This is a genomic window from Methanobacterium lacus (genome assembly GCF_000191585.1).
GTDB classification, from domain to species: domain Archaea; phylum Methanobacteriota; class Methanobacteria; order Methanobacteriales; family Methanobacteriaceae; genus Methanobacterium_B; species Methanobacterium_B lacus.
In genome coordinates this window covers 958,874-1,016,544 of sequence record NC_015216.1, presented here as the reverse complement: position 1 = coordinate 1,016,544, position 57,671 = coordinate 958,874, and the positions used below count along the sequence as shown (strand labels likewise).

Below are 57,671 nucleotides of genomic sequence, written 5' to 3'. Positions count from 1 at the left end.
CCAGCAATCAAACATGAAATAGGTGCTGACGCCCTTGCAATGCTTTATAAATCAGACATTTTGGATAAACAAGGCATTTATCTTGTCATAGATTTTGGTACCAATGCTGAAATGGCCCTGGTAATTGACGACGATATATACACATGTTCAGCGGCGGCTGGTCCTGCAATAGAGGGGCAGATGATTGAAAATGGAAAGTTAGCCTCTCCCGGAACAATATGTGATTTTAAGGAAATGGGCGAGGGATGGAAAGGTTATGTTCTTGATAATGAGCTTATTGTTAATGAAGGTGACGTGGTAGATCCCCGAACTGGAAAAACGGTTCAAAGAGGAGAAATGGATGGTAAATCCAATGGAATAACAGGAACCGGAGTAATAGCAGCATTTAGTTTAGGTATTGATTCTGGTTTAATCACACTCCCCAATATAAAAAGTCCAAATAATATGATAAATCTTCAAGATGGAATCCATTTATCAACTAGAGATATAACAATGATTGGAAAAGCATTAGGTGCATTTAGAGCAGCATATTTAACTCTTGCAGAAGAGGCAGATGTTCTCCTTTCCGATGTGGATGCAGTTTATATGGCCGGAGCCTCAGGATTTTACGTTGATCCACTTAAGTCCATGAATATTGGACAAATACCCCAATCATCAAGGGTAATTTATCAGTTGGGAAATACTTCACTTGAAATGGCACGAGATATTGCCATTGAACCGGATCTTCTTAATGATCTTCAGAAAATTGCCAAGAATATGAGGGGAAATCATATAATGTTAGCCACATCAGAAACCTTTGAAAAGATGTATTCACTTGAATTATCCATCTATGAACAGGGAATGCCAATTTGGATGTATAATGATTGGCTTGATAAATATGGATTTCAAAAGATTCCACCAAAGTTTTCAAACCCAGAAATGCATAAAATATTCAAACGGGACATAGCAGAACTTGGAGAAGAGGGTTTGAAAATTGTGAAAATAAATTCCACATTAAATGCGGATTTTGAGGGATGTACCAATTGTTTGACATGTATGAAAAGTTGTCCAGAAAATGCTTTGAAAATAGAAAATGGAACAGCAACAGTCAAAACAGACCTATGCAATGGTATGGCATGTTTAAAATGTGAATTATCCTGCCCTGAAAAAGTTTTTAAATTCAGAGAATTTTTGGGTGATGAAAAGTAATAATTAACCTCCTAAAACGTCTGAAACTTTCCTATAATACAAATTTTTGGATATTATTACTCTTATGTTTTAAATGATACACAAAGTCTACACACAAATATAAAATAATATTTTAATCTATACAAAAAAATTTTTGATTCATGAAAAAGTTATTAGGTAAAGATAGAACTTATTTTATAGTATAAACTAGATATTATGTATAGAACGATGATATCATGACTGGCACTAAAAAATCTTCTAATAACAAAAATTCACAATCTTACAAAATATTCTCATCCAAGAAACATGTAGATGTTGTGAAGGGACAGGTTAAAGTTAAAATATTAGATGCTCTTTGCAAAAAAAATATGAGTTTTAACGAAATTGTTGAGTTAACTGGCAAAGCAAAACCCACAGTTTCTCAACATCTAAGTGAACTTGTAACCAATGGGCTTATAGTTTCTATTAAAGATCCTAACGATAAAAGAAGGAAGATTTTTTCGATTAATGCTGAATTTTTAGGTGAGTTATCGAGTGATAATGAAGCCAAATTTGATATTGAAGAATATTTTTCGAATATTTCAAATTCCAGTGATCCATTTGATTTTTATAGGCTAATACTCAGGGCAGTTAGAACAGAATTTTGGAACGATGGAATCAACATCGACCCCATACTTCACAAAGCAGGCATAAGAGTTGGAAAAGTATTTTACAACGAACTTCAAGGTGAAGATTTAGAATCCTTCCTTGGAAACATTGAAAAATTTTGGGAAGAAAAACATTTGGGTAGGGTAGAAGTTAAAACATTAGATCCCATTGTAATTTGTGTTTATGATTGTTTTGAATGTAAAGATTTACCTGAAATAGGAGAACCTGCTTGTTCATTTGATTCTGGGCTGTTAGATGCAATTTTTTCTAAATATTTAGATAAGGATGTTACAACCATTGAAACCACATGTTTTGCAATGGGCGATGAATGTTGCACATTTGTGATTAATTAACCATCTAAAATTCTTATAGTGATTTCTCTTATGCTGATGGAACAAAAGAATTTGTTCAGATCATTGGCTTTAGAACCCATAATATTTCTAAATAAAGAAAGAGGTGAAAGCTATGAAGGATCCAAATATAATCACATCCAAAAACAGTTATAACCATTTGAAAGGAGAAAAAAGCCCATATTTAATTCAACACTCCAAAAATCCAGTTGATTGGTATCCATGGGGTGATGAAGCTTTTGAAAAAGCAAAAAAACTGGACAAACCTATTTTTTTATCTATTGGATATTCCACCTGTCACTGGTGCCATGTGATGGCACATGAATCTTTTGAAGACCTTGAAGTTGCTGAACTTTTAAACAACAATTTCGTGGCAGTGAAGGTAGATCGGGAAGAAAGACCTGATGTTGACAGTGTGTACATGGCTGCATGTCAGATTATGACAGGTACCGGTGGTTGGCCATTGACAATTATCATGACCCATGACAAAAAACCATTCTTTGCTGGAACCTACTTCCCAAAGGAAAGCAGCTTCGGAAATATTGGCCTCAAGGATCTTCTTTTGAATGTGATGGACATATGGAGGGACGAAAGAAAAAATGCCCTTGATTCAGGGGATCAAATATTTAGAGCCCTCAAAGAAATGTCAGTCAATACCAAGGGTAAACAATTGGACAGTACCATACTAGAAAAAACTTATGATCAACTCTCCAAGGTTTTTGATGTTGAAAACGGTGGTTTTGGTGATTTTCAAAAATTTCCAACACCCCACAGTTTGATGTTTCTACTGAGGTACTGGAAGAGAACAGGAAACAAACATTCCCTGAACATGGTTTTAAAAACATTAGATGAAATGGCCATGGGCGGAATCTATGACCATGTAGGTTTCGGCTTCCACAGATATTCAGTTGACAAAAACTGGCTTGTACCCCACTTTGAGAAGATGCTGTATGATCAGGCACTGATAGCCATGCTGTACACCGAAGTATATTCAGCCACAGGCAAGTTTGAATACAAAAAAACCGCACAACAAATCTATGAATATGTTCTTAGAGACATGACAGATGTTGAAGGTGGATTTTACTCGGCCGAAGATGCAGACAGCGAAGGTGTCGAGGGAAAATTTTATTACTGGACCTATGAGGAACTATACAGCATCCTTGATAAAGATTCTGCAGATCTGATAACAGAAGTTTTCAACGTGAAAAAAGATGGAAATTTCAACGATGGATATTCAAATGAGTCCATCAATAATATCCTCCACAAAAAGAGGGATTACAAAAAAATAGCAGAAAATAAAGGATTGAATATTTCAGACCTTGAAGAGCTGGTGGACGACATATTATCAGAACTTTTCCTAGTGCGTGAAAAAAGAGTTCATCCACATAAGGATGATAAAATTCTTACAGATTGGAATGGATTAATGATAGCATCCCTTTCCAGAGCATTTCAAGTGTTTGAAGAGGAAAAATATGTTAAGGCCGCTGAAAATTGCGTAAATTTTATTATGAATAAAAGTTACCAACAGAATCGTTTGATGCACATGTTTAGAGATGGTGAATCTGCTGTGTACGGAAATCTCGACGATTACACCTTTATGATTTGGGGTTTGTTGGAAATATACATGGCAACCTTCAATGTGGATTACCTTGAAAAAGCCATGGATTTAAACCAGACAGTCGTTGAACATTTCTGGGATGAAGAAAATGGAGGTTTTTACTTCACTGCAGACGATGAAGAAAAGGTTCTGATTCGAGAGAAAAAAACCTTTGACAGTGCAATACCCTCAGGAAACTCAGTTGAATTTCTAAACCTCTTGAGACTTGGAAGTTTTACCAATGACCACAATCAAATGGATACTGCCAGAAAATTGGAAACTGTATTCTCTGAGACTGTGAAAAGATCACCTACAGGGCACACACAATTTATTTCAGGGGTTGATTTTGCGTTGGGACCCTCCTACAGTGTGGTAATCGTTGGTGATGGAGATTCAGAAGATACCATTGAAATGCTCAGATTAAGACAACTCTACATTCCCAACACAACAATTATATTAAAGGATTCTAAATGGTCAGATAAAACCAATTCCATTTCAGAAGATATTGATAAAAAAAGCATGATAAATGGGAAGGCAACTGCACATGTTTGCAGCACAGGAAGCTGTAAACTCCCAACAAATAAAAAAAGTGAAATGCTAAAATTGTTGAATGAAACTCAAAATTGAATAGAATGGGGTTTTATACCCTATTTTTTTAGTGTTTCAACACCTTTCTCAGTCCCAACTAAAACCTCATCCACAATATCTGTAAAGATACCGTTTTCAACGACACCGGGCAGTGCATTAAGTTCTACTTCGAGTAATTTAGGGTTATCCACAGAGAACTTAACATCGTATATGAAATTTCCATTATCTGTAACCACGGGACCATCCTTTCTCTCTGCCATTCTCATGGTTGGTGATCCTCCCATCTTAATCAGCTGATCTCTTACTGTTCTCGATGCCTGTGGAATCACTTCAACTGGTACTGGAAAATTACCTAGTTTATCAACCATTTTAGATCCATCCACAATAACCACAAATTTGGATGCTGAACTGTCTACAATTTTTTCAAGGGTATGTGCTGCTCCCCCTCCTTTTATAAGATTAAATTTCGGGTCAACTTCATCTGCACCATCAACAGCTATATCTACATCATGTTCTTCAAGGGTTGTTATTTGAATTCTTGCATCCTTTGCAAGGAAAAAAGATTGGTAAGAAGTTGGTATTCCCAAGAGTTTCAGTTCTTCATCCACTATTCTTTTTCCAAGTTTTTCAATGAAGAAATGGGTTGTTGATCCTGTTCCAAGACCCACCACATCCCCGTCTTTAATTTGTTCTGCCGCTAAGTATCCTACTTTTCGTTTAATTTCTGTAATCATCCTAAAATCCTCTTTAGCTAAAATTTAAGGTTTGAGTAAAACATTGTTAAGTTCACGTCCCTGTGGACATTCATGTTTCGGTTTTCCAAGATTCTTTATGATTTTACATTTGTCCTGATTCATCAGTCCCTCTGGGAAACATTTGGACCTCATATTACAGTCTTGATCATCACAAGATGGTGTTTCAAATACTAACTTAGATCCTTCAAATGATTTTTTAGAATCAACAAGACATTTTATGTATGCTTTTTCTACTTCAACAACCCGCACCTTTCCACCTTCATGTATTTGGCAGGGTTGCTCCCCATTTTTAACCTGTTTAATTATGTACATCCTACCGCTTTCTAGGGTGTCAATACATGTGTTTTTGAATCTGCAGGACTCACATTCTGATGAAGCCCCGTAAAACATGAATTTAAGACCTCTGTTTGCGAGGTTTTTACCAATTAAAGTTATCATATTGTTACCACCATGATTTTGAATTTTTTTTTTATTTGTAAGTAATTTGATGTTAAATGTAAATGTGAAGTTTCTGGATATTCCAGTGAATGTAAAATTCAATAAAACAATATATTTTTTTGAGCATATAAATTGATATAGAATGTTATTAACCATCAATAAAAAAAAAATGAACAATAGAATTCAACAGATTTGCAATTTAAGTAGAATTAATCATGAGGTTGTAATAATTGTCATTGGTGTTGAGCCTACTCTGCTCTAGATATTTCGGAGGTAAGTACTCCACAGATCGTGTATAATGAGTATTATAAAGATCAATTATTTAAAAAAAAAATCGATTTAAATTGGTTAAAATGAACACAAATTAAATTAGAAAAAAAAGAATTTGAGAGGTTTTTATTCCTTCAAAGCATAGTAACATCTTTTTGGGGAATAAATTGTTTCATCCTTCTTGAGTTCCTTCATTATTTTGTCAACCTCTTTTTTCTCAACACCAGATAATTGGCTGACTTTTGTTGCATTCAAAGGTTCTTCAGATTCTTTAAAAGTTTTAATTACCTTTTCTTTATTATCCATGATATCACTACTTATTAATTTAGAGTTCGAATAGTATATTTTTTACTGTGATAAAGGGTTTAGGAAAACCCCACTGTAAACCAAGTTTAAATGACTCCTGTTTTCTCTGCCAGAACCCTTGCTGATTCATGGGTGAGTCCTCTGTCTCCTAAAATAGTATATCTTTCGCTTCGGATGGTATGTGCCATTTGAAGGGCTTCAATAATATATTCTGGTTCAATTCCCATTTCATATGCAGTAGTTGGTGCTTTAATCACCTTTAAAGTATCCCTAATAAATTTCCAATCCCCGCCATGTAGGTACATCATCATTATGGTTCCAACACCACACTGTTCCCCATGAAGTGCGGGTTTAGGAGCAACAATATCCAGAGCATGACTGAATTTGTGTTCTGATCCACTGGCTGGTCTGCTTGTCCCTGCTATGCTTATTGCAATTCCACTACTTATGAGTGCCTTGACAACCAGTCCAGCACTCTCTGTTAAACCTTCTTTAATTGCATCAGCAGAATTTATGGTCATTTTAGCTGTCATTTCAGAAAGTGCTGCTGCCGAATCACTGTAATCTATATCCAAAAGTCTGTGAGCTAACTTCCAATCAAGTATAGCTGTGTAATTAGAGACTATATCTCCACAGCCTGCTGCAAGCAATCTGAAGGGTGCTTTGCTTATGATTTCAGTATCAGCAATGACGCCTATTGGTGGTTCTGCTTTGAGTGAAACATTTCCACCTTCATCTTTTATTGATGCACGGGGTGATGCTATTCCATCATGAGAAGCTGCTGTTGGTACGCTTATGAAGTTAACAGCAGCTCTGGTTGAGGCTAGTTTAGCAACATCAATTACTTTGCCCCCGCCAACACCTAATACAAGTGAACATTGTTTAATTTCATCTTGAACAGCTTCAACAGATGATTTAGAAGGATTGTCAATAGTTATGTCGTTTACATTGTAATCTTCTTCAAGTAAACTTTCTATAACAGCGTCACCACCAATTTTACGTGTGTTAGGTCCTGTAACAACCATCACATCACCATCTAATCTTAAATTTCTACATATTTTTCCAGTTTCCTTTATCATACCTGCTCCAGTATGAATCTCCCGAGGTAGCTGAATCTTTCTGGCATCCATGTTATCGTTTACTCCATTCAATTTACTATTTATGTTTAGGTGAATAATATAATTGTGATATAACTTCTTAGTTATCCCTTCTAGGATAAATTTTTTACAAACTGATAATATTAAGATGATTTAAAATTATAAGTATCCATTGTAAATATTAAATTTATCAACATTAAAGTTCTTTGAAAAAAAATAGTCTACAACATAAAAGATATTTACATGAGAACTAAAAAATCTTATTAAAAACAAAATTCATAATTTCAGGAGTTATTCAACTCCATAATATTATAACTACTTATAAATTGGTGAATAAATGTCAGAATTCAGCGAATGGTTTCATAATATTCTCGAAGAAGCAGAGATAATTGATACACGGTACCCTGTGAAAGGAATGCATGTTTGGCTTCCACAGGGATTTAAGATCAGAAAACACACCCTCGAAATTCTTAAAACGATCCTAGACAAGGATCATGAAGAGGTCATGTTCCCATTACTCATACCCGAGGATGAACTTGCAAAGGAAGCAATACATGTCAAGGGTTTTGAAGAAGAAGTTTACTGGGTAACACATGGAGGACTCACTGAACTTAACAAAAAACTTGCTTTAAGACCAACCAGTGAAACAGCAATGTATCCCATGTTTTCACTCTGGGTAAGGAACCACAGCGATCTTCCAATGAGATATTATCAAGTTGTAAACACCTTCAGATATGAAACTAAACACACCAGACCACTCATAAGGGTAAGAGAAATAACAACATTTAAAGAAGCTCATACAGTTCATTCATCAGCAGAAGAAACAGAAGAACAGGTCAAAGAAGCTTTAAGAATATACAGACAGTTCTTTGACAGTCTTGGTATACCTTACACAGTTTCCAAACGTCCGGAATGGGATAAGTTCCCTGGTGCACTTTACACCATGGCATTCGACACCCTCTTACCAGATGGTAAAACACTTCAGATAGGAACTGTGCACAACCTTGGTCAAACCTTTGCAAAAACCTTTGATATAACCTACGAAACTGCGGAAGGAAATCATGAATATGTTTATCAGACCTGTTATGGACTTTCGGATAGGGTTATAGCATCTTTAATAGGCATACATGGCGATGATTCAGGTCTTTGCCTGCCACCAGATGTTGCACCTTATCATGTGGTAATTGTTCCAATTATATTTAAGAAAGGGGGAGAAGTTGTCATTGATTTCTGTAAAAAATTACAGGAAAAACTCGAATCTGAATTAAATTTAAGGGTTTACTTCGATGACAGAGATATAAGGGCTGGTAAAAAATATTATGAATGGGAAATGAGGGGAATTCCATTGAGGTTAGAAGTAGGACCGAGGGATATTGAAAATCATAAAATAGTCACCTTCAGAAGAGAGTCTAAGGAAAAGGAAATCATAGATTACGATGATACAACCATATCCAAAACTGTAAATAATTTACTGGATAACATCAGCACTAAAATGCGAGAAAAGGCTTGGAAATCCCTTGAAGACCATGTTCATCATGTTGAAACCCTTGAAGAGGCTTCTACTACAATCTCAGAAGATGGAGGAATAGTAACCTTTGACTGGTGTGGAGATCAGGAATGTGGAAAAGAAATTGAAGAAAAGGTTAATGTGGACATACTTGGTGTTCAGGCAGATGATGAAAATGGAATCTGTATTAACTGTGGAAAAAAATCTAAACACATAACATTGATTGCTAAAACATATTAAAAAAAACAGGGTGGTATAATTTTGAACTTCAGACTGGTACTCCTAATATTTTTAGTGGTTTTATTTGCTGCTGGAACAGGTTATTTAAGTTATTCCCAGTCAACTGGCTTACCATTAAAGGAAGCATATGACAATGGTAACGTTGTCATAACCCAGAATACCAGTGCAGGAACAGTTCCACATCAAGTTGTGGTTGTGAACAATGGAAGAGACCCTGTTAAGGTACAGGTAGGTGATGTTTTAACTGCTAATTCATCACAAGATCTTGTTGTTGCTGAAAACAAAACTGTTTCAACCAATTCATCTGAAACGATTTATGCATACTGCCTTGACCCATCCACTCAAGCCGTCGTAGGTTCAAAATTAAAAGCCAATGGAACAGCCTCAAATGCAATAAAACAGGTTATTGATGGTTCTAACATCCACGATCTAAATAATGCAACCAATGCTCAGCTGGAGCTATGGATACTAACAGCAGGTGTTAACTTCAATATTTACAGTGGCGAACCTGTGGCACTGGTAAATACCCAGAAAATTACTTACACCACACTCAAACAGATGGTAACTAACTCTAAATCAAATTTAGCATCCCAATTCAATGTGAAAGTTGACAATATAAAAAATATTAATCAAAACAGCACACAAAGCTCAGATGGAACGTTAAAAGGAGTTTATCACTGGTTTAAATCCATGATTGGAATGGGTTAAATCTCCATTCAATTTTTTTTGTAACAGGTCTTTTCCAATAATTTAATTAAAGAGGTTTTGTTCTATGAAGAAAACATTTGCCATCATCCCAGTTTCGAGATTCACACATGCTAAAACACGTTTATCACCAACATTAACTCCATTACAACGCGAAAATCTTTTAAAATCAATGTTAAAGGATGTTACAAATGCGTTGAGAAATCTTGTAGAGAATATTGTTGTTATAAGTTCGGATGAAGACGTTTTAAACTATGTGAAAAACCTTGAAGTCATTCCAATCAAGGAAGAAGGTTCAACTGATTTAAACGGGGCATTGAAACAGGCCATTAAATGGTGCTCATCCCAAGCAGATCAAGTTTTGATAATTCCTTCAGATGTTCCATTAATCAGACCAGAATATGTAGCTGAAATGTTAAAGTTGGGCGAAAAAAATGACATGGTTATTGCACCTGCTAAGGGAGGTGGAACAAATGCCATGTTATGTCCGGTTAATGGGATGGAAATGCTCTTTGGTGATTGTAGCTTCTTTGAACATATTAAAATAGCAGAATCGAAAAACTTGATGGTGAAGGTTTATGATTCATTTTACATGGCTTTAGACGTTAATACTGCAGAAGACCTGGGGGAGATAATGCTACATGGATCAGGAACCGAAGCCCAGAAATTTTTAAGCAAGGAAGGTCTAGTGGTAGTTCCAATACATGGGAAGGAACGTTTACAAATTGAAAGGAGAGAAATAAATCCATGATTGCCCTCTCGATTGCAGGTTATGATCCTTCAGGGGGAGCAGGAATTCTGAACGATGTTAAAACATTTCAGGCCATGGGAATTTATGGAACTGGAGTTGTAACAGTTTTAACTGCTCAAAATCCTGAAAGAGTAGAGGCCATAGAACCAGTTTCAACAGAATTCATAGAAAAACAGTTAGAAACTCTTCTTAATGTTTATCCCATAAAATACTGTAAAACTGGCATGCTTTACAACAAAGAAAATCTAAAACTTGTTGGGGCCAAAACAAAAGAACACAACCTCAAAGTGGTTGTAGATCCTGTCATTGTTGCAGGATGTGGTGCTGAACTTTCTGTTGATGGATATACAAAGGAACTTAAGAAGTATCTCCTTCCAAATGCAACCCTCACAACACCAAATATATATGAAGCAGAACTTTTATCGGGCCAGAAAATCGAATCCATTGATGACGCAGTTGAAGCTGCTGTTAAAATTGGAAAAATATGTGACGTGGTTATAACCGGCGGTAATCTAAATGGTTCTAACGTAGTTTTTGATGGAACATTGAAGGTGATTGAAAACGAATTGATTGGAGATGTTGAAGTTCATGGAACAGGCTGTTCATTCTCTGCCGCAGTGACAGTGGGACTATTAAAAAATAATAGTTTGAAGAGATCTGTGGAGGATGCTGTTGAATTTGTTAAACATGGTGTGGAACATGGCAAGTGGGGAACACTAGACCAGTTTCATGGCAAGAGATCTTGTTAATCTTTAATAATATTTAATGATGGCATTATAATTTTAATAGATGGGGGTTTTATCATTGGTTTCTAACGAGGAAATTAAAAGAAGACTTGAGAGAAAACGTAAAGGGTTAAGTGAAATACAACAGGATGAAAAAACTGGGAAGTACAAAACATGCCCACACTGCAAATTTAAGAATCCTGAAAAATCAATATTCTGTGTAAAGTGCGGAAAAAAACTTGAAACGAACGTCAGTATCACATGCAGTACATGTGGAACAATAAACCCAAAAACAGCCAAGTTCTGCATCAAATGTGGGAACAATTTAACAACCCAAGAATCAACAAAAACTAAAGAAGAAGAAAAACCCCAAAATTTAGTTGAAGATGAAAAGACCGAAGATGAAAACTGTATCGATAACGAACCATCTGTTGAATCTGAGTTAGAAGTTGAAAACATTCAGAGTGATATACAAAACCAGGAAACTGTACCTGATGCGGATACCAAGTCCAGTGAAGTTGATGAAAAAGAAAAATCTGAAATAAATCACATTAAAACTCAGGGTTTGCCATCATCAATTCCAGATCAAAGTTTAATCAATCAAAGGGATAGCAAGAAAACTTGTAAGTCCTGCGGAGCTAAAAATCTTAAAACTGCTAAGTTCTGTGTTGTCTGTGGTGAGAAATTTGATATTCCTCCAGTTGAAAAATCTGTTGAGTATCCCAAGGCACATGAGAACAATAAAGAAGATTTAAAATCTGCTGAAATTGATGATCCAATGGATAAAATTAAAAAAGCAAAAGAATTATTGGATATTGGAGCGATAACTCCTGAAGAATTTGAATCAATCAAATCCAAATATCTTGACATGGTATGAGTGTAAAATTGAATTGGAGAATCTAAGGTGAAATCCAACTATTAATTCCTTAAAATCCCCTCATCCCACAATTAATTTTTTTTTAGATGCTTTTAATCTCTTCTTCTGAAAGTATTGTTATACCTCCATTTTTAAGAGCATTTACCCCCGCATCGATATCCTCTGTTCGAATAACTACGACAGCCTTTTCTCCATTTTTCTCAACAAATGCATATATGTACTCCACATTTACATCCATCTCGTTAAAAATTTCAAGAACACCCTCAAGTCCTCCAGGATTATCAGAAACACCAACTGCAATGACCTCATTTACCTTTACTACGAAATTAGATTCTTCTAGGATCTGTTTTGCAAGTTCGGTATCAGAAACAATCATCCTCAAAATTCCAAATTCAGATGTGTCTGCAATTGAAAGAGCTCTGATATTTATTTTTGCATTGGAAAGAATGTTTAATGCCTTCCATAATCTGCCCTTACGATTTTCAAGAAATACTGATATCTGTTTCAACTTCATAGAAAATACCTCCTTTTTGAAATCCTAACATGGTTTGCAAGGATCCAACTTAATTGTATCCATACAAATCACGTATAAATTTAGATATTTCTTTTATCAACTACCCTAACAGCCTTTCCTTCACTTCTAGGGAGACTTTGCGGTTCCACTAGTGAAATATTGACTCTTAAACCAATTTCACTGTGAATTCTGTTTTCTATATCCTTCTTAACTTCTTCTATGTGCTTTACTTCATCTGAAAAGAGTGCAGGTGATGTTTCAACTTGTACTTCAAGTTCATCCAGATGCTTTGGTCTGGTAACTATGATTTGGTACTGTGGTTCTAATCCCTCGATCTTCAGAAGTGCTTTTTCTATCTGGGATGGGAAAACAATTACTCCTCTAACTTTAAGCATATCATCACTTCTACCAGTGATCCTATCCATTTTAACTTGTGTTCGACCACATTCACAAACACCCCTTCGAAGAGCAGTTATATCTTTAGTTCTAAACCTTATAACAGGCATGCCTTCCCTTGTTAGAGTGGTTAATACTAGTTCTCCTGTTTCTCCTTCAGGTAACTGGTTAAGTGTTTTTGGATTGATTATTTCTGGGTAAAAATGATCCTCAAATATGTGCAGACCATTCTTTTCAGGACACTCCATTGCAACTCCGGGTCCGATTACTTCTGTTAACCCATAGATATTTTGGGCAGAAATATTCAATCTCTCTTCCAATTTATTCCTCATCTCTTCAGTCCACATTTCTGCTCCAAAACAACCTGCTTTAAGCTTGAGCTTACTTGGATCTATTCCTTCTTTTTCAGCCACCTCAGCAAGGTACAGCCCGTAGGATGGAGTACATGTTAAAACTGTTGTTCCAAAGTCTTGCATTATTTCAAGCTGCCGGGTGGTGTTTCCAGCAGAGATTGGTATGACTGTTGCACCTATCTTTTGACCACCGTAGTGAACTCCCATACCTCCTGTGAAAAGCCCATAACCATAACTGTTTTGAACCTTATCATTCTTCTTCACACCAGTCATTGTAAGGGCTCTGGCCATCACTTCACCCCATAAATCTAGATCTGCTTCTGTGTATCCCGATACAGTGGGTTTGCCTGTTGTACCGGATGTTGTGTGTACTTCGACTATGTCCTCTGTATCAACTGCAAACATTCCAAATGGATAAGCATCCCGAAGGTCTGTTTTACTTGTAAAAGGAAGCTTTTCAATATCTTCTAAAGTTTCAATATCTTCAGGTTCAATTTTTAAGTCGGTAAAACGTTTATTGTAGTAGGGTACCTTTTCATAGGCCATCTTAACTACTGCTTGTAATCTCTGAAGTTGCAGTTCCTTTAAATCATCTTCAGACATACATTCAGCCTTTTCATTCCAGATCATTCAGTTCCTCCCCTCAAAATTATAAATAAACAAGAAAATTAAATTCATAATTGAATTTATTCAAATCTACCTTTAAATATTACTAATATATGCTTTAATTTTAATGATATAAAAATCTCAAAAAAAACCATGGGTCTCTTCAGGTTTTATTATTAAGGTAATTTCAATAATATTATGATATGTGGTGGTTTAATTAAAAATAATTAAATTGTAAGCAACAGATAAGTTCAAAATTTGTGAAGTTTTTTATTGCACTCCATTCAACATCCTCGACTATTCCTACTTGATCATCGAATTCATCAACTACTTCTTTCCATAACAGCTCTCGTCTTCAATTTCATTTTAACCTGACTCCATGAGAACATAATACATTTAAATCCACCTACTCAAAAGAGATCCTAGTGCTCCACCAATGGCCCCCATCACTATGGACAGTAAAACAGATCCAACTGTAGCAACACCCACGTACAATGCAATTATTGTTGAAACATGACCAAATAATATGGCTAAAAGTGCCAATATTAATGCACCCACAATACCTATGAGTGTTCCATGCATCGTTCCATTAAGAATATCTCCGTTTACCATAAAACCAACAATTGCTCCGGCTATTAAGACACCAAACCCTGAACCAAACAATCCGAACATACCACCAATTATGCTTAACACTATTGCAATTATGAAACCAATTATTACTGCAGGACAATTTATCACTCAATTACCTCCTTTCAAAAAAAAAGAAATTAAGATTTGAAAATTCCCATATTTCTCTTTTTTCGATTAGTTCGTCTTTAATCGCCTTTTCATTTTCAAAACTTAAACTATGAACAAAATTGTTTTGATATACAATAGAATATTTGAAAATGGCATATTCTCATCTATCGCCTTTATTTACTTACAAATTCAGCGAAAGTGTAATGATATTATGTTTTAGTTTAATTGCATCCCGTTCGCATACTTACTATATGTACTCCCTTATTAATAAATATTTTTATTATTGTAATAATATTATTCTAGTTAAAAATCCTTATATACTGTTAAAAATTTATTAAGAGTATAAAGTTTACTTGAAATTTTAATTGAAAGTTTATAGCATAACTATTAATATTAAAAATGATTAGAAACCAATAATTTTAAAGTTAAATACATATTAGCCCCAGTATCTTCGTCAGTGACTAGGATGAAAACTATTTTTTATCTTGATCGATTCTGAAATAAATGAAAAAGAAGTAATGGATTTAGTAAAACAAGCCAAATTTAAAACTAATTAAATTTTAGTTTTAAGAAATTATGTGTTATGGTTTAATGTTCTACAGGTTCACCTAAAACCCATTTCAAAATGTCAATTTGTATTTTAACCTTGTTTTTATCATCTTCAGAGGGAATTTTAGTTTTTTCTAAGATTTCAATCATTCTTCTAATCTCTTTTTCTGTTTTCATAATTTAACTCCATTCTTTGCTCTTATTTAAAGTAAGACTAATATCCTTTGATAAATTTTTTATTATCTAAAATACATATTAATACATAAGATTTGATTCTTTGATCCAGTTAGTGACTAAGTAACTTTGTTTATGGAGGTTTTTATTCATGGAAAGATATAGATGTGGAATATGTGGTTATGTATACGATCCAGAAAAGGGAGAATCAAGAAACAACACCGCGCCTGGAACTGATTTTGAGGATCTTCCTGATATGTGGTTCTGCCCATCGTGTGGTGCAGCTAAAAGAAGGTTCAAAATTACAAAAAGACCTTAATTCATTATTTTTAAAGAATATCTTATTTTTTTTTGTCTTCTACCATCTTATAAAAAAAATAAAGCTGTGGAATGTTAGTTTAGAGTGGTGAACTCAACCAAACATCCATTTTTCTGTTTACTTCTTCCCAATTTACAAGATTCCAAAAAGCTTCCACGTAGTCAGGTCTTCTGTTTTGGTAGTCCAAGTAGTAGGCATGCTCCCACACATCTAAAGCAAGCATTATCCTAAATCCCGGAATAATATTTACATTATGTTTTTCTACTTGCATTATGAATATTCTATTGGTCATTCTGCATAGGGTTAACACTGCCCATCCTGAACCTTCAACACCTGTAGCTGCCTGAGAAAACTCTTTTTTAAATCTTTCAAAGGTTCCAAAATCTTTTTTTATGTATTCTGCTATTGTGCCTGTTGGTTCCCCTCCGCACTTATCTGCAGGTCCCATGTTTTCCCAGAAGAACTTGTGCAAAACGTATCCTCCAACATGGAAGGTAAGTTCTTTTGAAACAGCCTTAACATCAAACTCTTCAGAACCACGGTTGTCAAATTTTTTCAGTATGGCATTTGCTCCATCCACATAGGCCTTATGGTGTTTAGTATGGTGAATTTTGAGCTGTTCTTCAGATATGTAGGGTTCAAGATCCTTGTAACCGTAAGGTAGTTCTGGTAATTGATAGTTTTTTTGTACCATTTTTTTAAAACCTCCATTTATATTACCATTTGTAGTAATTTCTATAACATAACCACCAATCATAACATTTATACTTGTCTGCAAGTTTTTTTCCGCTTTTAATGTCAGGTACCGGCGGAATAATAAGTCCTTTACCTATTAATTCATTTTTTGGCCAATTTGCAGGTATGGCTACTTTCTTTTCTTCGATCTGGTTGAAACCTTCAATCATTCGAAGAATTTCGTCAATGTTTCGTCCCAGTTCTTGAGGGTAGTAGAGTATTGCCCGTATTATTCCCTTGGGATCAATTATAAAAACAGCTCTAACAGTGTTGGTTGCTTTGGCTGGATGTATCAATCCCAATTTGTTTGCTACACATCCAGTATCAGCAATAACAGGGAATTCTATCTCAACATCCAAATTATCCTTTATCCATTCTATCCATTTGAGGTGTGCAAATATCTGGTCGATACTAAGGCCAATAAGTTCACAGTTTAACTCTTTAAATTGTTCATACCTCTTTTGAAAGGCAAAAAATTCTGTTGTACAAACCGGCGTAAAGTCTGCAGGATGGCTAAATAGAACAAACCATTTTCCTTTAAAAGCTTTTGGAAGTTTCACTGTTCCTTTAGTAGTTTGAACTTCCATTTTTGGGAATTTATCACCAATTAATGGCATTCCCTTTTCTTTATGCTTGATTTTTTTTGTCACGTAAATTTTTTCACCCATAAAACACCCTCACGTTTTCATACATAAACAACATTAATTATGTTGTTATTTTTATTTAATTCTTTTGAAAAGGAATATTTAGAGTTTAATTAAGTTTTAATAAATCTATAATCGGTTAATTAAGTAAAATAATCCGGATCATACTTATATGTGTTAACATCAGTTGATTTGGAAGGTTTGCAACTAACTTTTTACTGATCATGCATCAACCAAGGGAGGTCTTCAGTTTTTAACTAAGCTGCATAACACGTGACCGTTTTAATAATTTTAATTCAGTTAGGATAATGAAAGCTTCAACTATAGCTTAAGAAAATAATTAAAAATTAGAATTATTGAATTATTATCAGTTTAAGGTATGTTCCAGTTCACATGAACTTTGATCCGTCTGTTCAGGATTGCTTTTAGAAATCTCAGATTTGAATGCGTGGTAAACATTTTCAGCCCCTACTATTCCATCGGGGATGTTCCATTTACTTGGATGTAAAATGAATGGATACGATTGCTCCCCACCCACACCTCCATGACTCCCAACAAGTTCTTCAAATGCTGCAACTTCATTTTTCTCCTTATCGTACATGCTGATAACAAGTATATCTGGGGTGTGTTCAAATCCATGGGTTCTTCTGAGATGTTTAGCTATGTTTTCACCAAAATCTGCTAATGGATTCTCTCCTTTAACCTCATCTGTTTCAAGATAATAAGTCCCCTTGCTTCCTATTGCGAGTGCGCCATTAACTTCAGAATTAACCATTATAAATGATATACCTTCGTGGTTTGCAAGTCCTGGAATTAAATCTGTGTAGATCTGATTTATTTCTTCATAACTGAGTCTCTCAACATAGTCTGTTAAATATATCATACCCAAATTACCAGAGGCTAGTACAAGAACATTTGCGTCTGTTTCGCTTACTAGATCCGGTTTTTTTAGTGGATTGTACCTCTGGATGTAACTATTCACATCATGGGTTTTATCATTGAAGTATTCCTTAACCTTATCTCCAGGCAATGTGAAGGCAGAAACAAAGTGATCACCGGTGGATGGTGACATATCAGCAAATATTTGTGTTTCTAAAGGTAAGAGTTCCTTTACCAAACCTTCCAGTGATAATCCGTATCTCTGTTTAAATGTTGCTCCGTTGGTTTGACCATGATCAGAATGGACAACAAGTTGGTAAGGTCTGTGGCACAGTTTAGATGCCATTTCTACCCTGTGAAATTGTTTGTCCAAATCCTTGAGTGCGATGAATGCATCAAAGTCCCTTACTCCGGAGTGATGTGCAATTTCATCGTATCCCAAATATGTAACGTATGCCACATCAATTTCGCCTTTTAATACGTCCCCCATCAATGCCAAAGTAGTGATTTCACGCAAAAATACGTTGGCTCCTGCCCGGATAAATGGAAATGCAAATCCCCTATAAATTCTGGGTTTAATGTCCTTGAATCTATGTATCAGCTGTGATATATAATCTAATAATGCGTCGTAAAGAAATAAACACACTATTCTACTGAAATTAGATGGATTTGAAAAAACATATTTCCATGCCTTGTTGTAAAATTTTCCAAGGTTTTTCATCTGGCTAAATGTGAAGATAACATCATTTGCATCTCCTGAAAATAGGTTTGATCTGCTTGCCCCATGTTGGGCAAGAAGTCCATTACCATCAGATATTCGTTTTTCAAGAATGGGAGCGTCATTTAAACCAACTGAAACCATGATTTTGTTGTTGTTATCTTTTTCAACCCATCTAAATGCAACCATGTCTTCATTGTTCCCATGTAATATTCCTGCTTGACTGGCACCAGTTTGGCTTGATAGGTCAGTTTCCCAACCCTTTAATTCGTGTGATCCTTCTTCAATCCACCTTTTAAGTGTGGGCATATCTCCTAATTCAATTGCTTCCAAGAGGATGTTCTTTGCAAGTCCATCTATCTCCATGAAGATCACTCCAGGAGTTTTGGTAACTGAATCTTTGTCAATTTTTTTAACTTTGTCCCTTATACCCCGGTACCATGTGGCATCGTCATCTATTGTCAATACTCCATTTAGTAATGTTGAAATTGCAGCCATTGCAATGGGAGTAATTATTAATGCAGGTCCTTCAATGGTTACTCCTGTAGTAAAATTAGTAGCAAGCCATATGAGAAGTCCATTGAGTAGTAATGCACCAATTCCCACTGTGAAAACCATAAAAGGAAGTAGAATTCTGGATAGAAGCGGCCATAATATAGCATTTAATATACCTACAATTCCAGCAACAACAAACGCTGTTTCCCAAGAATCAACGCTGAGTCCCACTGATAAATAAGCAACAAGCATGAATCCTAACGATGAACCTATCCATAGGATAATTGTTCTCCATAGCCAGTAGAATCTAGATTTATAATATTTTTGATCGTAATCTTCCATACTACACCCAGAGTTCATTTTTTTTTAATTAAAAATAAATTTAATATTCATATACATGAACTTATCCATTATAATTTCACTGTAGATGAAGTTGAGATGTTTGGAAGAAAAGAACTTATTATTGTTGGTTTTTTTGACATGAAGTAGGGAATGGCAAAATAAAAATAAGATGTCTGAATACTTAAAAGAAAAAGAAGATGAAATTGTTATTTTGTTGTTGCAGGGGGTGTGAAAATTCTTTGTGATAGTTCGTTGTCGAGCATTAACATTCCACTTAAGGAATCGTTGGCCATTTTAACCTTTTTTAGAACTCCACTTGAGGATTCCTCTTCTTCCACTTGTTCCGCAACGAACCATTGAAGGAAGTTGTTGGTTGCATGGTCTCCCAAAGAAAGTGCCAAGTTAACAAGCTGGTTAATTAAACCTGTAACCTTCTGTTCATGTTTATAAACATGCTCAAATGCATTTACAGGAGACTCCCACTCTGTTGGAGGAGCTTCGATCTTGGTTAAGGTGACCCGGTCTCCTCTTTGAATTATAAAGTCATGTATCTTCATGGCATGTGTCATTTCTTCTTGAGCCTGCACCCTCATCCAATTTGCAAACCCACCTAAATCTAAATCTTCAAAGTAAGCTCCCATAGACAGGTAAAGATATGCAGAGTACATTTCAGCATTTAATTGGCTGTTTAGAGATTCAACCATTTTTTCATCCATTAGTTTCCCTCCTAATATGATTTGAAAAAATTTAATGATTTAAAAAATAAAATGTTCGAGAAAAAAAATATTTTTTTTAGTCTGTTTCTTCAAAGAGTTCCTTTCCAACTCCACAAAGTGGGCAAACCCAGTCATCTGGTAAATCTTCAAATGCTGTTCCAGGATCTATTCCATTATCCGGGTCTCCTTCTTCTGGGTCGTATACATAGCCACAAGCTGTACATAGATATTTTTTCATGTTACATCTCCTAATAATTTTATCTTATAATTTAGATTCTAAATTTGATTATGTGGTTACAGGAATAATAATTTTTTGATGGGTTAAAACATTTTTTTAAACAGCCACAAATCTGTTGGTACCAGCACCACAGGATGGACAGTGCCAATTGCTTTTAAGATCTTCGAAGGCGGTTCCAGGTTCTACTTTACCCTTCTTATCACCTACCTCTGGATCGTAAATATATCCGCAAACCTTGCATTTGTATCTCTTCATATACATAACACCTCTTTTAGCTAATGCAAAACCTTTCACATTATTATTATGTGTTTAATTGAATAAAAATTTTTTTGTTTGGTCTGTTTAGATCTAACTTTATTTTTGTATCTCCCAGGTTTCAATATCACCATCAACCTTTCTGAAAAATGGATTCGGGTCTGGAACGATTATATCATTTAATTCTAAATATTTGTCATGATCCCGGGTTTCTAATTTAATTCTCAAATGATCCAGTTCGTATACCAGTTGGGTTTCAGTTACTTCCACGAGTTCTTCTGTGAACTTGTTTCCGATCTTGGACCTGTTAAAATTGTAGTTACGAAGCTTAGATTCCAAATATACATTGAATAAATAGGTATCAATGGCTTTTAATGGATATTTATGGTTTTTAAATCTTATGAGTTGAGGATGATTTTTATAACCCTTTGTTTCACCTAGCAAAACCTTTCTTGCCAATAATCCTTCTCTCCACAGAGCAACTAATCCCTTAGAATCCATGTATTTAGGATGTAAACTCCAAAGTCTCATTTTCAACCCCTAATAATATGAAAAATTTAATTTAAAAAAAAAAGAATGCTTAGGTAATATTCATACCTTTGAATCCAAAGTTTGTCACTTTATTCTTCGTACTGGGGGAAGTTGTTCCTAACTTCGTATATTTCGACGGTTGGGTCTGTGTCGAATTTTTCAAACAGTTTAATATCAGCAGATGCTGATCCCTCTCCCATGATCTTCTTTAGGGTTTCTGGGTTAGCCCATACAGTTTCTACTTTGTAAATATTTGGATCGATCATGTCCTTTAGAAGGTAAGATGCAACTAATCCTTCAGGAGCTGGTTCTTCTTTAATTGAATCGTATGCCTCTTCAAAAGCATTAATATCTTCATCTGCTATTTTTCCCTTTACCATGGTTATTATTTCCAATTTAACGTCCCCTTCTTTTTTTTACTTGTTTATGGGCAAACCCATATTCAAAAAGAAAATTTGGGTATTGCACAAAATAATTCCTATTAAGTTTTTTTAACGAGTAAAACAGGTACTTTAACTGTTTTTAAAGCACTTTCAGCCACACTTCCGAGTATGAGTTTTTCAAGCCCGGTTTTACCATGGGTTGCAATCACAACTAGATCTGCTTCTGTTTTTTTTACAATTTTTTCCATGTCGTGGGTTGGACTTCCAACAATTAACACTTCTTCAACTTTAACATCTTCATTTTGTCCCCTTTCACTCACATGGCTAAGTATGGATTTACCTTCATCTTCAAGGACTTCGAATGGATATATTAATTTATCATCGATAATGTTCACTGCCACCACAGTTGAACCGAATTTTTTAGCCATTTCCATTACAATATCCTCTGACCTGGCTGCATACTCTGAACCATCCGTTGGAAACATGATTCTTTCAAACAACTACAATCCCTCCTAACAGTATCATCATGAAATTTTTATTACTAATGAACTGATTTATACTTTGTTTTTTCTCTGATTTTAATCTAATTAGACATCTCTTAGATGAACTCCAACTACTAAATTTACGCCACCCAAGTGAAGTACGGGTTTAATATTTTCAATCACCAGCAAGTTGCTTTTTAAGATCTTCAAAACCAACTAAATAATCTGCTTTACATCTTTTAACAAATTCACCTGCAAGTTTGTGAGGATCGCCGTCCATTATAAGTTCACCATTGTCCATCAAAATTGCCCGGGTTGATACTTCTTCTATGAAGTCAACATGATGGCTAACCATGAGTATAGTTGTATTAAATTCTTTGTTAATTCGTTTTAAAGAGTTTGATACAATTCTAAGTGTTATTGGATCTAAGTCTCCGAATGGTTCGTCTAGAATGAGAACATCTGGTTGTGATGTAAGAATTAGTGCAAGTGTTGCTCTGACTTTCTGACCGCCAGATAGTTCATATGATTTTCTTTCAAGTATTTCAAGGGGTAGATCAAGTGCTTTGAAAACAGGCTCTGCATATTTTTTAACTTCAGTATCAGGGAAGCTTGGAAAGAGCAGATCTAAAATATCTGAGTTTAGTCCAATTTTGTCCAGTTTTGCCTTAGCTTCTGTTTCTGGAATGTCGGTTAGCTGGTAAAGAAGGTCTAATACTTTATCACTTATTTCTAACTCTTTTGCTACATTTTTGGCATGCATTATAACATTTTCGCCCTTAACTCCCAGTCTTGCTGCAATCTGATCCTTGATTGTTGCGTGGTGTGTGAGTGCGAATTCCTGATGCATGAACCCTAATTTACGTCTGACTTTCATCCTGTCAAATCCAGGATCATTCATGTTAACCCAGTTGTCCTCGAGTTTGAAATATACAGTCCCAGAATCTGGAATTTCCATTCCTCCCATCATTCGAAGGAGAACTGTTTTGCCTGCTCCACTTTCTCCAATGAGTGAGATTATTTCCCCTGCTTTCACATCAAAATTAATATCCTCTATTTCAAGAACATTTCCACCTTTAAGAAGAACAAACCTTTTATCAATATTTTCAACTTTTATTACCTCTTCACCTAGGTCTTCAGGCTTTCTTGGAGGTTCTGGTTCGGCCATTTCGGATATGAATTCTGGAATGATTTCTTCGGGAGTTCCTTCTTTTATTAATTTACCATTCTCTAACATTACCAACCTGTCAGACAGGTAAAGATGAACTTCAGGAAGGTGGGATACTATGACAACTGTTACTCCAAGTTTCTTGTTAATATTTTTTATAGCATTTAAAACATCCTGTTTAGTTTTAGGACATGACATTGTGGCAGGTTCATCTAAAAGAAGTACTTTAGGTTTTTTTGCAAGTTGTCTCGCCATGATCAGTCTTTGTTTTTCTCCACCACTCAGAACTGGTGCGAAGTGATCGGCTTTGTGTTCCAATCCCACAACTTTAAGAATTTCTTTGGCCTCATCTCCAAATTCATCGTAAGCATAGTTAAAATCTGTTAATCCTTCATCTCCGTATTTAGCACCGTTGAGTTTTCTTACCACATTTTGAAGTGCTGTTTCTGCCCATAGGCCGAAGGACCTTTGAAGGTGTATGGCTGTTTCCTGTTTAAGTTTGGTGAAGTAGTATGGATTGGAGTCAAACTTTACATGCACATCATCTATATCTATTTCTCCAGCATCGAATTTTTCAACACCCCTTAATATTCTAAGAAGTGTACTTTTTCCTGATCCACTGACACCGATTATGCCCAGTATTTCCCCATCATTTACATCAATACTGATATCATCTAAAGCCTTGATCTCTGCACCATCATCCATTTTAAACGTCTTGGAAACATTTTTAATATTAATCATTGATTATCACCGTTGTATTAATCAATTAAACTTGATATTATCATTATAAATTTTTCTTTTAAGTATATAGATTTCCAGTTTGTATTAGCATCAATAATAAGTTATCTATAATTGAATTCAAAATATCTAGATATTAAAAATGAAAAAATTCCCTATAAAACTAGTGTGCACACTACTTTTAGAAAAGTAGTGATTAAACAGATTTAAAATTAGATAAATTGTATTTTAAATTTTCAGATTAAAAAAAAAGTAATTAAATAGGTTAAAAAAATTTGTACTTTAACCTAACATCTTTTTTATGTCTTCTTTTGGGTCTCCAATAGGTGTTAAACCGTAGTTGTCCACTAGTACTTTTAAGATTTCGTCGTTAACCCATCCTGGTACTATTGGTCCGAGATACATATTTTGGATGTCCAATGCAAGAAGACTCCATAGGATTGCTGCTGCTTTTTGTTCCATCCAGCTCAGTACGAATGTGAGTGGAAGATCGTTTATCTCCATTTCAAAGAGATCTGAAAGTGCTACAACAACGTCTATACCTACTATTGCATCGTTACACTGACCTAGATCAATTAACCTTGGAACTCCTTCTATGTTTCCTAGATCCATATCATTGAATCTGTACTTTCCACATGCAAGTGTCAGTACTATGACATCTTCAGGCAGGTTTTTGACAAATTCTGTGTAGTACTTGGCCTGAGGTTTAGGTGAGTCACATCCACCAACTACGAAGAAATGTTTAATTTTACCTGCTAATACAAGTTCTTTGATCTTTCCTGCCAGTGCAAGTATGGTTGAGGCGCCAAATCCTGTTGTAAGTACTGTGTCCCTAGGTTCATCTTCCAGATCAGGGAGGGATTTTGCCATTTCTATGGCTGGTGTAAAGTCGTAATCTTCGATATGGGTAACTCCAGGTAGCTGTGCTACTCCAACTGTGAACATTCTCTCCTTGTAGTCATCTTTTGGGATAAGAACACAGTTTGATGTTCCAACTATTGCTGCAGGGTAGTTTGAAAAGGTCTTCTTCTGGTCAAACCATGGCCCACCTATTTGTCCCTTGAGGTGTTTGTACTTTCTTAGCTCAGGATATCCATGCGCAGGTAGCAGTTCTGAGTGAGTGTATACGTTAATACCTGTTCCTTCGGTCTGTTTTAGTAATTCTTCCAGTGCTTTTAAACTGTGGCCAGTGGCTATTATTCCCTTACCTTTAACTGATCCAACTTTAACTTCGGTTGGTGTTGGTTCTCCATAGGTTTCTATATGAGCTTTTTTAAGCAGCTGCATGGCCTTAATATTCATCATGCCGGATTCTTTGGCTAGTTCAACAAATTCTGCTGGATCGAAGTTTACATTTGTGAGCGTTGAGTAGAACCCCTTTTCAAGGAATTGATCCACTTCAGGATCTGTGTATCCCAATTCTCTTGAATGGTAAAGGTAAGCTGATATTCCCTTCATTGAAAATAAAAGGTTGTCCTGTAATCTGGCTACAGTTGCTTCCTTTCCACAAACACCCTTCACTGTACATCCAGTTTCAAATGCTGTTTGACTGCATTGATAACAAAACATATCCAATTTTTCTGGCATAACTTTCTCCTCCCATAACTAATTTATAGTTTTTATTATGTCTTCCAAAACATTTATCATGCTCGATTGCAAACAAAAATATGTTCGTTTACAGACGAATGTTCTAATATAAACGAACAAGATATTTATAAGTTACGGTTTCCATACTATCGTTAACGAATAAAACCACAGACATTAAAAGAAGTGATCCAATGGTTCAAAAGGAACCCTTAAAAGACATGCAGATAGAATTGTTTTCCACATCTGAAGGAATATATGCAATCAACAGTCCAGTCAGGGTAAAAATATTATCTGTATTACGAAAAGGTGAATTAAGTTTTGATCAGCTTGTAGAGCTCTCAGGGAAAGCTAAATCAACAGTATCTGTACATCTTAGAAGAATGGTAGATGAAGGAATAATAGGATCCAAGGTAGATGAAAACGACGCCCGAAAAAAGATATTCTTCATTAAATCAGAATATCTGGGTCATCTTTCAGGAAAAAAAGTTATTTCGGAAAATTTTGATGAATATGTTAACAAATACATCGAAAGCGAAGGAGATCCCTTCGAATTTTTCAGACTCATCTTCCATACCCTCAGAGTTTCTCTCATAAGACAAGGCATAGATATAGACCCTATTCTCTACGAAGCAGGAGTTCAAGTGGGTCAAACCCTATATCAAAAGGTTAAAGATCCTGATATTCAAGTTCTCGCCCAAAATATTGCTAAATTCTGGCAAGGTCACAGCCTGGGAACTGTTGAAGTTATTAAACTTGAACCTTTAACCATAAACGTTTATGACTGTTTTGAGTGCCAAAATCTTCCACCCCTTGGAAAAGCTGCTTGCGCCTTTGACTCCGGAATATTGAAGGCACTGTTCACAGCACACTTCCAAGAAGAACAAATAGTAAACGAAACCCGGTGCTATGCATTAGGTGATGATCACTGTTCATTTACAATAAAAAGTCGAGAATGGTAATATACAATAGATTTTTACTTCTTTTTCATTATTATATCCTTAAAAATATATCCCACTATCAATTTAAAAGCTTGAATTGAACAGTGTCCTCGAACTTCCAGTTTAAGTTAAGCAAATCATTAAGAAATATGTCAATTAATTTAAAATACAAATAGATATTTAATTAGTTGTTCAGATATAATAATGTTAATTAATTACGGCCAGTGTTTTGTTTTGGCCTCATTTTCAAATATAATGATAAAATGATTCCCATGGTGAAGAAAATGCGAGGTTTACTTGTTGGAAGGATGCAACCTGTTCACGAAGGCCATCTTGAAGTTATTAAAAGAATTCTTGACGAAGTTGACGAGTTGATAATTGGGATAGGAAGTGCCCAGTTAAGCCACACAGTTAAAGACCCTTTTACAGCAGGAGAACGTGTAATGATGCTAACAAAAGCACTTACAGAAAATGATATTCCTGCATCCAAGTACTACATCATTCCTATTCAAGATGTTGCATGTAACTCAATATGGGTTGCCCATGTTAAAATGCTCACACCTCCATTCCAACATGTCTACTCTGGAAATTTCCTTGTTCAACAGTTGTTTAGAGAGGGCGGATTCGAAGTGACTGTTCCACCGCTATACAATCGAAAAACATATTCAGGAACAGAAGTTAGAAAAAGAATGCTAAATGATGAAGATTGGGAATCTTTAATTCCAAGTTCTGTGAAAGATGTAATTTACGAAATTGACGGAATAAACAGATTAAAACAACTTTCAAGAAGAGAATTGAACGAAATTTAATTAATAGATTAATTAAAAAAACAAGCTAATAGTAGTATCAACTAAACAAACAGTGGTGTTAAAAAAATGACTGTTAGAATCATTGAGAAAGGTGTTGAAGAAATCTCCATCTGCAGTTTATTAGAAGAACTCAAAAAAAACCCTGAAATAAATAAATGCGGTGCTATTTTTTCATTTGAGGGAATTGTACGGGGAGAGGAAACTGGAAAAAAAACCGTACAAATGGACCTAACAACTCCAAACCAGTTAGAAACAGAACAAGAGTTAAAGGAAATAGTTTATGATGTCAAGCAGAAATATGGAGTACTGGAAATAGCAGTAGTTCACTACATTGGCAATTTCAAGCCAGGAGACCCTTTATTTCTAACTGCGGTATCTGGATCACACCGTGATGAAACCAGAAAAGCATTGCATGAAATTATTGAAAGGGTAAAGTACGAACTGGACTTTAAAAAGGAAGAACATACAGAGGATGGTACTAACATAATAATGTCAGGTGGTTAAGTGAAATTTATAAGGGACAGCCTGCACGGAAACCTTCAGATAAATGAATTTGAGGTAAAGTTAATAGACACTCCCCAGATTCAAAGGTTGAGACGTATTAAACAGTTGGGCTTCACATATCTGGTTTATCCTGGTGCTAACCATACCAGATTTGAACACTCAATTGGAACCATGTACTTGGCTTCAAGACTGTCCTATGGATTGAAACTCCCTGATGAACAACGCCAAATTCTTCGTGTTTGTGCCCTTCTTCATGATGCAGGACATGGACCATTTTCCCACGTATCTGAAGCTGTTTTAAAACAATCCCACGAAGAATTAACTTCAAAATTAATTAGAGAATCTGAAATATCTACGATCCTGTCAGAAAAATATGATCCAGAAGAGATCATAAGCCTGATAAGGGGAGAAGGTTCCCTGGGACAGATCATATCAGGAGACCTGGATGTGGACAGGATGGATTATCTCCTTAGGGATTCCTACTACACAGGGGTTGCCTATGGAGTGATAGATGTGGAAAGATTGATTCACAACATGAAACTCGAAGACAACCTTATTTTAAAGTCTAAAGGAGTTCAAGCTGCAGAAAGTATGCTACTTGCCAGGTACTTCATGTATCCAAGTGTTTATCAACATCATACCACCAGAATAATCAATTCAATGTTTAGAAGATGTCTGAAGCAGCTCTTCAAAGAAGGACACATAGACCCTGAAAATATTTACAAGTACGACGATGCAGATATAATTAGTATAGCAAGATACCAAGAAGGATTAATTGGAGATATTATCCATAGACTAGACAATAGAAAACTTTTTAAAACAGTTTATTCACTTAAGCTGGATGAACTAACAAATCCCGGTGCTATTTTCAAAATAGAACCCAAACAAATTCAGCAATATGAAATACAGATTGCAGAGGAACTTGGAGTGCCTGAAGATTACGTTATTGTGGACGTTCCAGACTACCCTTCCTTCGATGAGATGAAAACATTGGTATCATCCAATGGAGACCTAGTCAACCTTTCAAAGATTTCAACCATAGTGAGTACACTTAGAGATGCTAGATTTAATCATGCTGATCTCTGCGTTTATTTACCTGAAGAGTACTCAAATCTTGCTAAGGATGTTTCATTTAACCAACTCATTGACAATCCTGAGTAAGTTTTCAATTCCAACTAAATTTATAATTAAAATATCATAAGAGCTGAAAAAAATGATAGTAGTAGCAATTACAGGAGCGAGTGGAGTTATATACGGAAAAAGACTTCTAGAAGTTCTTAAAGAGAAAAATATTGAAACAGCAGTTGTTTTAACAGATCCTGCCAAGATCATACTTGAATACGAACTAAATTCTACAGAAGAAGAAATAATTGATCTGGCAACTGAATTCTACCCTTCAAAGGATCTAACAACTGCAATTAACAGCGGATCATTCAAATTTGAATCCATGGTGATAGTTCCATGTACCATGAAAACCCTCTCTGCAATTGCCAATGGATATGCGAATAATGCAGTTACAAGAGCTGCTGATGTGGCACTTAAAGAACGTAGAAAGCTTGTTGTAGTTCCAAGAGAAACCCCGCTTAGGACTGTGCATCTGGAGAACATGGTACAAATAAGCAGGGAAGGAGGTATTATCTTACCAGCAATGCCAGGATTTTATCATTTACCAGAAAAAACTGAAGATCTAACAGATTTTGTGGTTGGTAAAATTTTAGATGTGCTCGGCATAGAAAACCATCTATTCCAAAGATGGACCGGTGAAATGCAATGATCAAAGACTCTGATTTCATAAAAAATCCAAAGGTTCCAGGACCAACCAAGGAAGAGATCAGGTGCATTTTACTATGCAAATCTGAAGTTTCAGAGGAAGATGTTGTGGTGGATATTGGATGTGGAACAGGTGGTCTCACAGTAGAATTTGCAAAAAAAGCAAAAAAAGTTTACTCCATAGATCTAAATCCTCTAGCCACACAAACAACCCAAGAAAATGTTAATAAACACCAAGTTAAGAACAAGGTTGAAGTTATCCAAGCAGATGGATTAGAAGCACTTGAGGATCTTGAAGAATTTGATGTTCTCATGATTGGAGGTAGCAGTGGAAAACTACCACAACTGATAAAGAAGGGTTACAAAAAACTTAATAAAAACGGAAGAATTTTAGTAACATCCATTCTACTTGAAACAGCAACAGAAGCAATTTCCACCTTCAAAGAACTTTCCCTTAAATCCGAAGTTGTTAATATTATGATATCCAAGGGAACCCCCGGTCAAAGGGGAACAATGATGTACTCAAACAATCCAATAACAGTTGTGATTACTGAAAAATTATGAAATCGTTCTAGAGAGATAAATGATGGTACCATGAAAATTCTCGAGAGGTTCAGTTGGAACATCAAAATAGCAGGCATACTCATTTTTTCATCATTGGTCCTTTACATTGTCCAGACAATGATATTTAGGGAACCTAAAACCGAACTTTTTTATATTGGTATTAATATGGTTTTCCTTCCAATTGAAGCACTTATTGTAGTTATAATTATACAAACAGGCATAAATGAACGAGAAAAAAAATTAATGCTTGAAAAGCTCAACATGGTTATTGGAGCTTTTTTTAGTGAAGTTGGAACTGAACTTCTGACTGAAATATCCAAGTTTGATTCCAAGTCAACCAAAACCAGTAAAATTTTGATTATCAATTCACGTTGGGAAGATGAAGATTTTGAGCACGCCAAAAAGAACATCAATTCACTCGCACACAGCCTCATGATCATCCCCTCCAATAAAGAAGTTGCAGATTTTTTATACCAATCCAAACTTTTTCTTCAAGATAAAAGAATGTTTCTACTTGCACTTCTTGAAAATCCCAATCTGTTAGAACATGAAACCTTCACAGATCTGTTGAGAGCTGTTTTTCATTTGACTGAAGAACTTGATAAACGTGAAAACACCTATGATTTACCTGCATCGGACTGTGAACATTTAAAAGAAGATGTTCAAAGGGTTTATGACCTTCTAATATTTGAATGGTTGAACTACATGGAACATTTAAAAAATAATTATCGTTACCTATTCTCACTTGCAATGCGTACCAATCCATTTGATCCAAATAAGACCGTTGTGATCAAAACTGTTGAAAGCAGTTCCAACTTAGACTAGTAACTAGTGTACTGAATCCTCCACTTTAAACAAGATTCAATCTGAAAAATAATGCTAAATGTGAATTTTAATTCGCAAAATATTTAAGTGGTAATAATCAAAGCTACCTACAATAAATAATTCACTTAAAAAACTAGATGTGGTTGATCTAATGGAGAGGTTAACTCTCAAACAGTACCGACAAATGGTTGAAGAAGTAATTGAGTTCAAAGAATTGAACGGAGAAATGCCGGCATTTACCATCATTGAGGGATGCAAAATCAGTAAAAGCGTCTACGTTAACATGATAGAAACTGCCAACAAATTTATTCTGGAAATGGGTCGTAACCCTGAAATTGTAGAGATTAGTGATTCATCGGAAATTAACTTCAAGTGTTAAAACGATGGAGTAACTGTAATACTACCCAATAGTTCCGGATAATTCTCCAAACAAATTTTAATTGTATTAAACATTTTGCTCAAAAATTTTTGTTTATATCTTTTTTTTCTGAGCTTAAACATTCCCTAAATTTTATAGTTGCGAATCAATTCATCAAATATTTATTTAAATCTTTTAATTTAGATATAATAGAATAAATTCTGTTTGTTACCCAAAAAAGCACAATATTAACTTTTGATATTTAAAACATCTTTGTAGTTTCTTTTGTAGACATGTGCACTCACTGAATGGATTGTTATGGGTCCCATCTTAACTTTAAGATGGTTTGAAAGATATTTTAATAGACCCCGAAGTGCAAAGAAATTTTGAATCCATGAACCATAATAATCAACACTTCTGCATACAGCAGTTAGGTAAATTCTATTTTTACGGATTATGATGTCTATCATCACCAAACTTGGAACATTATCTTTGTAGTGATCAATTGAGGGATCAAAAATAGTTATAACAGCTCTTCTTGTGGTACTGTTACGTTTAAGACGAACCAAGACTGATTCTATTTGATCTGTTCGGATGCTGTATACATCACGCCCTATTTTAAATCCAAAGTGACTTCTTATTCTGTTACCATAGTCAGTCCCATTCAATCTGCTCTCAGGATCTAAAAAGTGGTTTTCACATCTTTTAAATTTTTTTATGGTGAAATAACCCTCTGGAGGTTGGGAATTAATGGGATCATTTACTTTCACTACTACGTTTAGTAACTCCTTGGTGAATTCTTCATTTTCATCCTCCAGTTCATCTCCAAATTCCATGATCTGTTTTAAAACAGTTTTCCATGCGTCTGTAGCCAGTTGAGATTCTGTTGTAAACAAATTTTAAACCCCCATATAGAAAATTGAAGAAATAGTTAGTTTCCCATTGTTTTGGTTTCAATTATTATCAAGAAGATTATCCCATGTGAGTGAGAGAATCCATGAGTTTAGTATCTAAATCTAGTTTTTATTGTTTTGATTTAAAAATGTATTTCAAAGTTTCTACTTCCAACTCTGTCCAACATAAAAATTTTTTTAGTTAATATTTACATTACTCTACCTTTGAAATATCTTGGGGACTGTTTAGATTGAGAAAACTTTTCTTTGGAAGATCAAATTCATCAATTTTTATGTACTTAACATTTAACCTTTTTATTAGCGCTTTAACATTCTTCTGATCCTTTAATAGAAGATCTTCTATTATTTCCTTGGATCTAACTGGATAAATGGAGTGAAGTGGTTCCATATTTCCATCTGACCATATTGGTACGAATGATTCAAAATCAGGGTAGTTTTTAGAGATTTCAAAGAGTTGTGTTACCAGTTCTTTGGAGATGAATGGAGAATCACATGGGGCAATCAGGGCCTTATCAGAATTAATTGCACTGATCCCTGTATAAATTCCTCCAAGAGGTCCTTTATCTTTTATAGTATCCTTCAATATTTTGAAGTTTGAAGATTCTAAAAAAGCATTTTTGGATAGTAAATTTTTGTATTTGTTGTACTGAACTTCATTTCTCAGAACCAATACTACTTCATCTGCAACCTGATTTAAAGATTCAAGCACGTGGACGATCATAGGTTTACCGTGGTAATTCATGGATCCCTTGTCCTGACCCATCCGAGTACTCAGCCCTCCACATAACACAATTACAGATTTCATATGGTTCTTACCAACGTCTAATTGTCAAAAAATATTCTATATTTTAGTATAATCCTCGATAATAAAACATATATGTTTGGGATCGTGAGAAATTGGATGAACTTTACTAATTTTTAAAGAAAATAAAAAAAAAAGTTATTTGATGTGGGTTTTACAACAATCTTGTTGTTGGATAGTTTGGGCTTTCGTTGGTTATTGTAAGGTCGTGTGGATGGCTTTCTGTCATTCCACTTGGAGAAATTCTTACAAATTTAGCCTTTTTCTGCATGTCTTTTATGTTGTTTGCTCCACAGTAACCAAATGATGCTTTTATTCCACCAATTAGTTGGAATAGAATTTCATTTGCAGGTCCTTTGTAGGGTACTACTCCTTCAACTCCTTCAGGAACGAGTTTTGCATGTTTCATCGGTCCCTTAACTTCCTGGAAGTAACGGTCTGTTCCTGCTCCAACTCCACCGGTCATAGCTCCTAATGAACCCATTCCCCTGTATTGTTTGAACTTCCTTCCGTTCATTATAACAACATCTCCAGGTGCTTCGCGAGTACCTGCTAAAAGACTTCCAAGCATGACTGCATCTGCTCCAGCCCCTATGGCCTTCGCAATATCTCCAGAGTATCTTAAACCACCGTCTCCTATAACTGGAACTCCGTAGTCTTTGGCAACATCTGCCACCGATGATATAGCTGTTAACTGAGGTACTCCAACTCCAGATATGATCCTGGTTGTACATATGGAACCTGGACCTATACCCACTTTGAATCCATCAACTTCTGCTGCCATGAGATCTTCTGCAGCTTCTCCTGTGGCTATGTTACCTACTAAAAGATCTGCATCAATATTTTCGTTCATGGTTTTAACAGAATCCACAATACTTGGTTTGTGTGCGTGTGCACAGTCCACCGCAATTATATCTGCACCTGCTTCATCAAGTGCCATTGCCCTGTCAAGATCAAATGGTCCTGTTGCTGCGGCAACTAGGAATCTACCCTTTTTATCACGGGATGCATTTGGGAAATTCTTTCTTTCAAGTATATCCCTCATTGTGAGTATGCCCACAATGATACCGTCCTTAACAACAGGCAGCCTCTCAACTTTGTTTTCATAGGCTATATCAAGGGCCTCTGCAGGTGTGGTGGATTCAGATACTGTGACAACTTCCTCTGTCATGATATCCTGAACCATTCTCTTTGGATCAGAATTTATAATAGGTTTTACATCTCTCCGACTTATTATACCTACGACTGTTCCATCCCTAACAACAGGAAGTCCGCTTATCTCTTCTTCATCCATAATTTCCTGTGCTTCTACAATGGAGGCTTCAGGACTTATGGTGATAACATCCCGTATTGTAAGATCACCGGACCGTTTAACCTTTTTGATCTCATTAATCTGCTCATTAATGGTCATATTTCGGTGAATAACACCTAATCCACCTTCTTGAGCTAAAGCTATTGCCATTTCTCCTTCTGTTACTGTGTCCATGGCGGAACTAACTATTGGGATGTTAATTCTGTAATTTCTTGAAATTTGGGTCGTAGTTTCAACGTCCTTGGGTTCAACCGAAGATACTGATGGTAACATCAAAAAATCGTCAAAAGTGAACCCTTCTGGTGCATTAATCAATTTTTCCGAGAACATATAAATACCTCCAACCCTCAAAAGGTTGTTCAAATAGTTTCTTGGGTTTAAATCTCATTAAACCCTTACCTTCAGTTTCCTTGGATAAAATAAAATTCCACAAAAAACTGTATTAAATTTCTTTTATATTAGATTTCAAAACTTTAAAAGTTTTCTATCATGTCCTTCAATTCCTTCACAGCAGTTCTGTGTATACTTCCATTGTTTCTGTCTCCACCTGTGCATGCAGCTCCCCTTATCCCTACAACATCACATCCTATATCGTAGAGTAATTTAAGCTGATCCTTTTTAACAGAACCTGCCAAAGCAGATTTCAGACCGTAATCATGTATGCTGTCGTTGAATTTTTGAAGTTTTTCAACATCCATAAAATCAAATAAAGTTTTTCCATCCTTAACTGCTGTGTCGACCATTGCAAGATCTGCTCCTGCATCGGCAGCTACACGTGGAATTTCCATGGGATCAACTGCACCTACCCTGTGGGCATCAGCGTATCCAGATGCGACTACCAATGCATCTTCATCAAATTCTCTAACAGATTTAACCACATTTTCCATGACTTCTAAAGCTTCATCATAGTTTTTTGTTCCGTAAAGACCTACTTTGATATAATCAGCACCTGAAACAACTGCTCCAGCAGCTGCAAGTGAAACTGTGCCTGGTTTGTATGGAACATCACCCAGAGTTGCACTTACATGCATGCCTTCAGGAGTTATCTCCCTTATATTTTTGATAACCCAAGGAAAATTAGCTCCAAGGGATCCTTCCTTCGGATTTTTAACGTCTACTATATCGGCACCACCTTCAATAGATTCTAGTGCCTCCTCTGCATTTATTGGACTTATTAAGAGAAGCAAATTTTTAACCTCCTACATTTCATCAAAAAAAACCCATTAGTTAACTTAAATCTTATGAGTCCATTGAAATATTATGATTATTAAAGTTGGCAAAACGAACATATAAATATGTTCCCTTAAACTATGATTTGAACTATTTATCCAACATCAAGAAACTTAAAAACACATACACTATGAAGGGTTGGTGATTTTTCAGTAGTTTTTAAATAAAAATTCGACTGAAGGTACATTTATGTTAATTATCACTTTTCTAAAATTACATAATCCATTAAATCCATAGAAATAATTGTCAATTAAAGTTATAGCTGGTGAAAATGACAAGGACCTATAAATTTGCCATAGATACTGCCGTTGCTCAGGCGCATATGAAAGAGGTACTTGAATTCATTTATAAATATTATTTATTGTCTAAACCTAAAAATTTTAGTTCTGTCAACAAAATCAACGGATCAAACAATTCTAAACTCAGTTTTTATGCTATAAATCCAGAATATGGATGGAAAATTTTAGTGGAGATAGTTGCAGGATCACCGTTGGATGTTACGATAACTTCTTACAACGGCACCCCAGAAAAATTCGTTACCAATGTTAAAGAGGAACTTATCCTTGCGGTACAGTTCTTCCATGAATCAATAAGACAGTCCACACTCTACTTCGCATGGGTTGAAGGAGAAGATATTATACCTGAAGAGCCTCCAAGCTCTGGGAAGAAACTTGCTGACAGGTTATTTGGAAGTAACCTTTTGTTTTTATACGTAATCTTTTTCGGAATTAACATCCTATTCTTCATATTTCTCGGACTTGTTTTTGCAGTGATTGCCATACTTGGACTTCAATTGATTATTGTGCTGCTTTCTGACAGGATCTACCTGGCCCGAAACAATTGGAGGATCACACCGTCAAATCCATATGTGCATATAATTGAGTATCAGCTTCCAGTGGAAGAATTTAGGTTGTTTAAAGAAAAATTTGGAAACGACGTAGTAGTTCAGATGAAAAATGACATCTATAAAAGATCTTTGGCAATTGGAAAGGAACCTAGCTGTGAAATTGGAGAGGAAATTTTCGAGGACTATGGATTTAAATGCAGTCCAGACAGTAGTCTGGTGAAGATCGTAGATGTTTACAGCATAGTGAAAACTGCTGCATCTAAATTCAACATACCAATACCTAAAATCGTTATTTCTAACACTATGGTGCCAAATGCAGCTGCAACAGGACCAATTCCAAGTCGCGGTTTGGTGTTAATAACCACAGGTTTGTTGGTTGAACTTGAAGAAGATGAAATATTAAGTGTGCTCGGTCATGAAATGGGTCATTTAAAGGGTCATGACCCTGTTGTGTTGTTTTCCATCATTTCAATTGAATTTATTTTGAGGTTCACCCTTTTCTTCCCACTGGTAATTTTGAATCCAATTATTTACATCATTGTGGTTATGGCGGCCATATTCTTCGTTGCTAAGTTCTTTGAAACACGTGCAGATCTTGTATCTGCCATGAATATAGGCCAACCAGAAGTACTTGCTGAATCTCTTCGAAAAATAGGATTTAACAGGTTACAAATGGAAAGATCATCATCAAATATCCTTAGATGGTTAGCATGGGATCCACACCCACCACTCTACTTCAGAATAGAAAGGTTGGATAAAATGAAAACACCAATCAAAGTGAAACATCCCCTAATACAATCTGCAAAGGATGTAATTAACGGATTTAAACGCTCATTTAAAGGATAAATTTTTAATATTAATCTGCTATGTAGTTTAAATCTAATTTGTGATCATGATGCTTTCCTTATATTATAAATAACTTGAAGTTAGTTAAAGTTCAAAATATAAGTTAAACTATATATATTATTAGATTTATGGTATAGAAAACTATATGATTGGAGTTGAAAAGATGAATGAGATAGTAAAATTTATTAAGGACGCTGGAGTATTTTACATTGCAACTATTGATGGAGATAAACCCCGAGTACGTCCATTCGGATTTACTATGGAGTACCAAAAGCGAATCTATTTTTGCACATCTAATAAAAAGAACGTATACAATCAGTTAAAGTCTAATCCTTATTTTGAAGCTTGTACCTTGTCAAAAGATATGCGATGGATAAGATTGCAAGGCAAAGCAGTTTTTGATTCTAGTACTGATGCAAAAGCTAAAGCATTTGAAGTTATGCCCGGTCTTGCTAAAATATATACAACCGAGGACTTTGAGGTTTTTTATGTTGAAGATGCTGAAGCAACAATGTATAGTATGAAGGATGAACCTAGAACAATAAATCTATGAATTTTGATGAGTATTCATCATAATTCTCCTAACTTTTTTATAATTCGAATATTCATTGATTCTCCTGAATCCTTTCAATATGCAAAGGGTTCCACGTTTCGTGACGCCTAAACCGGTTATAACATCTTCGAATTCATATTTATCTATAAATTAACCTTTCTAAAGTTGATTTAAGTTAACATATTCATTGATCTAATTTCCTTAAGATCTTTCTTTTATAATATTTATTATAGGTTAAATTCTGGTTTTTCTTCTAATTCATTAATATTAAATCTTTCTACTAATTTAAACCCCATTAAAAGCAATCTTTTAATGATTATATAAAGATTATCATAATAATAGACCAAATAAGATAATTTATCATGTAAATATAAGATCAAACAAGTGAGCAACGATGCACTCGATTGATACTATTTATATTAATTATTTTGATTTCAAAATGAAAAATTAGGATATGAGTAAATAATTCACATATTTAGACTATGAAATAAACTATCAATACCACTAAGATGATTATAATGACTATTGCAGGCATAAATACTTTATTTTTGGAAGTTTCCCTTTTCTTGCGGGCGTAATGCTGAATTGTTTCATCCACATCTTCGTCAAGATCTTCATCAATCAATGAGATCATCCCCATATTAACAGAACTCAGTTTATGTTATGTTCTTGGAAGCTAATAGTTTTTGTGATATTTGGCACGAAAATTACTTTGAAAATGTATTTATAACCCTGAATTTCAATTTAAAAAAAGATAAGAAAGAATTGGTTAACCTTGAATTTTGTTTTTTTACAACGTGGGTGGTACCATTGTGTCGAATATTATAAATTTGCATTACGACTTAAAATGGCGACCCCTTTTTTTTAATGTTCTCCCTAATAATTCTGTGCTCATCACATGCAAGACCCATAATTACGGCATCGTTCCTTAATTTTTTAATGAGTTCACTGGTTTTCACCCCTACAGGACATTCATATGTACATTGACCACACATTGTACAGAGATAAAGCCCTGAATCTTTGCATGTTTTTTCATCATCTATGAAGCTGCTTAATACAACACCCCTACCACCAAGATGTCTTCTGTAACCAAAATCATTCCCAACTACGTTGTATATTGGACACGTTACAATACAACTTCCACATCCAATGCATAACAAACATTCCCCACCCTCTTCAACAGCTTTTCTCCGGCCATTGTCCAAAAGAACCACAACAACTCTTCGGGATCCATACATATTCTTTAGTAGGATCTGTTCTATATCTGCTGTTTTTGACGGGGACGAAATGATGTTCATGTACGCCGGCACAGTTTTACCAGAGGCATAGATTGTTTCAAGTTTTACAACGGACACTGCATCTTCAATTGTTTCGACAAATTTGTCAATACCAACTAGGATGATATGAGTATCAAGCATGGAAACCAGACTGATATTTCCCTCGTTGTGAACAGTTACTATGGAACCATCATCTGCAGCAACAGAATTGGCCCCTGTAATTCCTACACTACATTTAGAAATATTCTTAACAACATCATCCTTGACTGTGTTGAGTATTGTTCTGGGTTCGGGTTCAACATCCACCCCATAATGATTGGATAAAATAACCGCTATATCATCCATTCTAAGGTGTGATGCTGGCCCTATTGGATGTGATGGTCTGCTATTTGGATCTAACTGCACAATTCTGTCCCCTAGATCCGTTTCAATAACACTGACTCCCTTGAATTCTAAAAATTCAGTTAGCCCAATTTCCCCCGCTGTGTTAGATTTTGACTTGGCAACGATACTTTGATCATGAACTATTGAGTAAATGGCTTCAAGGGCATCTTCTGGTTTATCAGCAGTCACAACTTCCACACCATTTTCTTCAAGTTTTTCAATTCCCCTTGAAACCAGTTCTTCCATATTATCAATGGAAAATTTCCTTATCTGATTTACACGTTCTTTAAGTTCCTCTGTGCGTTTGCTGTGGAGTATATTGGACTTTCTCCCGTCAAGTATTCCAAAGGACCTGTTCATTGCCTTGATCTCAGACTGTTTCATTTTTCCATCCCCATGAGTATCAGTTCTGTAAGATCCATTACACGCTCCACAGATCCATTTTCGCCTTGGTTTTTAGTTTTTTCAAGTGCATTTTCAAGGTTCAATATACAAAATGAACAGGTTGTAACTAAAATGTCAGCACCAACTTCTTCTGCATCCTGAATTCTTCTACAACCAACTTCCAATGCAAGTTCTGGAAATGCAGATTTAACCCCTGATCCCGCACCACAGCATCTTGACCTTTCCCTATTTCGTTTCATCTCCACAAGATCAGCACTTGCTTTAATGGCATCCCTTGGTTCTTCATATATTCCAGAATGTCTGCCAAGGTGGCATGGATCATGGTAGGTCACAGTTTTTTCTGTTGAATTTACGTGAATCTTGTTTTTAACCAAGAGTTCTTTTACAAGCTCGGATGTGTGAATCACATCTAATTCAACATCAAATAAAGCTTTGTAATCATTTTTTAAAGTGTTGTAACAGCCTGAACAAGATACAAGTATTGTTTTTTCATTAGCTGCCAGAATATCTTGCAGGTTGTTTTTCATTACTTCTTCTGCCTCATCTTTAAACCCTGTTCTCATTAGAAATGATCCGCAACAAGATTCATTGCCAAGCAAAGTGTAATCAACACCTGCCTTTTTTAAAATCTTTTCTGTGGCCTGGGCAACACCTGGAAGTTTCTCCCTTACAACACAACCCTTGAAGTACAACATTTTTTTCAATCATCCACCAACTTTTTTGTTAATAACAAAGTTATTCAACATTATTGGTATGTTTATCGCTAAAAAAAATAATGTACCATGATAAAAATAATGGAAAAAAATTATATGTTTATAGGCAGAATCAGTGCCTAATTAAGTTGGAGTAAACTCCAAGACCATAAGCCACATGTTCTACAGGCAGAAGTATAAAAACTAAAACTGAATATAAGGATTTAGTTCTCATGAACACTTCAAAAAATACTAGGATCGCAAATAAGATGTACAACCCCATTGGAATCAAGGTTATGAACCCTAAAAAATAGTACAACGGAATCAGAAGAATGATGTAGGCTATGAAAAGGGTTGTTAATGGTACGTTAATGGTTATCATGGACCGGTGTTTTTTTACAGTGTTTGAGATGTTTACACCGTATTTGAACATGTTTGATGCAAATTCTTTAATAGATCCTGTTTCGTGATGCCAGATTTTAGCTTCAGGCACATTTAGAAACAAATACCCCGCTTTTCTTAATCTGAAGTTGAGTTCATTATCATCGGACATGATTAATGATTTATCATAACGGAATTTGGAAATAATAGATTTTTTGTAGATCGCATTGTAGTTGGCTATGCTTTTTACGTATTTAATATTCCTACTGTGAAATGCAGGATTAGCTCCAGATGCAATGAAAGAAGTTATGAGTGAATTGATGATCATTTCAGTCTTGTTATCAGTTTTTGCAATTAAACGTGGGCCTCCTGCCCCTGCAACATCATCATCAGATTGTAAGATGGATCTGTAGAGTGTTTCTAACCATTTCTTGTCAACCAAACAATCGGCATCTGTGTATGCTATATAATCTGCTGTTTCTGCTGAGTTGTCTATCACCAGATTCCTTGCAAAACAGTGACCATAAAAACCAAAATCATGTTCGTTTAACACTTTATAACTTATTTTGGAGGATTTTAAAATTTTTTCTGCAATTTCACGAGTTTTGTCATCGGAATTTCCATCAACAACCAGTACTTCATATTTTGAACAGTCCAAGCTCTGGTTTAAAACTTTTTTCAGTGTTTCTGAAATATTTTTTTCTTCGTTACGAGCTATTATTCCCACTGTAATTTTTATCATCAAATAGACCATCCTAAAATAAATGAAACTAGATTAAAACTTTATTTTCTTAAATAATTATTTAATACTTATCCATAATTAAACGATCATACAAAGTGCTTTAAGTTTTTAATCCTAAATGTTGATGAGGTTGTTAAATTAAATATTCAATAAATGTAAAAACCAATAGGGTTTAGATTTAATTATAACTAACCACTGAATATATTTTGTGAATGTTTATTCCTCTTAATTAATTCAATGGGATTAAATTATTTGTTTGGATCCTATATATCCCAGAGTAATTATTTTATTTGGATTTTCAGAGCATAATTTGAAAGATATTTATAATTTGCACCTAGAATAGTATTGAAAGCTTTAAAATTTGTTGGGTTGTAACATGGGTTCAGAACGTACTTTAGCAAAAAATACAACGGTCCTTTTAGTTGCAAATTTAATGAGTTATCTTCTGGGATTTTTCACCACACTTTACACAGCCCGGTACCTTGGTGTGGAAGGGTTTGGAATTCTCTCACTTGCCCTGTCTATTACAGGAATATTTGGAGTGTTAACTGATTTTGGACTTGCAACACTCACAATCAGAGAAGTTTCACGTGATAAGTCCCTCGCCGATAAGTATATTGGAAACACTGCAGTTATGAAACTCTTTTTATCGTTGTTAACCTTTGGAGTTATAGGATTACTTGTTTATATTGTGGGTTATCCTCAAACAGTTGCTAATGTAATTTATATTATTACTTTGTCTGTTATAATGACTGCATTTACAGGAATTTTCAATTCAATATTCCAAGCGTACGAAAAAATGGAGTATCTCTCATTAACCATCGTATTAAACGCTGTTATCATGATTGCAGGTATTTTACTGGTTATTTACAGGGGTTTAGATATTGTGGTACTGTCATCGGTGTACTTCTTCTCCAGTCTTTTAGTTTTAATTGCCACATTCATCATATTCTCAAAAAGGTTTTTCATGCCGAGTATCCAATTAGATTTTAGCTTTTGGAAATTAACGTTGCAAGAGTCGTTTTACTTTGGAGTTTCAAGTATTTTGGTTGTTATCTATTTTTACATCGATTCTTTTATGCTTTCAATTATGGTTAACAATTCTGCTGTTGGAATTTACAACGCTGCCTACAAGCTAATATTTGTTTTGATGTTTTTACCAAATGTATTCCTAATATCAATATTTCCTTTGATGTCTCAGCACTATGAATCCAACAGGGAGCTGTTGAAGGTTGAGTATGAGAAGTCTGTGAAGTATTTGTTTGCCATTGCAATGTTCTTCTTCGTGTTTGTGCTGTTATTTGCAGATAAAATAATATACATTATCTATGGATCAGGTTACGATGCATCCATCTTTGCTTTACAAGCCTTGATATTTGTTGTGCCTGTGATCTTCATCACCTACCTGTTTGGAAATATTTTAGGTGCAATTAACAAACAAAGAATTCTTCTAATTGTAACAGCTATAAATGCAATTATAAATGTTGCATTAAATCTGGTACTGATTCCCCACTACAGTTACGTAGGTGCATCGGTAGCAACTGTGATTACAGAAGTTACTGGATTCAGCCTCATGATCATCTACATCTCAAAATACTTCAGCAGCATATCATGGGTCAACAACTTCTTGAAAACAATAACTGTGAGTGTGTTGGTGTTAACAGTGACCTACTTCCTCAGATTGAACATTAACTGGATAATTGCATTAGTTGCAGGAGTAGTTTTATTCTTGGTTCTCATGATAGTGACCAGGATAATTTCTAGAGAAGATCTTGAGATTTTTAAAAGAATTATAAAAAAAGACAGTGACCAGTAAAGTTAGGATTAAAATAAATATAAAGTAATTATTGATTACTTATGATGGTCTAGGCCATTATTAGTCTGTAATAACATTTTTAAAGAAATTTTCCATTCTCTTTGCATAGGCCTTCCAGGAATATTCTTCTGCTATTAATTTAGAGGCCTTTTTAGTCCAGTTTCTGTAATGTTCCATGTTCTCATGAACATCTAATATTTTATTTGAGAGTTCTTCAATATTTCCTGTTTCAACAACCATACTATCATCGGGAAGAACCTCTTTAACTCCACATTCATCTGAAATTATGGTTGTTATTCCCCCTAAAATTGTTTCTAATGGAAATATGCCCCAAGGTTCATATTCTGGAACAAATACTGAGATATCTGCAGTATCGTAGAGTTTGTACAACTCTTCATCAGATATGGAATCATAGAACATGATATCAACCTGATATTCAGCTGCTGTTTGTATCAGTGTCCTTTTATATTTTTTTGATAAAATTCCAACTTCACCACCTACAAAGTGAAGTCTCGAATTGGGAATACGATCTTTAATCTTTCCAAAAGCTTTTATAATGTCAAGCTGTCGTTTTCTAGGATATAATGGCCCTACAAATATTGAATCAAAGTATTCATTGTTTTCATGTTGAATTTTTCTCTCCAGATCCACGCCGGATCCAGTTAATTCCATCTTTTTGTTATCGGGATACATTTCCCTGATGATATCTTTCATTCTCTGGTTGAAGGCCAGTGTAAGCTTCACATTGGAACTTAGCTGCCTATCCTTATCAAGGAAGTAATTGTTTAATTTGGATCCACCATAGTAATATGGTTCGTTACACATCCAAACTGTGGGTGTTTCTGTGTAGCTAGATATCCACTGTGCAGGATGGTTATGGGCGTTTATAACATCATGATCTCCTATTTTGCTTGCTAACTTTTTGATCATTTGATTCCATCTAACGTTGTTGAAGCCAAAAAGATAGTTAACTGCCCATTTCTTGTTTAAAGAGATTATTTCAATATTTTCTAGGAGGGGATCGAATATGTAGTTGTCATTCTTCTCAAAGGTGTAAATTGTGACGTTGTTTCCCATTTTATTTAAATGGTAGCTTAATTTGCAAAGCTGTTTTTCGGCACCCCTTGGATATATTAACTCGGGATGAACAATTCCAATATCCATATTTTATTACCTGCCCTTTTCCATTGATCTGTAAACTTCCATTGTTTGTTGGGCTGATTCATCCCAATCAAATAGTTTTGCCCTTTCTAATCCCATTTGTATTAGATTATCTGCTAGTTTTTCGTCGTTTAAAACCCTGTACATCTCCTTTGAGAGTTTTTCATTGTCGTGTGGATCCAGCATGATCCCAGCTTCTCCAACAACCTCGGGAAGTGAAGTTGTGTTTGATGTTATGACCGGAGTTCCACATGCCATTGCCTCAAGTGGTGGAAGACCAAAACCTGCATATTCACATGGGTACACCAACAGATCAGCAGCACTGTACCATTCAGGCATTTCCGGTTCTGCTACGTAACCTGCAAATATCACATCGTCAACCAGATCCTGCTGTTTTATTAACTTTAAAAGTTCCACACGTGCATCGTTACTTTGTGATTCACCGATTTTTAAAAGCTTAACATTGGGCATCACTTTTTTAAGTTTGTTAAACGCCCTTATTAAATCAGGAACATTTTGTCTTGGTGTTTCTGAACCTACGTAAAGCACTACCTTGTCTCTGTCTGAAATATTGAATTGTTTTAAGATTTCCTTACTTTTAATGGGCTGGTAAAGCCTGTGATCAACTGCAGGGTATACTATGTCGATTTTTTCTTCGGGATAATCCAAATATTTGAGAATTTCATTCTTTGAAAATTCTGATATGGTTATGATACGGTCTGCTGTGGGCATCCACTTCATATTTTCCTTCCAAATATATGATCTGTCATTATCATAGACCCATGGAATAAGATCAAAACATGTTAACACTGTCTTATAATTTTCCAGTGATTTTAAGACGTATGCAAGTTCTTGGGTTGTTATATGTTTGATATTTTCTTCCTTTAACTTCCCCTTAATTTCATGAATGTACCTGTACTGATCCATTCGGTCCATCATCCGAAAAGCTGTTTTAAAGAGGAAACTGGAAACTCTTCCAGGTTCTCCTCCTTGAAAATTGTCAGTTACTGCACCTGATCTTTCAGGGGTCATATTCAGCCTTTTTTTCAAGATATCTGCTAAAGGTTTGTATTCAATGATGTTAAGATTTACATCATTGATTCTCCCAAATATCTCCATTTGATACTTGGATCTACCAAATATCTTCGAAGATTCAACACCATTAATATAATCGATTTCCATAGAGCACCACTAATTAATTTGTTTCCTGAACATACAATCCCTTACTGATCTAATTCCCTATAAATTTCCCCTGTTGTATTAGCGCTTTCATCCCATTGGAACAATTTTGATCGTTTCAAACCCCTTTGAACCAGTTCTTCTTTTCTGGATTCGTTGGTTAAAACTTCGAACATTGATTTTGACATTGCATCTGTATCGTTTGGATCAACCATTACTCCAGCATTTCCCACAACCTCGGGAAGAGAACTTGTGTTCGATGTTATGACAGGAGTTCCACATGCCATTGCCTCAAGTGGAGGCACTCCAAATCCTGCATATAAACAAGGATAAACCAGCAGATCCGCTGCATTGTACCATTTGGGAAGTTCTTCTTCAGCCACGTAACCCGTGAATATCACGTTTTTTTCCAGTCCAGTTGCTTTAATTGTATTTAAAAAATGTTCCCTGGCACCAAAGCTTTGTGGATCTCCAACTTTAATCAATTTAAAATCAGGATATGTTTTTTTGAGTTTGGACAGCGATTTTAAAAGAAAATCTAAGTTCATTCTAGGAGTTTCTGATCCTACGTAGAGAATGGTTTTTTGGTTTTCCGGAATATTAAATCGTTTTAATATGGTTTTATCCCTTTTTGGATGGTAAACTTTATGATCAACAGCAACACTAACTATTTCTATCCTTTCTTCTGGATAGTTTAGTTCTTTCATTATCTCCATCTTTGAAAATTCTGATATGGTTATGATACGGTCTGATTTTCTTAACCCTGTCATAATATTCTTCCAGTACTTACCATGATCATTCTCATAAACCCATGGAATTAGATCGTAACATGTAACAACGGTTTTATCAAGATCCATGTGATTTAAGAGGTATGCAAGTTCTTGGTTGGTTAAATGTTTGATATTATCTTGATGGATGCTGTTTTTGACTATTAATCTGTACCTGTATCTGTCAATTTCTTGTACTGATTTTCTTGCCTGGTTAAAAAGAAAATTTTTGATCCCTGAGTCCTTTGAGTTTTCATCGGATTTTTTTTGGGCTTTAGCATCTGTGTTGTTTGGGGGTGTTAATCGTTTTTCAAGGTTTTGCATTATGGATTCATATTCTATGACATTTAAAATTACATCAAGTCTTTTTCTTATTTCCATCTGATACTTGTACATTCCAAACATTTTATCTGATTTTGGACCGTTGATGTAATCTATTTCCAGCATAAAAACTTTGTCTCCAGTTAGTTTAGAATTTTAATAAATATTATCATGAAGGCCATCCATTTTAAATGGTTTGACAGTTATATTTTTTGTTATAAATGGATTTTAATGATTTTCAATGAGTTTATTGTAAAGTTTTTCTGTTTTTGTTGTTACTTCATCCCAAGTGTAATTATTTACCATTTTCAATCCATTTTGTCCCATTTCTTCCCTCATTTCTCCATTTTTAAGTAGTTTTGTGAGGTGTTTGGCAACAGTTTCAAAATCGTAGGGTTTGGCTAAAAGTCCGTTAACACCGTTTTTAACTATGTCTGGAATTCCCCCTAGATCTGACGATACTATAGGTAATCCTGCAGCCATTGCTTCAAGGTTAACTATTCCAAATGATTCTGCAAGGGTTGTAGATGGTAAACAAAATATGTCCGCTGCCTTGTAGTAGAGTGGTTTTTCATCATCTTCCACAAATCCTGTGAATATAACATCATCATAAATTTTCATCTGTTTAGCAGTTTCCTTAAGCTCGTTATCCATGTGTCCACGTCCAGCAAATATTAGTTTTGCAGTTGGAAAAACATTTTTAACTAATTTAAATGCTTTTAAAAGGATGTCTGGTCCTTTGTACTCAACTAGGCTTCCGAAAAATAGTATGATTTCTGAATCTTGGGGAAGGCCCAAAATTTCCCTAGATTTTTCCCTTGTTACTGGGGTTGTGACCTCTTCAATATTAATTCCATTGGGTATAACAACGATTTTATCGAGATATCTCCTTAGAAATGGAGATTCTTTTGCATATGACTTGGTAGTTGCGATTATAGTATCTGCAGATTTGAGAACCCTGTGTATGAACAGTTTGTTGTAGAGTGAAACCCCCGCATTTCTTGCGAAACTTCCACCAGTTTCAACACCATCAAACTGGTATGTCAAAACAAATGGAAGCTTTTTACGTTTTGCATAGAGGAGTGCTGGAAGATCAGAGTAGGGTATGGGCGAATGTGCATGTACAATGTCCATATCATAATTTAATGGGTTGTATATAAGTTTGATGGAAGGGTTGGCACTAGCTATTTTTAAACTGGTGCCATGGCGATGAACCTTCATGTTTGGGTAGAGTTCTATACTGTTTTTAGAATCTATGGATGTTGTAAAAACATCAACCATGTTACCTCTGTTAGCCATGTTAACTGCCAAGTTGTAGGCCGCAATTTCAGTGCCACCATGTGCATATTTATTTATATAATCCGGAGTGTTTACTAAGTTTGGGTATGGGAAATGTCCCACAAAATATCCGATTCTCATTTAATCGCGTCCAGAGTCAATTTAATTAAATTTAACTATTTTAAGGGTAAAAATTAAAGGATATCAACTTCCCGTGGCTTTTTTAGAAGATATAGTTATATTTGATCCGAAGAAGATTTTGTTTTGTCCTGTTTTTTGGTATCTTCTCCCATCTTCCTTGCCAGTGCAAGTTCACGTACCAGATCAGTGAGTTCTTCCTCTACTGTTTCTATTTTGTTGTACATCTTGAAGATCAGGTAGAAACATAGAAGCAGTCCAATTATAAGAACAAAGTCCAAACCTCTTCCTATTCCCGTGTAAACAGCAAGGAAGTTGGTTGAGTTTGGATCAATGGCTATAAAGATGACTCCCAACCATATGAGTATCCAAACAAACATCATTCCAAGAGACATTTTACCGTCTCTGAATCGTAATATGCTGAGTACTATCGCCAAAATTCCCAGGATAATTGCTATTACTTGGTATATCATCAACATTGTTTTTGTCCCAAAAAATTTTTTATATTAAATTCCGTGCTTTCATTTGATTTATTAGTGTTTAATCCTAAATTTTTTTTCTATAAAAGATGTGATTTGTTAATTTGAATTTGAAAGTTATAATTTTTTATTTAAACAGTTTGAAAATGAGCTTTGAAAGTATTTTCAAACCCTCAAACAGGTTGGTACCCTTCTTCATGGTGTAGTCTGTGTAAATAGTTTTCATTGGTACTTCCTTAAGCTCTAGGTTTTGCCTTTTAATTTCGCCTATGATTTCAGAGGAAACTCCATAATCCCTGGAATTAATGATAATGGCTTTTGCAGCCTTCTTGTTAAATGCCCTTAATCCTGATTGGGAGTCCCCAACTTTTATACCGTAGAATATCATTGTGATGAGGTTCATTACGGAATTTCCATATTTTTTACTTCTGGGCATGTCATCAAAATCTCTGGTTCCAATACAGACATCTGCCTCTTGATGGATGATCGGATTTATAACGGTGTAGATATCATTGGGATCATGCTGTCCATCAGCATCAAATGTTACTATAACATCTGCATTCTCTTCAAGAGATGCTTCTATGCCTGTTTTGATTGCTGCACCCAATCCTCTGTTTAGAAGATGTCTACAAATGAATCCATGATTATTTTCTTCAATAAATTTTTTTACTATGTTGTTGGTTCCATCCATTGAACCATCATCCACCACAACAAATTCAAAACCCATTATTGAAAGATCGTGTAAAACCTTTTCAATGGTTTTTTCTTCGTTGTAGGCCGGCACTACCACAAATGTTCTCATTGAATCCTCTCTAAACTGAAATATAAATGGTTGATCCAAAGGTAAATCTTATTTTTTTTATCAGCGATTGTTAATTGAATTAAGATGTTTTTTTTAACATATAATTCTTTAGTAAGAATTTGTTTATGGATAGTTATTATTTTGATTAAAAAAAGGAAATTTTAAGGGGTTTAATTTATCAATGCTGCGAGTTCAGCAACCCTTTTACCAAGATTTTGTGATGTTGCTATGCCAACATCATCCTGCTCTGTACTGCCTTTAGGTCCACCAACTCCAGTTCCACCATAATGAGCCATGGGTGCACCATCCCCCACTATTATTGCGTCATGTATTAACAGAAAATCATGTATTGTTGCGATTGTGCTTTCTTGACCGCCATTTCTTGAAGCTCCAACTGCTAAAGCTCCCCCTACTTTGTTTCTAAGTCTGAAAGATCCTCTTAAAGGTCTTGATCTGTCTATGAACATTTTTAGCTGGGATGTGACACTTCCAAAGTAAACAGGACTGCCAATTATCATCCCATCTGCTTCCATTATTTTTTCCATAATTTCTCCCATATCATCGTAGATAGCACACTCACCCGTGGCTTTGCATATATCACATGCTACACATGGTTCTAAGCTTGCAGATCCTAAATTTATTATTTCAGTTTCTGCACCAACTTCTTCAGCTGATTTTAATGCTGTTTCTACTAGAAATGCTGTGTTTCCATCTGTTCTGGGGCTGCCTACTATTCCTATTATCTTGACCAAATTTAATACCTCCAATTTAATATTTTTTTAGTTTTTATAAATTTAAGTTTTGAATTTAAACGAGTAGTAAATTTAAAATTTGAGTCATCAACCTAATATATTGTATCCATAGTTGATTGTGATACTGTTTGAATTTAATGTTACAAACCAATTAATTTAAAGCCAACCATGAACAATGAATATCAAGGAATCCCTATACAAACTAGATTATTAAGGTTCACCAAAATAAAGGTAAGATAAACTTATTTTCAAGTTCTAAATCTGAATAATGCTCACTTTACAGATAGGGATGGTATTAATTAACTTTTTTCGAAATGGATAAAATTTTTAGAAAGTGGAAATGAGATGACAACTAACGAACCATACGAACCCAAAGTAATAGAATCAAATGTTCTTGAAATCGTTGAAAACTGTTTTATCAGTGAAAACAACGGAAATTTAAATGCCAGAGCAGAAGCTATGAAGGATCTTGAGTCATTTCTTGTTGAAACTAACGAAGGATCCTACACCATCAAGTGTCAGGATTCTGAGGAAACCATGCACACCTACCATGGAGGTATCAACGAATCCATTGAAAAATATGTCAAACCATCCCATCTAAATGAGAAAAGAGAGATGAAGATATTAGATGTGTGCAGTGGTGTCGGATACACAGCAGCCACCTGTATCGAACAGTTGAACCAACCACGGGAAGATGGCGGTTTACCATTATTAAACATTGAAATGGTTGAAATATCAGCATTAACCCTTGCAACAGGACTAATTTTACCAAGTCCTATTAAATCCCATATGATAATAAAAAAAGCCATTGAAGACCAGCTTTACAGTGAAGGGTTTTTAACTAACAGACTTGTTAACACTAAAATTCCTGAAAACATCAACATCAGCGTCAACATAACTGATGCCAGAAACCTTGTGAAGAATGATCCTAATGGAAATGGAACCTCAAAAAATTTTGTTAAAGATAATGCTCATCAATTTGATGCAATTTTTCTCTTAGCATTTTCACCATTTGAATCACCGGAACTTTACTCACTGGAATTTTTATCAGGACTAAAACCATTACTAAAGCCTGATGGAATGATATCAAGCTTCTCCAAATCCCATACAATGAGATATTCCCTTGTAAAAGCTGGTTATCACATTGGCGAAGGTCCTGAATTTGGTAGGAGTGGAGGCACCATAGCATCAACAGCGCTTGAGCTGATTGAAAAACCCATTTCAATTGATGATGAGAGAGTAGTTGCACTCAGCGATGCTGGTGTACCATTAAGGGATTTAACCCTTGGAGATTCGAGTTTGGAAATTCTTGAGAGAAGAGATGAGGAGCGAGAAAATGTGAGGGGAAAGTTCAAATTCCCATCAACAGTCAGATGTCCAGTATTTCTTGGTAAAGACCTGAAAGAAAGTAGGTTGAAAAGAAGAGTATTGAATGGTCTTAAAACCATTGGGATTGATAATTTACATTCTCAAAAATCCATGTACCTTATCTGTCCACAATATCAGGACTGTGTTTGTGGTAATTCCTGTAAACCAATTGATAATTCAAGGGATAGAATCATTGAAATGGAGAAAAGATTAAATATTTTGGCTGTTAACCAGTTATCTTCTAAAAAAAATTTGAATTAAAAAAAAATATACTATAAAATATATAGTTTAACCATGCACTAAAATTTCATGATACACGCTAATACAACAAACAGTTTTCAATGATTTTATGTAAAGGTTTTTTGTATAAAAATTACAACAAAATAAGGATTAAATAAACAGAATCCGCCATTAATTAATAACGATAATAAAAGGTGAGGGTATATTGAACTTTGAAATAAAAAATAAAGATGTTATGGGAAGAACTGGAATTATTAAAACTCCCCATGGAATTATTAAGACACCTGCATTGATGCCAGTAATACATCCAGGTAAACAAACACTAGATGTCAAGAAGTTTGGTGCTGAAGTTGTCATAACCAATGCTTACATCATGTACAAAAACGAAGATTTGAGGGCAAAAGTTCTTGAAGAAGGTGTTCATGAACTCATTGATTTTCCAGGACCCATAGTAACAGATTCAGGTTCATTCCAACTATCAGAATATGGTGATGTTGAAGTAACAAACAAGGAAATAATAGAGTTTCAAGAGTTGATTGGTACAGATATTGGAACCTCACTGGACATACCAACACCTCCCTATGTTAAGAGAGATAGGGCTGAGAAGGAACTTGAAATAACAATTGAAAGGGCTAAAGAAGCCATTGAAGTGCGTGGAGATCTTATGCTTAACTCTGTTGTGCAGGGTTCAACCTTCGCTGATCTGCGTTCAACATGTGCCGAGACCATTGGTGCCATGGATTTCGAATGTTACCCAATAGGTGCAGTTGTTCCATTAATGGAATCTTACAAGTATTCTGATCTTGTTGATGTGGTAATGGCATCTGTAAAAAATCTCCCAGATTCAAAACCAAGGCATCTTATGGGTGCAGGACATCCCATGGTATTTGCATTGGCAGTTGCAATGGGTTGTGATTTGTTTGATTCTGCAGCTTACATATTGTATGCCCAAGACAACAGATTCATGATGCCGACTGGAACTTACAAACTTCAGAATCTTGTTGAAATGCCATGTTCATGCAGGGTTTGCACAAGCTACACCCCTGATGATCTAAGATCAATGGACAAGGAAGAGAGAATGTTACTCATAGCAGAACATAACCTCACAGTAAGCTTTGCTGAAATTAGAACCATTAAACAGGCCATCAACGATGGAAATCTCATGGAATTGGTAGAACTAAGGTGCCATGCTCATCCCTACCTTTTAGATGGTCTTAGAAACCTGAAGAATTATACTGCGGAGCTTGAAAAGTACGATCCAGCCACAAAAAAATCTGCATTTTTCTACTCAGGACCAGAATCCCTTGGAAGGCCCGAAATAAAGAGACATCTAGAAAAGATAAGTAGAATTCCCAAGAAAAAAAACTTGTTAGTTCTTCCCAGGGGCAGAAAACCATACTCCAAACATATCAAGGAAGATCTTGGTAAGTTGTACATAAAAAATGTTAATGGAAATGCAATCATTGATCCTGAAGATCTTATGAATGATTGTCAGGTTTGTTTTGCTGATGTGCCATTTGCATTGATCCCCATGGAAATTGATGAAGTTTATCCCCTGGCACAAAATGAATCACCTATGAACATGGACACCGATGCCAAGGATTTTGTTAGAATTCAACTTGAAGCCTACATAAGCCAGTTTGACAACGCTGTTATAAGTGCAAAAGTGCTTGACAGGTTTGATATGTACACCATAACCCTCGAACCACTTCCAGATGGATCTGAGCATACTGAAAAAATTTACAGCTTGGATGAGTTTGAAGGAGATATTGGAAGGATCTTTGTTGATGACAAAACCAAGATAAAAAGCATAGCAGACTACCAGTTTGGAGAAGGTGCAGGGTCCGCACTCTTTAAAAATGATGTTAAGATCGTGAAAAGTAGAAAAACTGGAAAGATCAGGCACGTGTATGAAGGTGAAACTTTGATCGCTACTTTGAGAGCTTCAGACAGTGTTTTTGTGCTTGATAGAGAAGGTGCAAGGAGACTGCATTCACATGTGGAATATCCAAAAAACAGGGTTGTTGTGAATTCAGATGCAGAACCATTTGCAAGAGAAGGAAAAAGTATATTTGCTAAATTCGTTATAGATTGTGATATAAATATAAGATCTAATGAAGAAGTATTGATCGTTAATGAAGAGGATGAACTGATTGCCTTTGGTAAGTCAATTTTATGCGGTCATGAAATAATTGATTTCAACACAGGTCAAGCTGTTAAGACAAGAAAAGGAGGAATTTAATGTTACCCGGAGCAGGAATGAACCCAAAACAGTTAAAACAAATGCAAAGAGCAATGAAACAAATGGGAATGGACAACAAAGACATCAAGGGTGTTACAGAGGTTGTCATTAAATTTAAAACTAAAGAGATCGTTATTACTAGTCCAAAAGTGAATTTAATGGATTTTATGGGGCAGCAGACCTACCAAGTATCAGGTAAAATTGTTGAAAACAAAATTGAAACAGAATTAGTCATCCCCGATGATGATGTAGATCTTGTGAGTACTCAGACAGGAGTAAGTAAAGAAAAAGCTCTCGAAACTCTCAAAGAAACCAAGGGGGACTTGGCAGAAGCCATTTTGAGGTTAAGTTAATGCCTTTTATTGCACAGATATCAGATTTACACGTGGGTTCACTCAATTTCCAGGAGAATCTGCTTGATAAAGCAATAGATGAAATTAACAGTGTTGATCCCGATGTAACTATAGTTACAGGAGATATTACTGAAAATGGTTACTACCTTGAATATGAGAGGGTCGTGCCATTTTTAGACAGAATTAAATCTCCGATATTGGTTGTTCCTGGAAACCATGATGCCAGGCACGTTGGTGATGAGTGTTTTGAAGACCTGATTAAAAATCGATACGGAACACTTGAAGATAAAAAACATGGATTAAAGGTTATAGGGCTGGATAGCAGTGAACCTGACCTTGATTATGGTAGAATTGGAAGATCTCAGCAGTCTTGGATGGAAAATGAACTTAGAATTGCTGATGAAGAAAATCTGTACAAGATAATAGCACTTCACCATCACATAATACCTGTACCTAAAACTGGGAGGGAAAGGAATGTTTTAAGTGATGCTGGTGATATACTACAATCACTCATGAAAGGGAAAGCTGATCTTGTTCTCTCAGGGCACAAACATATGCCGCATGTTTGGATGATGGAAGATACAACATTCATCACAGCAGGTACAGTTTCATCACTGAGATTGAGGGGAAAGGCACTTTCATCATACAACACCATCGATATTGAAGATGAATTCATCGAAATAATTCTTAACCGAGCAGATGGAACCAGAAAATGTCTAGCTAAATATGAAAACACTTGTTTAGGTGATTAATTGAAAGTTATTATAGATGCATCAAATGTAGCACATTTTGGAAAGGAGAAAGAAGGTAACAAACCTCGTTTAGACTACCTTCTAAAATCTGTGGAAGCTCTGGAAAAATTAGGATACGAGCCATTTCCAATAGCAGATGCATCCCTAAGGCACGAAATTGATGAAAAAGAAAAGTTTAATGCCATGCTTGATGAGGGAAAAGTACAACAGGTCCCCTCTGGAACAACCGCAGATCATTTCATTCTTAAACTTGCCTTTGAGGAAGATTGTAAAATTCTTTCAAATGACAATTTCAGGGAATTCAATGATGAGTTTCATGATATCAACAACAGAAGAATTCCATTCACCTTTGTTGAAGATGCCATCTCCATAGGTAGCTCTTCTAAACCTAAGAAGGTGAAGAATATACTCCAAAAGATAAGCACACAGATGCTAAACGACTTCGAAAAAAAGGGTCTGGAGTCATATAAGCTAAAGAAGAACAAAAAGTTGAGTGGTATTGCAGTTGCCAAAGAAGCAATTGATAGAATAACGAAAACCACTGAAAACACCTTCGATTCAAAGATCGAAGATATCTTCATGAAAATTCCTTTATTTGATAAGGTCATGGGAATGGTTGAAGATGCTGAAAAAACCAGTGATTTCATTATTTTTGTGCTTGTAAGTCCTAAAGATTACAAGGACACAGTTAGAAACGCCGGTAATATAGCAGTCACAGTGGGAGACAGACTTAAACTCGATCATGCACCCCTGGTTGCCATTCGTAACGATCTGTTTACCAAACCAGGAACATTTGAATTAAATATCATATATTCTGATGAGATACTAGAAGAATCTCCCTACAATGTGAACATAACCATAAACGACCATGATTACTCCTTTGTAAAGAAAAATTCAAGGAACATCGCAAGCACAGTTGCAGCAAGACTTGGAACATGGAAATTCCCTATTGTTTCAGTTAAACCCAGCATGCTGATGGAAAAACCAGGACACTTTGACATAACATTGGAAAAGGGAGGAGAAAAGTAAATGGTTATGGATTACATCTCACGAACCATCTTTGGATTTCTTATTAAACACAGGGTTATAAGCATTGGAACAAAATATTATCCAACCAACGATATGGAACGAGAATATGTTCAGATGGTAAACTACACCAGAACCATGCTTTTAGAAATTGAAACAGCACATATAACCACAGAAAATATTTTTAACAATGTGCTGAGCGAAGTTGGTACTGGTAACATTCCGGATAACAGGAAATTCATTGAACTCCACCCTGCAGAGAACAACGTGAATGAGTACGCACTACTGAGTAACATCATAATGGGTAGTGACAGGTACCTCTACATCGAAATTTTCCAGAAAAACAAACCACTGATTGAAGAGTTTGTTAGATACATACAACGTGCTAGGGGAACTATTGTAGAGCGAAGTGCTACTGAAATAGTATCCAAGATGCTTTCAAAAAACGATGCTATAAGGGTGGGTATAGAACTCATTGCTAAGGGTTTGGATAAGGAGATCGATGTTAGAGTTGCGGTTGGAATGACTGGAGCAGCAGCCATTGAAAGATCCATAAACTTGAACAAACAGATAGGTGAAACCTCTGGTGTGGGCTTTACAAAACTTGGAGGTGAGTTTGCAATTGTATTCTCATCCAAGTTCGGCAATCTTGAAGGTTCACCAGCTGTTTACGACAACTACGTTTTCATTGATGCAATAGATTCAACCAAGTTCATTGATGAGAATGGAAGGGATAAACTGGTTGAAATAATGAATGAAATATCATCATTCATTGAAAAAGAATGCAAGGGCAAGATCGAAGGTTATCGTGTTGGTGGGGATGATCTAATAGCCAACCTACCAACCAAGGATGCTGCTTTAAGAGCAGGAATGGACAGTGCATGGCACGCATTAAATAATGGTGTGAGGCTAAGAGTAGGTATTGGAAAGAGCCGTAGAGAAGCGGGTGAAAGGGCTCAAATGGCCGACAACATAAAGATTTGGAACAACAATCCAGTCATGGTGTTCGATCTCGCTGATGGTATTTATTCCTACTACATACCCTCAGAATTCACAAGAACCGTACTTGACTTCTTGCTCAATAAAAAGGGCAGAATAGCCATCATATTCATCTTTGTATTTGTAGCTACATTGGTGGGATGGAACATAGGTCAGCCTGTTTTTGGTTTAATAGCCATTGGGTTGGCGTTGGTTTATGCATTAACAGCATAACAATGGATAAAAATTATATTTTTTAGATTTACAAATAATGATTAAATTAAG

The 57,671-nt window shown here is 35.4% G+C and carries 60 protein-coding genes (1 of these 60 cut by a window edge); 26 read left to right on the top strand and 34 right to left on the bottom strand.

Going from position 1 to position 57,671, the window contains the following annotated elements; translation table 11 throughout:
• From METBO_RS05140 to METBO_RS05130, 3 genes are all read left to right on the top strand, one after another.
• Window positions 1-1,188 carry the 3' portion of a methylamine methyltransferase corrinoid protein reductive activase gene (locus tag METBO_RS05140; protein ID WP_013644619.1) on the top strand. 435 nt of this gene lie to the left of the window's left edge, so 1,188 of the gene's 1,623 nt are visible here — the last part of the coding sequence; its start codon lies beyond the left edge, outside the window; it ends in the stop codon at window positions 1,186-1,188.
• 215 nt (window positions 1,189-1,403) lie between these two features.
• Window positions 1,404-2,168: a V4R domain-containing protein gene (locus tag METBO_RS05135; RefSeq protein WP_013644618.1), complete on the top strand. Its 765-nt coding sequence runs from the start codon at window positions 1,404-1,406 to the stop codon at window positions 2,166-2,168.
• 112 nt (window positions 2,169-2,280) lie between these two features.
• Entirely contained in the window at window positions 2,281-4,389 is a 2,109-nt protein-coding gene (locus METBO_RS05130) for a thioredoxin domain-containing protein (RefSeq protein WP_013644617.1), read from the top strand.
• Window positions 4,390-4,409: 20 nt separating this feature from the next.
• Here the strand turns inward: METBO_RS05130 and rpiA are convergent, their stop codons facing one another.
• From rpiA to METBO_RS05110, 4 genes are all read right to left on the bottom strand, one after another.
• Window positions 4,410-5,084: a ribose-5-phosphate isomerase RpiA gene (gene rpiA / locus METBO_RS05125; protein ID WP_013644616.1), complete on the bottom strand. Its 675-nt coding sequence runs from the start codon at window positions 5,082-5,084 to the stop codon at window positions 4,410-4,412.
• Window positions 5,085-5,108: 24 nt separating this feature from the next.
• Entirely contained in the window at window positions 5,109-5,543 is a 435-nt protein-coding gene (locus METBO_RS05120) for a UPF0179 family protein (RefSeq protein WP_013644615.1), read from the bottom strand.
• Window positions 5,544-5,939: 396 nt separating this feature from the next.
• Complete coding sequence (locus tag METBO_RS05115; protein ID WP_013644614.1) at window positions 5,940-6,119, bottom strand: hypothetical protein; 180 nt, start codon at window positions 6,117-6,119, stop codon at window positions 5,940-5,942.
• Between the two features lie 86 nt (window positions 6,120-6,205).
• Window positions 6,206-7,249: an NAD(P)-dependent glycerol-1-phosphate dehydrogenase gene (locus METBO_RS05110; RefSeq protein WP_013644613.1), complete on the bottom strand. Its 1,044-nt coding sequence runs from the start codon at window positions 7,247-7,249 to the stop codon at window positions 6,206-6,208.
• A gap of 304 nt (window positions 7,250-7,553) precedes the next feature.
• Between METBO_RS05110 and proS the strand changes: the two genes are divergently transcribed.
• The 5 genes from proS to METBO_RS05085 all read left to right on the top strand — a co-directional run bounded on the left by proS (window position 7,554) and on the right by METBO_RS05085 (window position 12,021).
• On the top strand, window positions 7,554-8,963 hold the full coding sequence (gene proS, locus METBO_RS05105; protein WP_013644612.1) for a proline--tRNA ligase: 1,410 nt from the start codon (window positions 7,554-7,556) through the stop codon (window positions 8,961-8,963).
• A gap of 21 nt (window positions 8,964-8,984) precedes the next feature.
• Complete coding sequence (locus tag METBO_RS05100; protein ID WP_013644611.1) at window positions 8,985-9,671, top strand: hypothetical protein; 687 nt, start codon at window positions 8,985-8,987, stop codon at window positions 9,669-9,671.
• A 64-nt stretch (window positions 9,672-9,735) separates the two neighbouring features.
• Complete coding sequence (gene cofC, locus METBO_RS05095) at window positions 9,736-10,419, top strand: 2-phospho-L-lactate guanylyltransferase (RefSeq protein ID WP_013644610.1); 684 nt, start codon at window positions 9,736-9,738, stop codon at window positions 10,417-10,419.
• Window positions 10,416-11,168, top strand: a complete 753-nt coding sequence (thiD, locus tag METBO_RS05090) for a bifunctional hydroxymethylpyrimidine kinase/phosphomethylpyrimidine kinase (RefSeq protein WP_013644609.1) — start codon at window positions 10,416-10,418, stop codon at window positions 11,166-11,168. The genes cofC and thiD overlap by 4 nt, the downstream gene beginning before the upstream one ends.
• Before the next feature lie 55 nt (window positions 11,169-11,223).
• Window positions 11,224-12,021: a double zinc ribbon domain-containing protein gene (locus tag METBO_RS05085; protein WP_013644608.1), complete on the top strand. Its 798-nt coding sequence runs from the start codon at window positions 11,224-11,226 to the stop codon at window positions 12,019-12,021.
• A gap of 82 nt (window positions 12,022-12,103) precedes the next feature.
• Here METBO_RS05085 and METBO_RS05080 read toward each other — a convergent pair whose 3' ends face one another.
• The 4 genes from METBO_RS05080 to METBO_RS13580 all read right to left on the bottom strand — a co-directional run bounded on the left by METBO_RS05080 (window position 12,104) and on the right by METBO_RS13580 (window position 15,354).
• A complete protein-coding gene (locus METBO_RS05080) occupies window positions 12,104-12,535 on the bottom strand; it encodes an ACT domain-containing protein (RefSeq protein WP_013644607.1) in 432 nt (143 codons plus the stop codon).
• 80 nt (window positions 12,536-12,615) lie between these two features.
• Window positions 12,616-13,914 carry a phenylacetate--CoA ligase family protein gene (locus METBO_RS05075; RefSeq protein ID WP_013644606.1) on the bottom strand — a complete coding sequence of 433 codons (1,299 nt, stop codon included), beginning with the start codon at window positions 13,912-13,914 and terminating at the stop codon, window positions 12,616-12,618.
• A gap of 372 nt (window positions 13,915-14,286) precedes the next feature.
• The gene (locus METBO_RS05070) at window positions 14,287-14,628 is read right to left on the bottom strand and encodes a DUF5518 domain-containing protein (RefSeq protein WP_013644605.1); all 342 of its coding nucleotides are present in this window, start codon (window positions 14,626-14,628) and stop codon (window positions 14,287-14,289) included.
• Window positions 14,629-15,216: 588 nt separating this feature from the next.
• Window positions 15,217-15,354: a hypothetical protein gene (locus METBO_RS13580; protein WP_013644604.1), complete on the bottom strand. Its 138-nt coding sequence runs from the start codon at window positions 15,352-15,354 to the stop codon at window positions 15,217-15,219.
• Between the two features lie 148 nt (window positions 15,355-15,502).
• On the opposite strand from METBO_RS13580, the gene METBO_RS05065 reads away from it, so the two are divergent.
• Window positions 15,503-15,670 carry a rubredoxin gene (locus tag METBO_RS05065; RefSeq protein ID WP_013644603.1) on the top strand — a complete coding sequence of 56 codons (168 nt, stop codon included), beginning with the start codon at window positions 15,503-15,505 and terminating at the stop codon, window positions 15,668-15,670.
• Between the two features lie 79 nt (window positions 15,671-15,749).
• Here the strand turns inward: METBO_RS05065 and METBO_RS05060 are convergent, their stop codons facing one another.
• The 11 genes from METBO_RS05060 to hcp all read right to left on the bottom strand — a co-directional run bounded on the left by METBO_RS05060 (window position 15,750) and on the right by hcp (window position 25,581).
• Window positions 15,750-16,364: a superoxide dismutase gene (locus METBO_RS05060; protein WP_013644602.1), complete on the bottom strand. Its 615-nt coding sequence runs from the start codon at window positions 16,362-16,364 to the stop codon at window positions 15,750-15,752.
• 22 nt (window positions 16,365-16,386) lie between these two features.
• Window positions 16,387-17,073 (bottom strand): peroxiredoxin, encoded by a 687-nt coding sequence (locus METBO_RS05055; protein WP_013644601.1) that lies wholly within the window; start codon window positions 17,071-17,073, stop codon window positions 16,387-16,389.
• Window positions 17,074-17,416: 343 nt separating this feature from the next.
• Complete coding sequence (locus METBO_RS05050; RefSeq protein WP_013644600.1) at window positions 17,417-19,483, bottom strand: phage holin family protein; 2,067 nt, start codon at window positions 19,481-19,483, stop codon at window positions 17,417-17,419.
• A gap of 206 nt (window positions 19,484-19,689) precedes the next feature.
• Window positions 19,690-20,199 carry a ferritin gene (locus METBO_RS05045; RefSeq protein WP_013644599.1) on the bottom strand — a complete coding sequence of 170 codons (510 nt, stop codon included), beginning with the start codon at window positions 20,197-20,199 and terminating at the stop codon, window positions 19,690-19,692.
• A gap of 76 nt (window positions 20,200-20,275) precedes the next feature.
• On the bottom strand, window positions 20,276-20,437 hold the full coding sequence (gene rd, locus METBO_RS05040; RefSeq protein ID WP_013644598.1) for a rubredoxin: 162 nt from the start codon (window positions 20,435-20,437) through the stop codon (window positions 20,276-20,278).
• Between the two features lie 96 nt (window positions 20,438-20,533).
• On the bottom strand, window positions 20,534-20,692 hold the full coding sequence (locus tag METBO_RS05035; protein WP_013644597.1) for a rubredoxin: 159 nt from the start codon (window positions 20,690-20,692) through the stop codon (window positions 20,534-20,536).
• A gap of 99 nt (window positions 20,693-20,791) precedes the next feature.
• Complete coding sequence (locus METBO_RS05030) at window positions 20,792-21,223, bottom strand: pyrimidine dimer DNA glycosylase/endonuclease V (RefSeq protein ID WP_013644596.1); 432 nt, start codon at window positions 21,221-21,223, stop codon at window positions 20,792-20,794.
• An 89-nt stretch (window positions 21,224-21,312) separates the two neighbouring features.
• Window positions 21,313-21,618 carry a hypothetical protein gene (locus tag METBO_RS05025; RefSeq protein WP_048186366.1) on the bottom strand — a complete coding sequence of 102 codons (306 nt, stop codon included), beginning with the start codon at window positions 21,616-21,618 and terminating at the stop codon, window positions 21,313-21,315.
• A gap of 86 nt (window positions 21,619-21,704) precedes the next feature.
• On the bottom strand, window positions 21,705-22,106 hold the full coding sequence (locus METBO_RS05020; protein WP_013644594.1) for a universal stress protein: 402 nt from the start codon (window positions 22,104-22,106) through the stop codon (window positions 21,705-21,707).
• Between the two features lie 157 nt (window positions 22,107-22,263).
• A complete protein-coding gene (locus METBO_RS05015; protein ID WP_048186365.1) occupies window positions 22,264-23,997 on the bottom strand; it encodes an ATP-binding cassette domain-containing protein in 1,734 nt (577 codons plus the stop codon).
• 279 nt (window positions 23,998-24,276) lie between these two features.
• Window positions 24,277-25,581 carry a hydroxylamine reductase gene (hcp, locus tag METBO_RS05010; RefSeq protein WP_013644592.1) on the bottom strand — a complete coding sequence of 435 codons (1,305 nt, stop codon included), beginning with the start codon at window positions 25,579-25,581 and terminating at the stop codon, window positions 24,277-24,279.
• A gap of 191 nt (window positions 25,582-25,772) precedes the next feature.
• Between hcp and METBO_RS05005 the strand changes: the two genes are divergently transcribed.
• The 8 genes from METBO_RS05005 (at window position 25,773) to METBO_RS04970 (ending at window position 31,370) form a co-directional block, all read left to right on the top strand.
• A complete protein-coding gene (locus tag METBO_RS05005; RefSeq protein ID WP_013644591.1) occupies window positions 25,773-26,540 on the top strand; it encodes a V4R domain-containing protein in 768 nt (255 codons plus the stop codon).
• A 254-nt stretch (window positions 26,541-26,794) separates the two neighbouring features.
• On the top strand, window positions 26,795-27,328 hold the full coding sequence (locus METBO_RS05000) for a nicotinamide-nucleotide adenylyltransferase (RefSeq protein WP_173319788.1): 534 nt from the start codon (window positions 26,795-26,797) through the stop codon (window positions 27,326-27,328).
• Window positions 27,329-27,394: 66 nt separating this feature from the next.
• The gene (locus METBO_RS04995) at window positions 27,395-27,832 is read left to right on the top strand and encodes a molybdenum cofactor biosynthesis protein MoaE (protein ID WP_013644589.1); all 438 of its coding nucleotides are present in this window, start codon (window positions 27,395-27,397) and stop codon (window positions 27,830-27,832) included.
• Window positions 27,833-28,993 (top strand): HD domain-containing protein, encoded by a 1,161-nt coding sequence (locus METBO_RS04990; RefSeq protein ID WP_013644588.1) that lies wholly within the window; start codon window positions 27,833-27,835, stop codon window positions 28,991-28,993.
• A gap of 52 nt (window positions 28,994-29,045) precedes the next feature.
• Window positions 29,046-29,606 carry a UbiX family flavin prenyltransferase gene (locus tag METBO_RS04985; protein WP_013644587.1) on the top strand — a complete coding sequence of 187 codons (561 nt, stop codon included), beginning with the start codon at window positions 29,046-29,048 and terminating at the stop codon, window positions 29,604-29,606.
• Window positions 29,603-30,166 carry a precorrin-6Y C5,15-methyltransferase (decarboxylating) subunit CbiT gene (cbiT, locus tag METBO_RS04980; RefSeq protein ID WP_013644586.1) on the top strand — a complete coding sequence of 188 codons (564 nt, stop codon included), beginning with the start codon at window positions 29,603-29,605 and terminating at the stop codon, window positions 30,164-30,166. The genes METBO_RS04985 and cbiT overlap by 4 nt, the downstream gene beginning before the upstream one ends.
• Window positions 30,167-30,196: 30 nt before the next feature.
• Window positions 30,197-30,991: a hypothetical protein gene (locus METBO_RS04975; RefSeq protein ID WP_013644585.1), complete on the top strand. Its 795-nt coding sequence runs from the start codon at window positions 30,197-30,199 to the stop codon at window positions 30,989-30,991.
• Window positions 30,992-31,142: 151 nt separating this feature from the next.
• A complete protein-coding gene (locus METBO_RS04970) occupies window positions 31,143-31,370 on the top strand; it encodes a pseudomurein-binding protein (protein ID WP_013644584.1) in 228 nt (75 codons plus the stop codon).
• 227 nt (window positions 31,371-31,597) lie between these two features.
• Here METBO_RS04970 and METBO_RS04965 read toward each other — a convergent pair whose 3' ends face one another.
• The 4 genes from METBO_RS04965 to METBO_RS04950 form a co-directional block, all read right to left on the bottom strand.
• Window positions 31,598-32,245, bottom strand: a complete 648-nt coding sequence (locus METBO_RS04965) for a thymidylate synthase (protein WP_013644583.1) — start codon at window positions 32,243-32,245, stop codon at window positions 31,598-31,600.
• A 211-nt stretch (window positions 32,246-32,456) separates the two neighbouring features.
• Window positions 32,457-33,068: a molybdenum cofactor guanylyltransferase gene (gene mobA / locus METBO_RS04960; protein WP_013644582.1), complete on the bottom strand. Its 612-nt coding sequence runs from the start codon at window positions 33,066-33,068 to the stop codon at window positions 32,457-32,459.
• Between the two features lie 151 nt (window positions 33,069-33,219).
• Window positions 33,220-34,707 carry an IMP dehydrogenase gene (gene guaB, locus METBO_RS04955; RefSeq protein ID WP_013644581.1) on the bottom strand — a complete coding sequence of 496 codons (1,488 nt, stop codon included), beginning with the start codon at window positions 34,705-34,707 and terminating at the stop codon, window positions 33,220-33,222.
• Window positions 34,708-34,850: 143 nt separating this feature from the next.
• Entirely contained in the window at window positions 34,851-35,564 is a 714-nt protein-coding gene (locus METBO_RS04950; RefSeq protein ID WP_013644580.1) for a (5-formylfuran-3-yl)methyl phosphate synthase, read from the bottom strand.
• Between the two features lie 314 nt (window positions 35,565-35,878).
• Here METBO_RS04950 and METBO_RS04945 point away from each other — a divergent pair, with 314 nt between their 5' ends.
• Both METBO_RS04945 and METBO_RS04940 read left to right on the top strand, forming a co-directional pair.
• The gene (locus METBO_RS04945) at window positions 35,879-37,300 is read left to right on the top strand and encodes a M48 family metallopeptidase (RefSeq protein ID WP_013644579.1); all 1,422 of its coding nucleotides are present in this window, start codon (window positions 35,879-35,881) and stop codon (window positions 37,298-37,300) included.
• A 163-nt stretch (window positions 37,301-37,463) separates the two neighbouring features.
• Complete coding sequence (locus tag METBO_RS04940; RefSeq protein WP_013644578.1) at window positions 37,464-37,853, top strand: pyridoxamine 5'-phosphate oxidase family protein; 390 nt, start codon at window positions 37,464-37,466, stop codon at window positions 37,851-37,853.
• Between the two features lie 475 nt (window positions 37,854-38,328).
• Here the strand turns inward: METBO_RS04940 and METBO_RS13575 are convergent, their stop codons facing one another.
• The 4 genes from METBO_RS13575 to METBO_RS04925 form a co-directional block, all read right to left on the bottom strand.
• Window positions 38,329-38,493, bottom strand: coding sequence for a hypothetical protein (locus tag METBO_RS13575; protein WP_013644577.1), 165 nt, complete (start codon window positions 38,491-38,493; stop codon window positions 38,329-38,331).
• Between the two features lie 202 nt (window positions 38,494-38,695).
• Entirely contained in the window at window positions 38,696-39,898 is a 1,203-nt protein-coding gene (locus tag METBO_RS04935) for an LUD domain-containing protein (protein WP_013644576.1), read from the bottom strand.
• Window positions 39,895-40,614: a (Fe-S)-binding protein gene (locus METBO_RS04930; RefSeq protein ID WP_013644575.1), complete on the bottom strand. Its 720-nt coding sequence runs from the start codon at window positions 40,612-40,614 to the stop codon at window positions 39,895-39,897. Before METBO_RS04930 ends, METBO_RS04935 begins: the two co-directional genes overlap by 4 nt.
• Window positions 40,615-40,744: 130 nt before the next feature.
• Window positions 40,745-41,734, bottom strand: coding sequence for a glycosyltransferase (locus tag METBO_RS04925; RefSeq protein ID WP_013644574.1), 990 nt, complete (start codon window positions 41,732-41,734; stop codon window positions 40,745-40,747).
• Between the two features lie 376 nt (window positions 41,735-42,110).
• On the opposite strand from METBO_RS04925, the gene METBO_RS04920 reads away from it, so the two are divergent.
• The gene (locus tag METBO_RS04920) at window positions 42,111-43,550 is read left to right on the top strand and encodes a flippase (protein WP_013644573.1); all 1,440 of its coding nucleotides are present in this window, start codon (window positions 42,111-42,113) and stop codon (window positions 43,548-43,550) included.
• A 60-nt stretch (window positions 43,551-43,610) separates the two neighbouring features.
• Here METBO_RS04920 and METBO_RS04915 read toward each other — a convergent pair whose 3' ends face one another.
• From METBO_RS04915 to METBO_RS04885, 7 genes are all read right to left on the bottom strand, one after another.
• Entirely contained in the window at window positions 43,611-44,714 is a 1,104-nt protein-coding gene (locus tag METBO_RS04915; protein WP_013644572.1) for a glycosyltransferase family 4 protein, read from the bottom strand.
• Between the two features lie 6 nt (window positions 44,715-44,720).
• Window positions 44,721-45,893, bottom strand: coding sequence for a glycosyltransferase family 4 protein (locus METBO_RS04910; RefSeq protein ID WP_013644571.1), 1,173 nt, complete (start codon window positions 45,891-45,893; stop codon window positions 44,721-44,723).
• Between the two features lie 41 nt (window positions 45,894-45,934).
• Window positions 45,935-47,104 (bottom strand): glycosyltransferase family 4 protein, encoded by a 1,170-nt coding sequence (locus tag METBO_RS04905; protein ID WP_013644570.1) that lies wholly within the window; start codon window positions 47,102-47,104, stop codon window positions 45,935-45,937.
• A gap of 102 nt (window positions 47,105-47,206) precedes the next feature.
• Window positions 47,207-48,397 (bottom strand): glycosyltransferase family 4 protein, encoded by a 1,191-nt coding sequence (locus METBO_RS04900; RefSeq protein ID WP_013644569.1) that lies wholly within the window; start codon window positions 48,395-48,397, stop codon window positions 47,207-47,209.
• A 95-nt stretch (window positions 48,398-48,492) separates the two neighbouring features.
• A complete protein-coding gene (locus METBO_RS04895; protein WP_013644568.1) occupies window positions 48,493-48,873 on the bottom strand; it encodes a DUF2304 domain-containing protein in 381 nt (126 codons plus the stop codon).
• 127 nt (window positions 48,874-49,000) lie between these two features.
• Entirely contained in the window at window positions 49,001-49,675 is a 675-nt protein-coding gene (locus tag METBO_RS04890; RefSeq protein WP_013644567.1) for a glycosyltransferase family 2 protein, read from the bottom strand.
• 170 nt (window positions 49,676-49,845) lie between these two features.
• Entirely contained in the window at window positions 49,846-50,427 is a 582-nt protein-coding gene (locus METBO_RS04885) for a flavodoxin family protein (protein ID WP_013644566.1), read from the bottom strand.
• A 345-nt stretch (window positions 50,428-50,772) separates the two neighbouring features.
• Between METBO_RS04885 and METBO_RS04880 the strand changes: the two genes are divergently transcribed.
• From METBO_RS04880 to METBO_RS04855, 6 genes are all read left to right on the top strand, one after another.
• Window positions 50,773-52,056, top strand: a complete 1,284-nt coding sequence (locus METBO_RS04880) for an MnmC family methyltransferase (protein ID WP_013644565.1) — start codon at window positions 50,773-50,775, stop codon at window positions 52,054-52,056.
• A gap of 214 nt (window positions 52,057-52,270) precedes the next feature.
• Window positions 52,271-54,277, top strand: coding sequence for a tRNA guanosine(15) transglycosylase TgtA (tgtA, locus tag METBO_RS04875; RefSeq protein WP_048186550.1), 2,007 nt, complete (start codon window positions 52,271-52,273; stop codon window positions 54,275-54,277).
• The gene (locus tag METBO_RS04870; RefSeq protein WP_013644563.1) at window positions 54,277-54,630 is read left to right on the top strand and encodes a nascent polypeptide-associated complex protein; all 354 of its coding nucleotides are present in this window, start codon (window positions 54,277-54,279) and stop codon (window positions 54,628-54,630) included. The genes tgtA and METBO_RS04870 overlap by 1 nt, the downstream gene beginning before the upstream one ends.
• Window positions 54,630-55,382 carry a metallophosphoesterase family protein gene (locus METBO_RS04865; RefSeq protein WP_013644562.1) on the top strand — a complete coding sequence of 251 codons (753 nt, stop codon included), beginning with the start codon at window positions 54,630-54,632 and terminating at the stop codon, window positions 55,380-55,382. The genes METBO_RS04870 and METBO_RS04865 overlap by 1 nt, the downstream gene beginning before the upstream one ends.
• Window positions 55,383-56,411, top strand: coding sequence for an NYN domain-containing protein (locus tag METBO_RS04860; RefSeq protein WP_013644561.1), 1,029 nt, complete (start codon window positions 55,383-55,385; stop codon window positions 56,409-56,411).
• Complete coding sequence (locus tag METBO_RS04855) at window positions 56,412-57,620, top strand: hypothetical protein (RefSeq protein ID WP_013644560.1); 1,209 nt, start codon at window positions 56,412-56,414, stop codon at window positions 57,618-57,620.
• Window positions 57,621-57,671 lie beyond the last annotated feature (51 nt).

Excerpts from the sequence above, each read along its gene's own strand:
- METBO_RS04925 (WP_013644574.1), bottom strand. The coding sequence starts at position 41,734 with ATGATAAAAATTACAGTGGGAATAATAGCTCGTAACGAAGAAAAAAAT.
- hcp (WP_013644592.1), bottom strand. The coding sequence starts at position 25,581 with ATGCCAGAAAAATTGGATATGTTTTGTTATCAATGCAGTCAAACAGCA.
- METBO_RS04870 (WP_013644563.1), top strand. The coding sequence starts at position 54,277 with ATGTTACCCGGAGCAGGAATGAACCCAAAACAGTTAAAACAAATGCAA.
- METBO_RS04995 (WP_013644589.1), top strand. The coding sequence starts at position 27,395 with ATGACTGTTAGAATCATTGAGAAAGGTGTTGAAGAAATCTCCATCTGC.
- cbiT (WP_013644586.1), top strand. The coding sequence starts at position 29,603 with ATGATCAAAGACTCTGATTTCATAAAAAATCCAAAGGTTCCAGGACCA.
- guaB (WP_013644581.1), bottom strand. The coding sequence starts at position 34,707 with ATGTTCTCGGAAAAATTGATTAATGCACCAGAAGGGTTCACTTTTGAC.
- METBO_RS04935 (WP_013644576.1), bottom strand. The coding sequence starts at position 39,898 with ATGAAACAGTCTGAGATCAAGGCAATGAACAGGTCCTTTGGAATACTT.
- METBO_RS04900 (WP_013644569.1), bottom strand. The coding sequence starts at position 48,397 with ATGAGAATCGGATATTTTGTGGGACATTTCCCATACCCAAACTTAGTA.
- cofC (WP_013644610.1), top strand. The coding sequence starts at position 9,736 with ATGAAGAAAACATTTGCCATCATCCCAGTTTCGAGATTCACACATGCT.
- rd (WP_013644598.1), bottom strand. The coding sequence starts at position 20,437 with ATGAAAAAATATCTATGTACAGCTTGTGGCTATGTATACGACCCAGAA.
- METBO_RS05120 (WP_013644615.1), bottom strand. The coding sequence starts at position 5,543 with ATGATAACTTTAATTGGTAAAAACCTCGCAAACAGAGGTCTTAAATTC.
- METBO_RS04970 (WP_013644584.1), top strand. The coding sequence starts at position 31,143 with ATGGAGAGGTTAACTCTCAAACAGTACCGACAAATGGTTGAAGAAGTA.
- METBO_RS05110 (WP_013644613.1), bottom strand. The coding sequence starts at position 7,249 with ATGGATGCCAGAAAGATTCAGCTACCTCGGGAGATTCATACTGGAGCA.
- METBO_RS05030 (WP_013644596.1), bottom strand. The coding sequence starts at position 21,223 with ATGAGACTTTGGAGTTTACATCCTAAATACATGGATTCTAAGGGATTA.
- thiD (WP_013644609.1), top strand. The coding sequence starts at position 10,416 with ATGATTGCCCTCTCGATTGCAGGTTATGATCCTTCAGGGGGAGCAGGA.
- METBO_RS04910 (WP_013644571.1), bottom strand. The coding sequence starts at position 45,893 with ATGGAAATCGATTATATTAATGGTGTTGAATCTTCGAAGATATTTGGT.
- tgtA (WP_048186550.1), top strand. The coding sequence starts at position 52,271 with ATGGGAAGAACTGGAATTATTAAAACTCCCCATGGAATTATTAAGACA.
- METBO_RS05065 (WP_013644603.1), top strand. The coding sequence starts at position 15,503 with ATGGAAAGATATAGATGTGGAATATGTGGTTATGTATACGATCCAGAA.
- METBO_RS04855 (WP_013644560.1), top strand. The coding sequence starts at position 56,412 with ATGGTTATGGATTACATCTCACGAACCATCTTTGGATTTCTTATTAAA.
- METBO_RS04880 (WP_013644565.1), top strand. The coding sequence starts at position 50,773 with ATGACAACTAACGAACCATACGAACCCAAAGTAATAGAATCAAATGTT.
- METBO_RS04915 (WP_013644572.1), bottom strand. The coding sequence starts at position 44,714 with ATGGATATTGGAATTGTTCATCCCGAGTTAATATATCCAAGGGGTGCC.
- METBO_RS05135 (WP_013644618.1), top strand. The coding sequence starts at position 1,404 with ATGACTGGCACTAAAAAATCTTCTAATAACAAAAATTCACAATCTTAC.
- METBO_RS04895 (WP_013644568.1), bottom strand. The coding sequence starts at position 48,873 with ATGTTGATGATATACCAAGTAATAGCAATTATCCTGGGAATTTTGGCG.
- METBO_RS05060 (WP_013644602.1), bottom strand. The coding sequence starts at position 16,364 with ATGGTACAAAAAAACTATCAATTACCAGAACTACCTTACGGTTACAAG.
- METBO_RS05045 (WP_013644599.1), bottom strand. The coding sequence starts at position 20,199 with ATGGATGAAAAAATGGTTGAATCTCTAAACAGCCAATTAAATGCTGAA.
- mobA (WP_013644582.1), bottom strand. The coding sequence starts at position 33,068 with ATGAAATCTGTAATTGTGTTATGTGGAGGGCTGAGTACTCGGATGGGT.
- METBO_RS04865 (WP_013644562.1), top strand. The coding sequence starts at position 54,630 with ATGCCTTTTATTGCACAGATATCAGATTTACACGTGGGTTCACTCAAT.
- METBO_RS13580 (WP_013644604.1), bottom strand. The coding sequence starts at position 15,354 with ATGAAAACAGAAAAAGAGATTAGAAGAATGATTGAAATCTTAGAAAAA.
- METBO_RS04930 (WP_013644575.1), bottom strand. The coding sequence starts at position 40,614 with ATGTTGTACTTCAAGGGTTGTGTTGTAAGGGAGAAACTTCCAGGTGTT.
- METBO_RS05075 (WP_013644606.1), bottom strand. The coding sequence starts at position 13,914 with ATGATCTGGAATGAAAAGGCTGAATGTATGTCTGAAGATGATTTAAAG.
- METBO_RS04985 (WP_013644587.1), top strand. The coding sequence starts at position 29,046 with ATGATAGTAGTAGCAATTACAGGAGCGAGTGGAGTTATATACGGAAAA.
- METBO_RS05005 (WP_013644591.1), top strand. The coding sequence starts at position 25,773 with ATGGTTCAAAAGGAACCCTTAAAAGACATGCAGATAGAATTGTTTTCC.
- METBO_RS05055 (WP_013644601.1), bottom strand. The coding sequence starts at position 17,073 with ATGGGTGAAAAAATTTACGTGACAAAAAAAATCAAGCATAAAGAAAAG.
- METBO_RS04890 (WP_013644567.1), bottom strand. The coding sequence starts at position 49,675 with ATGAGAACATTTGTGGTAGTGCCGGCCTACAACGAAGAAAAAACCATT.
- METBO_RS05080 (WP_013644607.1), bottom strand. The coding sequence starts at position 12,535 with ATGAAGTTGAAACAGATATCAGTATTTCTTGAAAATCGTAAGGGCAGA.
- METBO_RS05050 (WP_013644600.1), bottom strand. The coding sequence starts at position 19,483 with ATGGAAGATTACGATCAAAAATATTATAAATCTAGATTCTACTGGCTA.
- METBO_RS04920 (WP_013644573.1), top strand. The coding sequence starts at position 42,111 with ATGGGTTCAGAACGTACTTTAGCAAAAAATACAACGGTCCTTTTAGTT.
- rpiA (WP_013644616.1), bottom strand. The coding sequence starts at position 5,084 with ATGATTACAGAAATTAAACGAAAAGTAGGATACTTAGCGGCAGAACAA.
- METBO_RS05015 (WP_048186365.1), bottom strand. The coding sequence starts at position 23,997 with ATGATTAATATTAAAAATGTTTCCAAGACGTTTAAAATGGATGATGGT.
- METBO_RS04905 (WP_013644570.1), bottom strand. The coding sequence starts at position 47,104 with ATGCTGGAAATAGATTACATCAACGGTCCAAAATCAGATAAAATGTTT.
- METBO_RS04945 (WP_013644579.1), top strand. The coding sequence starts at position 35,879 with ATGACAAGGACCTATAAATTTGCCATAGATACTGCCGTTGCTCAGGCG.
- METBO_RS05035 (WP_013644597.1), bottom strand. The coding sequence starts at position 20,692 with ATGAAGAGATACAAATGCAAGGTTTGCGGATATATTTACGATCCAGAG.
- METBO_RS05115 (WP_013644614.1), bottom strand. The coding sequence starts at position 6,119 with ATGGATAATAAAGAAAAGGTAATTAAAACTTTTAAAGAATCTGAAGAA.
- METBO_RS04940 (WP_013644578.1), top strand. The coding sequence starts at position 37,464 with ATGAATGAGATAGTAAAATTTATTAAGGACGCTGGAGTATTTTACATT.
- METBO_RS13575 (WP_013644577.1), bottom strand. The coding sequence starts at position 38,493 with ATGGGGATGATCTCATTGATTGATGAAGATCTTGACGAAGATGTGGAT.
- proS (WP_013644612.1), top strand. The coding sequence starts at position 7,554 with ATGTCAGAATTCAGCGAATGGTTTCATAATATTCTCGAAGAAGCAGAG.
- METBO_RS04975 (WP_013644585.1), top strand. The coding sequence starts at position 30,197 with ATGAAAATTCTCGAGAGGTTCAGTTGGAACATCAAAATAGCAGGCATA.
- METBO_RS05130 (WP_013644617.1), top strand. The coding sequence starts at position 2,281 with ATGAAGGATCCAAATATAATCACATCCAAAAACAGTTATAACCATTTG.